The organism is Amycolatopsis sp. NPDC033938 (genome assembly GCF_055575975.1).
This window is the reverse complement of the sequence record NZ_JBVIRO010000014.1, coordinates 1-51,797: the sequence shown is the minus strand read 5'-3', so window position 1 is coordinate 51,797 and position 51,797 is coordinate 1. Positions and strand designations below refer to the sequence as shown.

Annotated in this window: 44 protein-coding genes and 1 pseudogene; 14 read left to right on the top strand and 31 right to left on the bottom strand. The window is 69.1% G+C overall.

From position 1 onward, the window contains the following. Nucleotides 1-101: 101 nt before the first annotated feature. Both ACZ5ZX_RS29345 and ACZ5ZX_RS29340 read right to left on the bottom strand, forming a co-directional pair. Nucleotides 102-830, bottom strand: a complete 729-nt coding sequence (locus ACZ5ZX_RS29345) for a GntR family transcriptional regulator (RefSeq protein WP_465505210.1) — start codon at nt 828-830, stop codon at nt 102-104. 157 nt (nt 831-987) lie between these two features. Further along, nucleotides 988-2,247, bottom strand: a complete 1,260-nt coding sequence (locus ACZ5ZX_RS29340; RefSeq protein WP_465505209.1) for an HNH endonuclease signature motif containing protein — start codon at nt 2,245-2,247, stop codon at nt 988-990. A 245-nt stretch (nt 2,248-2,492) separates the two neighbouring features. Here ACZ5ZX_RS29340 and ACZ5ZX_RS29335 point away from each other — a divergent pair. From ACZ5ZX_RS29335 to ACZ5ZX_RS29320, 4 genes and pseudogenes are all read left to right on the top strand, one after another. Further along, nucleotides 2,493-2,961: pseudogene (locus tag ACZ5ZX_RS29335) on the top strand (transposase family protein). Between the two features lie 46 nt (nt 2,962-3,007). Then, nucleotides 3,008-3,361, top strand: coding sequence for a RidA family protein (locus tag ACZ5ZX_RS29330; RefSeq protein ID WP_465505208.1), 354 nt, complete (start codon nt 3,008-3,010; stop codon nt 3,359-3,361). Continuing rightward, the gene (locus tag ACZ5ZX_RS29325; protein WP_465505207.1) at nt 3,354-3,998 is read left to right on the top strand and encodes a helix-turn-helix transcriptional regulator; all 645 of its coding nucleotides are present in this window, start codon (nt 3,354-3,356) and stop codon (nt 3,996-3,998) included. The genes ACZ5ZX_RS29330 and ACZ5ZX_RS29325 overlap by 8 nt, the downstream gene beginning before the upstream one ends. After that, on the top strand, nt 3,995-4,960 hold the full coding sequence (locus ACZ5ZX_RS29320; RefSeq protein ID WP_465505206.1) for a pyridoxal-phosphate dependent enzyme: 966 nt from the start codon (nt 3,995-3,997) through the stop codon (nt 4,958-4,960). Before ACZ5ZX_RS29325 ends, ACZ5ZX_RS29320 begins: the two co-directional genes overlap by 4 nt. A gap of 4 nt (nt 4,961-4,964) precedes the next feature. Here ACZ5ZX_RS29320 and ACZ5ZX_RS29315 read toward each other — a convergent pair whose 3' ends face one another. The 9 genes from ACZ5ZX_RS29315 to ACZ5ZX_RS29275 all read right to left on the bottom strand — a co-directional run bounded on the left by ACZ5ZX_RS29315 (nt 4,965) and on the right by ACZ5ZX_RS29275 (nt 20,865). Next, nucleotides 4,965-5,942, bottom strand: a complete 978-nt coding sequence (locus ACZ5ZX_RS29315) for an alpha/beta hydrolase (RefSeq protein ID WP_465505205.1) — start codon at nt 5,940-5,942, stop codon at nt 4,965-4,967. Between the two features lie 13 nt (nt 5,943-5,955). Continuing rightward, entirely contained in the window at nt 5,956-7,539 is a 1,584-nt protein-coding gene (locus ACZ5ZX_RS29310; RefSeq protein ID WP_465505204.1) for an acyl-CoA carboxylase subunit beta, read from the bottom strand. After that, nucleotides 7,536-14,024 (bottom strand): SDR family NAD(P)-dependent oxidoreductase, encoded by a 6,489-nt coding sequence (locus ACZ5ZX_RS29305; RefSeq protein WP_465505203.1) that lies wholly within the window; start codon nt 14,022-14,024, stop codon nt 7,536-7,538. The genes ACZ5ZX_RS29310 and ACZ5ZX_RS29305 overlap by 4 nt, the downstream gene beginning before the upstream one ends. Next, a complete protein-coding gene (locus ACZ5ZX_RS29300; protein ID WP_465505202.1) occupies nt 14,021-15,781 on the bottom strand; it encodes a fatty acyl-AMP ligase in 1,761 nt (586 codons plus the stop codon). The genes ACZ5ZX_RS29305 and ACZ5ZX_RS29300 overlap by 4 nt, the downstream gene beginning before the upstream one ends. A gap of 169 nt (nt 15,782-15,950) precedes the next feature. Then, nucleotides 15,951-17,357, bottom strand: coding sequence for an MFS transporter (locus tag ACZ5ZX_RS29295; protein WP_465505201.1), 1,407 nt, complete (start codon nt 17,355-17,357; stop codon nt 15,951-15,953). A 230-nt stretch (nt 17,358-17,587) separates the two neighbouring features. Next, nucleotides 17,588-17,743, bottom strand: a complete 156-nt coding sequence (locus ACZ5ZX_RS29290; RefSeq protein ID WP_465505200.1) for an AsnC family transcriptional regulator — start codon at nt 17,741-17,743, stop codon at nt 17,588-17,590. A gap of 312 nt (nt 17,744-18,055) precedes the next feature. After that, entirely contained in the window at nt 18,056-19,033 is a 978-nt protein-coding gene (gene ppk2, locus ACZ5ZX_RS29285) for a polyphosphate kinase 2 (protein WP_465505199.1), read from the bottom strand. 51 nt (nt 19,034-19,084) lie between these two features. Next, entirely contained in the window at nt 19,085-19,987 is a 903-nt protein-coding gene (locus ACZ5ZX_RS29280) for a serine hydrolase (protein ID WP_465505198.1), read from the bottom strand. Further along, nucleotides 19,984-20,865 carry a LysR family transcriptional regulator gene (locus ACZ5ZX_RS29275; protein ID WP_465505197.1) on the bottom strand — a complete coding sequence of 294 codons (882 nt, stop codon included), beginning with the start codon at nt 20,863-20,865 and terminating at the stop codon, nt 19,984-19,986. The genes ACZ5ZX_RS29280 and ACZ5ZX_RS29275 overlap by 4 nt, the downstream gene beginning before the upstream one ends. 158 nt (nt 20,866-21,023) lie before the next feature. Between ACZ5ZX_RS29275 and bla the strand changes: the two genes are divergently transcribed. After that, a complete protein-coding gene (bla, locus tag ACZ5ZX_RS29270) occupies nt 21,024-21,878 on the top strand; it encodes a class A beta-lactamase (protein WP_465505366.1) in 855 nt (284 codons plus the stop codon). A gap of 57 nt (nt 21,879-21,935) precedes the next feature. Here the strand turns inward: bla and ACZ5ZX_RS29265 are convergent, their stop codons facing one another. Continuing rightward, nucleotides 21,936-23,810, bottom strand: coding sequence for a Calx-beta domain-containing protein (locus ACZ5ZX_RS29265; RefSeq protein ID WP_465505196.1), 1,875 nt, complete (start codon nt 23,808-23,810; stop codon nt 21,936-21,938). Nucleotides 23,811-24,182: 372 nt separating this feature from the next. Further along, entirely contained in the window at nt 24,183-24,725 is a 543-nt protein-coding gene (locus ACZ5ZX_RS29260) for a hypothetical protein (RefSeq protein ID WP_465505195.1), read from the bottom strand. Nucleotides 24,726-24,938: 213 nt separating this feature from the next. On the opposite strand from ACZ5ZX_RS29260, the gene ACZ5ZX_RS29255 reads away from it, so the two are divergent. Further along, on the top strand, nt 24,939-25,325 hold the full coding sequence (locus ACZ5ZX_RS29255; RefSeq protein WP_465505194.1) for an ATP-binding protein: 387 nt from the start codon (nt 24,939-24,941) through the stop codon (nt 25,323-25,325). Between the two features lie 31 nt (nt 25,326-25,356). Here the strand turns inward: ACZ5ZX_RS29255 and ACZ5ZX_RS29250 are convergent, their stop codons facing one another. The 3 genes from ACZ5ZX_RS29250 to ACZ5ZX_RS29240 form a co-directional block, all read right to left on the bottom strand. Further along, nucleotides 25,357-26,292 (bottom strand): alpha/beta hydrolase family protein, encoded by a 936-nt coding sequence (locus tag ACZ5ZX_RS29250; protein ID WP_465505193.1) that lies wholly within the window; start codon nt 26,290-26,292, stop codon nt 25,357-25,359. A gap of 76 nt (nt 26,293-26,368) precedes the next feature. Next, a complete protein-coding gene (locus tag ACZ5ZX_RS29245) occupies nt 26,369-27,148 on the bottom strand; it encodes an aminoglycoside adenylyltransferase domain-containing protein (protein ID WP_465505192.1) in 780 nt (259 codons plus the stop codon). Between the two features lie 93 nt (nt 27,149-27,241). After that, nucleotides 27,242-30,937 (bottom strand): CARDB domain-containing protein, encoded by a 3,696-nt coding sequence (locus ACZ5ZX_RS29240; protein ID WP_465505191.1) that lies wholly within the window; start codon nt 30,935-30,937, stop codon nt 27,242-27,244. A gap of 348 nt (nt 30,938-31,285) precedes the next feature. Here ACZ5ZX_RS29240 and ACZ5ZX_RS29235 point away from each other — a divergent pair, with 348 nt between their 5' ends. Continuing rightward, complete coding sequence (locus ACZ5ZX_RS29235; RefSeq protein WP_465505190.1) at nt 31,286-31,672, top strand: hypothetical protein; 387 nt, start codon at nt 31,286-31,288, stop codon at nt 31,670-31,672. An 11-nt stretch (nt 31,673-31,683) separates the two neighbouring features. Here ACZ5ZX_RS29235 and ACZ5ZX_RS29230 read toward each other — a convergent pair whose 3' ends face one another. Beyond that, a complete protein-coding gene (locus tag ACZ5ZX_RS29230; RefSeq protein ID WP_465505189.1) occupies nt 31,684-32,136 on the bottom strand; it encodes a hypothetical protein in 453 nt (150 codons plus the stop codon). A gap of 208 nt (nt 32,137-32,344) precedes the next feature. Between ACZ5ZX_RS29230 and ACZ5ZX_RS29225 the strand changes: the two genes are divergently transcribed. The 4 genes from ACZ5ZX_RS29225 to ACZ5ZX_RS29210 all read left to right on the top strand — a co-directional run bounded on the left by ACZ5ZX_RS29225 (nt 32,345) and on the right by ACZ5ZX_RS29210 (nt 34,645). Further along, a complete protein-coding gene (locus ACZ5ZX_RS29225) occupies nt 32,345-32,548 on the top strand; it encodes a hypothetical protein (protein ID WP_465505188.1) in 204 nt (67 codons plus the stop codon). Between the two features lie 23 nt (nt 32,549-32,571). Beyond that, on the top strand, nt 32,572-33,558 hold the full coding sequence (locus tag ACZ5ZX_RS29220; protein WP_465505365.1) for a helix-turn-helix transcriptional regulator: 987 nt from the start codon (nt 32,572-32,574) through the stop codon (nt 33,556-33,558). 130 nt (nt 33,559-33,688) lie between these two features. Further along, on the top strand, nt 33,689-34,351 hold the full coding sequence (locus tag ACZ5ZX_RS29215; protein WP_465505187.1) for an FG-GAP repeat domain-containing protein: 663 nt from the start codon (nt 33,689-33,691) through the stop codon (nt 34,349-34,351). A gap of 162 nt (nt 34,352-34,513) precedes the next feature. After that, nucleotides 34,514-34,645, top strand: coding sequence for a hypothetical protein (locus tag ACZ5ZX_RS29210; RefSeq protein ID WP_279626630.1), 132 nt, complete (start codon nt 34,514-34,516; stop codon nt 34,643-34,645). A gap of 16 nt (nt 34,646-34,661) precedes the next feature. On the opposite strand, the gene ACZ5ZX_RS29205 is transcribed toward ACZ5ZX_RS29210, so the two are convergent. The 3 genes from ACZ5ZX_RS29205 to ACZ5ZX_RS29195 all read right to left on the bottom strand — a co-directional run bounded on the left by ACZ5ZX_RS29205 (nt 34,662) and on the right by ACZ5ZX_RS29195 (nt 37,105). Then, complete coding sequence (locus ACZ5ZX_RS29205; protein WP_465505186.1) at nt 34,662-34,892, bottom strand: hypothetical protein; 231 nt, start codon at nt 34,890-34,892, stop codon at nt 34,662-34,664. 411 nt (nt 34,893-35,303) lie between these two features. Further along, nucleotides 35,304-36,056 (bottom strand): S1 family peptidase, encoded by a 753-nt coding sequence (locus tag ACZ5ZX_RS29200; protein ID WP_465505185.1) that lies wholly within the window; start codon nt 36,054-36,056, stop codon nt 35,304-35,306. Between the two features lie 74 nt (nt 36,057-36,130). Next, the gene (locus tag ACZ5ZX_RS29195) at nt 36,131-37,105 is read right to left on the bottom strand and encodes a LysR family transcriptional regulator (protein ID WP_465505184.1); all 975 of its coding nucleotides are present in this window, start codon (nt 37,103-37,105) and stop codon (nt 36,131-36,133) included. Nucleotides 37,106-37,210: 105 nt separating this feature from the next. Here ACZ5ZX_RS29195 and ACZ5ZX_RS29190 point away from each other — a divergent pair, with 105 nt between their 5' ends. Then, nucleotides 37,211-38,194, top strand: coding sequence for a M64 family metallopeptidase (locus ACZ5ZX_RS29190; protein WP_465505183.1), 984 nt, complete (start codon nt 37,211-37,213; stop codon nt 38,192-38,194). Between the two features lie 3 nt (nt 38,195-38,197). Here ACZ5ZX_RS29190 and ACZ5ZX_RS29185 read toward each other — a convergent pair whose 3' ends face one another. From ACZ5ZX_RS29185 to ACZ5ZX_RS29165, 5 genes are all read right to left on the bottom strand, one after another. After that, complete coding sequence (locus tag ACZ5ZX_RS29185) at nt 38,198-38,641, bottom strand: SRPBCC family protein (protein ID WP_465505364.1); 444 nt, start codon at nt 38,639-38,641, stop codon at nt 38,198-38,200. A gap of 73 nt (nt 38,642-38,714) precedes the next feature. Next, nucleotides 38,715-39,605: a helix-turn-helix domain-containing protein gene (locus tag ACZ5ZX_RS29180; protein ID WP_465505182.1), complete on the bottom strand. Its 891-nt coding sequence runs from the start codon at nt 39,603-39,605 to the stop codon at nt 38,715-38,717. A 34-nt stretch (nt 39,606-39,639) separates the two neighbouring features. Continuing rightward, nucleotides 39,640-40,701 (bottom strand): LLM class flavin-dependent oxidoreductase, encoded by a 1,062-nt coding sequence (locus tag ACZ5ZX_RS29175; RefSeq protein ID WP_465505181.1) that lies wholly within the window; start codon nt 40,699-40,701, stop codon nt 39,640-39,642. 72 nt (nt 40,702-40,773) lie between these two features. Further along, nucleotides 40,774-41,394 (bottom strand): SecDF P1 head subdomain-containing protein, encoded by a 621-nt coding sequence (locus ACZ5ZX_RS29170; RefSeq protein ID WP_465505180.1) that lies wholly within the window; start codon nt 41,392-41,394, stop codon nt 40,774-40,776. A 28-nt stretch (nt 41,395-41,422) separates the two neighbouring features. Further along, complete coding sequence (locus tag ACZ5ZX_RS29165) at nt 41,423-42,424, bottom strand: YbhB/YbcL family Raf kinase inhibitor-like protein (RefSeq protein ID WP_465505179.1); 1,002 nt, start codon at nt 42,422-42,424, stop codon at nt 41,423-41,425. Between the two features lie 88 nt (nt 42,425-42,512). Here ACZ5ZX_RS29165 and ACZ5ZX_RS29160 point away from each other — a divergent pair, with 88 nt between their 5' ends. Continuing rightward, complete coding sequence (locus tag ACZ5ZX_RS29160) at nt 42,513-43,166, top strand: GntR family transcriptional regulator (protein ID WP_465505363.1); 654 nt, start codon at nt 42,513-42,515, stop codon at nt 43,164-43,166. A 146-nt stretch (nt 43,167-43,312) separates the two neighbouring features. Next, a complete protein-coding gene (locus tag ACZ5ZX_RS29155; protein WP_465505178.1) occupies nt 43,313-46,027 on the top strand; it encodes a beta-N-acetylglucosaminidase domain-containing protein in 2,715 nt (904 codons plus the stop codon). A 7-nt stretch (nt 46,028-46,034) separates the two neighbouring features. Here the strand turns inward: ACZ5ZX_RS29155 and ACZ5ZX_RS29150 are convergent, their stop codons facing one another. The 6 genes from ACZ5ZX_RS29150 to ACZ5ZX_RS29125 all read right to left on the bottom strand — a co-directional run. Next, nucleotides 46,035-46,913: a hypothetical protein gene (locus ACZ5ZX_RS29150; RefSeq protein WP_465505177.1), complete on the bottom strand. Its 879-nt coding sequence runs from the start codon at nt 46,911-46,913 to the stop codon at nt 46,035-46,037. Nucleotides 46,914-46,916: 3 nt separating this feature from the next. Further along, a complete protein-coding gene (locus ACZ5ZX_RS29145) occupies nt 46,917-48,218 on the bottom strand; it encodes a choice-of-anchor B family protein (protein ID WP_465505176.1) in 1,302 nt (433 codons plus the stop codon). Nucleotides 48,219-48,318: 100 nt separating this feature from the next. Beyond that, nucleotides 48,319-49,491, bottom strand: coding sequence for an epoxide hydrolase family protein (locus tag ACZ5ZX_RS29140; protein WP_465505175.1), 1,173 nt, complete (start codon nt 49,489-49,491; stop codon nt 48,319-48,321). A 78-nt stretch (nt 49,492-49,569) separates the two neighbouring features. Then, a complete protein-coding gene (locus tag ACZ5ZX_RS29135; protein WP_465505174.1) occupies nt 49,570-50,724 on the bottom strand; it encodes an NAD(P)/FAD-dependent oxidoreductase in 1,155 nt (384 codons plus the stop codon). Between the two features lie 26 nt (nt 50,725-50,750). Next, nucleotides 50,751-51,464, bottom strand: a complete 714-nt coding sequence (locus tag ACZ5ZX_RS29130) for a GntR family transcriptional regulator (RefSeq protein WP_465505173.1) — start codon at nt 51,462-51,464, stop codon at nt 50,751-50,753. A gap of 102 nt (nt 51,465-51,566) precedes the next feature. Continuing rightward, on the bottom strand, nt 51,567-51,797 hold a 231-nt coding region (locus ACZ5ZX_RS29125; protein ID WP_465505172.1), incomplete at its 5' end, for an IS66 family transposase.

Genomic DNA, 51,797 nt, shown 5'->3' with positions numbered 1-51,797 from the left:
CCCCTCCACACCGTGGAGGTTCACCTGTGGTGCGTGTATGCGGGGCTGTGGGGGTGGTTTCGGTTCAAACACGTCCGGCCCCCCCCACGACCCACCGGACCCTAGCGGGATCGGCGTTCGGCCAGCCAGCGCTCCGAGTCGGGAGTGCCCCCGTCGAGCTGATCCACCACCTCGTCCAGGAAACTGCCGTGCCCGTGGGCTGCCAGCGCTTTCAGCACCGCTTCGGGGTCGCCGTCCTCGATGATCGCGAGCAGCTCGCGATGCCGCTCGACGTTCCGCATCAGCGACTCGCCGTCACGGCGGGCACTGCGATTGAGCGCCATGCACAACTGCATCTGCAGGGAGAGGGCGCGATACGCCTCGGTGACACGGTCGTGCCCGGCGAGCGCGACGATCGATTGGTGGAAGTCGTACTTCCGCTGTGTGAAGACACCTTCGTCGCCGTCGAGGCCCGCCTGTTCGAAAGCCGCCAGCGCGTCCCGGCAGGCCTGCAGCCGCTCCGGCGACCGGACCGGGATTCCGATCCTGACGGCGAAGGCCTCGAGTTCCTCGCGAAGGGTGATGATCTCGTAGACGTCGTGGCGGGTCAGGGGACGCACGATGACACCGCGCCGCGGGTGAGGAACGACCAGCCCCTCGAAAGCCAGGATCTGCAGCGCCTCACGCAACGGCGGGCGGGACACCCCGAGCCGCTCGGTGAGCTTGGCCTCGACCAAACGTGTGCCGGGCGGGAGTTCGCCGGAAAGGATCATCGCGCGCAACGCCTGGGTCGCCAGCTCGGCCATACTCGGCGGCGCGACGATCCGGCCGTCGTACTGCGTGGTGGTCATCGAGACTCCCTCCCTTTCTGTATACGGTATATCAGTTCCTCTCCCTGCGTGAGCGGTGGGTGACTTTTCGCTCGGCGAACTTCGATGCTGCCGGTCTGTGGGCATGACGAGGGGCCCGTCGCCGGTGTGGCTGGCGGGCTCCTCGGGTCATGCAGGGTTAAGCGGCGGCGCGGTGGAGGGTGTTGCGCCGGGGTCTTCGTAACGGATCCAAATACTGCGGCGGCCTGAACTCCGGTAGCCCGTCGGCCGCCATCCGGACTTCCCAGTCCCCATGGTGGATCAGCCGGTGATGCAACCCACAGAGCAGGGTGAGATTCCGTAGATCGGTGGGTCCACCGTCGGCCCAGTGATCGATGTGGTGGGCGTGGCAGTGTTTCGGCTGCCGATGACAGCCGGGGAACGCACAGCCCCGGTCCCGGATGTTCAACGCCCGTCGTTGCCCCGGGGTGACGAACCGTCGCAGCCGCCCCATATCGAGAGGTTCCCCGGAAGCGCTCAACACCACCGGCAACATCAAACAATCACAGGCGGCCAGTCGTGCCTCGCGGGCGGTCATCTCACCAACGAAATCCAGACACGCCGTGCCGATCCCAGACTTCAGCTCTTCGAGCCCGATGGTGACGTGCACCAAGGTCCGGTAACCGCTGGTGCCGGGCTGGTCCGGGCACGCGATCGCCAGATCCAGGACCTCGGCGAAGGCGTCGCCTTGCCGTTCGGCTTTCGTGCGAGGGTCGGCCTGGCCGAACTCGTCCACTGGTCGTGGTTTGGCGTAGGCGTCGAGCATGGCGGCGGTGCGGGCACCGAGTTCGTCATCCAGCAACCCCGAGAGTTTCCAGAAGCCGTCCTTGCGGCGCTCCAGGCTGACTTCCCGCGAGGGCTGGGCCGGTTCGGGGTCCTTGGGTTCCTTGCCGTCGGGGTCGAGCCAGCCCAGCAGGTTCTCCTCGGCCTTCCCGAGCTGTTTCGGCCCTGCCTCCCGGGCAAGATCAGCCAGGACCTTCTCCGCATACTCCCGATCCTCCGGGGCTGTATCCGCCGGGATCTTCTTCAAGATCTCCAGGATCTGATCGATCCGATGCTCCCCGATCACACCCTCAGCAGCCGCCGCCGCGGTCGCCGGAGCCAACGCAGGAATCTCCGTGCCATCAAGAGCACGCGTCGGGTTCAACGCGATCGCCCGCCGCACAATCGCACCCGCCTCACCCCGGGTCAACCCCGCCACATCAGCGAGCCACGACGCCGTCGAACCATAGCCATACAAGTCTTTCGGACCACGAGACTCGACCTCCGCCACAAACCGCCCCAACGCAGCCGACGCGATCCGGATCACCAGCAGAGTCTGTCGCACACCATGGGCAAGCTCCAGCCCGCCGGCACGCCACAACTCCTGCGGCAACTCAGGAAGAAAAGTCTCGGACACCCCTCCATAATACCAAACAATGCTCGAACATGTGTTCGTAATTTTAAGCAACAATGAATCGGCACATTGACCACTGCAGGGTGATAGCACCAGATAAAGCAGCTACTGCGAGACATCACATTTAGGGATCCCAACAGAGTGGGCCTTGGGGTGTGACTTGATGCCGCGTCTCGGTGATCGCCTGCGAGGGGTGGCAGCTGCACACACGGGAGGTCGATGACGTTCTACGGGAATAGGTCGAACCGTTGTTGCCGCGGGCTGAGCGCCGATTTCGGTATCCGGGGCGCAAGCGGTTGGATGACCGTAAGGCGTTGTGCGGGATCATGTTCGTGCTCTATACGGCGATCCCGTGAGAGTTCGTGCCGCAGGAGCTGAGTTATGGCTCGGCCATCACGCGCTGGCGCCGGTTGGGGGCCGGAAACCGGTCCCAGTCCGGTCGATCGAGCCCGTATCGGGTCGAAACACCACGTGATCACCGACGGCACCGGCATCCCGCTCGCGGCTACTGTGACCGGCGGAAACCGGCACGATGCCACCCAGCGGATGCCGTTGGTCCACACGACTCCAGCCTTGGCGTTTACCGCTAGGTCGCCGAAGACGCCTTCGCCCTGCCGCACTGACTCCGGCGTCTACGCCTCCGATGGGAGATCCGCGAAGCCTTCCTCACCATCATCTGCGGCGCAGACTCAAAGCCCACTCAATCAAGCCACGTGACAGAGACCACTTGGACTTTTCGTCCAAGACTTATACAGTCGGTCTGGTGACCAACGAGCATCCGTATCCCCCGGCCTTCCGCAGCGGCGACCTGGTTTCCGTGTCCGGGCGGCTCGGGGTGACCGAGACGGGCGAGCTGGCGCCAGGCGGATTCGACGCCGAGTGCCCGCAGGCCTTCGGAAACCTCGACGCCGCACTGCGCTCGGCGGGTGCGAGCCGGGCCGACGTGATGAAGGTCGTCGTCTATCTGACCGACATCGCCGACCGCGACGGCCTCAACCGTGTCTACGAAGAGTTCTTCGCCGAGCCGCGGCCCGCGCGCACCTGTGTCGGCGTGGCTTCCCTGCCCTATGGCGGTGTCGTGGAAGTCGAGGCGCTCGCCCGGGTCCGCGATGTCTGAGCAGGACGCGATCCTCGACGCGCTCGCCCCAGTCGCCGACGGGATCGCGGCGACGCTCGGTTCGTTCTGCGAGGTCGTCGTGCACGACTTCCGCCGTCCGGAGAAGTCGGTGGTGGCGATCGCGGGATCGGTCACCGACCGCAGTGTCGGCGGGTCGATGAGCGAGATCGGCATGGGCCTGCTCGCCCGCGGTGACGAGGCGGAGGACCAGCTGAACTACGTCACCCGCACCGCTTCCGGCAAGCTCGTGAAGTCCTCGACCATGTTGCTGCGCGACAGCGGCGGCTCGGTGTTCGGCGCGCTGTGCGTCAATCTCGACGTCACCGCGCTCGGCCAGCTGCGGACCCTCGTCGGCGAGCTCGCCGACGTCGGCACCACCGCCGAGATGCCGACCACCACCTTCGGCGACGACGTCGACGCGGTGGTGGACGCGATCGTCGACGAACACCAGCTGCGGCTGAACAAACCGTGGGCCGCGCTCAGCCGTGAAGAGCGGCTCGACCTGTTCCGCAGCCTGCACGCGCGCGGCGTCTTCGCCGTCCGGCGGGCGGTGCCGCAGGTCGCGGCCCGCATCGGGATCTCCCGAGCCTCCGCTTACAACTACCTGTCCGAAATCCGTGATCAAGGAGCATCATGACCGCCCCCGTGACCATCGACGACATCCGCGACGCCGCCGCTCGCCTGGCCGGAGTCGCACACCGGACCCCGGTCGTGCGCTCCCGCACCCTCGACGACCTCGTCGGCGCCGAGGTCCTGATCAAATGCGAGAACCTCCAGCGCGTCGGCGCCTTCAAGTTCCGTGGCGCGTACAACGCCGCTTCCCGGCTCTCGCCGGAGCAGCTGGCCAAGGGCATCGCCGCCTACTCCTCGGGCAACCACGCCCAGGCCGTCGCGCTCGCGGCGCGGGAACTCGGGAGCAGCGCGGTCATCCTGATCCCGGAGGACACTCCGCAGTCCAAAAAGGACGCCACCGCTGGCTACGGTGCCGAGATCGTCACCTACGACCGGTACACCGGCGACCGCGAAGCGATCGGCGAGGCTTTGGCCGCCGATCGAGGCCTCGCGCTCATCCCGCCGTACGAACACCCGCACGTGATCGCCGGACAGGGCACCGCGGCGCTGGAACTGCTGGAGGACACCGGTTCCCTCGACACGCTGATCGTCCCGGTCGGCGGCGGTGGTCTCATCGCGGGCAGCTCGACCGCCGCGAAAGCCGTGCAGCCCGGGATCCGCGTCGTCGGTGTCGAACCCGCAGAGGGTGACGACACCAAACGTTCGCTGGAGGCGGGCGAACGCGTCTCGATCCCGGTCCCCCGGACGATCGCCGACGGCCAGGCCGCTTCCGTGCCCGGCGAACTGACCTTCTCGATCAACCGGAAGCTCGTCGACGACATCGCGCTGGTCACCGACGACGCCGTCCGGGACGCGATGCGGTTCGCGTTCGAACGCCTCAAGCTCGTCATCGAGCCGAGCGGTGCGACCGGTCTGGCCGCGCTGCTCAGCGGCGCGGTTTCCGTTTCCGGCCGGGTCGGGGTGATCATCAGCGGCGGAAACGTCAGCCCGGAACGCTTCGCGGAACTCATCACCACCCGCGTTTAGCCCGCTAAATGCCGAGTGCGCCGGCCAGCACCGGCCACGAGTTGCGCAAAGCTCGCTGCCAGTACGGCCAGCTGTGCGTGCCGGGCCCGTAGTAGTCGATGGTCACCGGGATTCCCTTGAGCTTCAGCCGATCCGTGAAGCTCACCGAGGTGCCCAGTGCCGAAGGTTCGAAGATGTCGGACTGACCGGGCGGATCGAGTGGCCCGGTCTGGCCGTTGCCGCAGGAGATGTAGAGCGCGGTGCCGCGCAGGTCGTCGATGTGGTCGTAGGGGTTGTTCGCCGACCAGAGCGGCCTCATCCCCCAGCTGTCACCCCAGAGTTCGAGGTAGTTGAAGACCCCCGCGCGGGCCAGGATCCCTTGGATGAACAGCGGGGTTCCCTGATAAAGCGTGTTCGGGACACCGCTGTAGGACGCGGCCGCGCCGAACATCCCTTTGTGCTTGTACGCGTAGGCGAGGGCACCGTACCCGCCGATCGACAATCCGGCGATCGCCCGGCGGGTCCCGGCGCGATATCCGCGTTCGACGATCTGCCGCACCTCCAGGGTGTGGAAGGTGTCCCAGTCCGGAGTGCTCTTGAGGCCGAAGTTCCACCACTTCGTGTACATCCCGGCCGGTCCGCCGGTCGGCATCACGATGAGGGCGTCCTTGTCCGCGGTGAACGCCTTGACGTCGGTGAACTGGTCCCACGAGCGGTAGTCGACCGGTTCACAGCAGCCGTGCAGCAGGTACAGCGTCGGCCAGGTCCGCGTCGGTTGCGCGGCCCAGCCTGCCGGGACCAGCAGGCGGACCATGCCGGTGGTGCCGAGCGCGGGCGAGCTGATCTTGAGGTCGAGTGTGCGCGCGTCCAGCCAGGTCTCCTCGACGACCTTCGCGCCGTTGTCGGCGGTGGCCGTCGTGGGAGCGGCGCTCGCCGGGATCGACGTCCCGAGCAGAGCGACCATCGACAACACCAGCAGACCCCACCGCCGCGTTCGGTTCATCAGTTCTCCTTGGTCACAACGGGATGTTTCCGTGCTTCTTGGCCGGGAGGGTCTGCCGTTTGGTCCTCAGCGCGTGCAACGCCCTCGCCACCTGAAGGCGGGTCTGCGACGGCGCGATGACCTGGTCGACGTAACCTCGTTCCGCGGCCACATAAGGGTTCGAATGCCGTTTGCGGTACGCCTCGGTGAGCCGTATCCGTTCGGCGGACCGCAGTTCCGGCGGCATCGCGGCCAGTTCGCGCCGGTGCAGGACCCGCACCGCGCCCTCGGCGCCCATCACCGCGATCTCCGCGGTGGGCCACGCCAGGTTGACGTCCGCGCCGAGATGCTTGGAGCCCATCACCGCGTAGCCACCGCCGTAGGCCTTGCGGATCACCACGGTCACCTTCGGCACGGTCGCCTCGGCGTAGGCGTAGATCAGCTTCGCGCCGCGCCGGATGATCCCGTGCCGCTCCTGCTCCGCGCCAGGAAGGTAACCGGGGACGTCGGCGAGAGTGAGCAGCGGGATGTTGAAGGCGTCGCAGAACCGCACGAACCGCGCCGCCTTCTCCGAGGCGTCGATGTCGATCACGCCCGCCTGATACCGCGGCTGGTTGGCCACGACACCGACCGTGCGGCCCCGCACCCGGCCGAACGCGCAGAGCATGTTGGGCGCGAAGCCGCCGTGCACCTCGGTGAACTCGCCGTCGTCGACCAGGCGGACGATCACCTCGGTCATGTCGTAGGCCTGGTTCAGCGAATCGGGCACCAGCCGGTCGAGTTCGAGATCGGCGGCGGTCAGCTCGGGCTCGGTCTCGTCGGCGTACTCCGGGCCGGGGTCGAGGTTGTTGGACGGCAGATAGCCGAGCAGGGTCTGCACCCAGTCGATCGCGTCCTGTTCGTCGGTGGCCCGGTAGTGGGCGTTCCCGGAGACTTCGCTGTTCACCGTGGCACCGCCGAGTTCCTGCGCGGTGACGCGTTCGCCGCTGACGGCGTTGACGACGTCCGGCCCGGTGACGAACATATGCGCGGTCTCCTCGACCATCACGGTGAAGTCGGTGATCGCCGGCGAGTAGACCGCGCCCCCGGCACAGGGGCCCATGATCAGCGAGAGCTGCGGGATGACCCCGGACGCCAGCGCGTTGCGCCTGCCGAGTTCGGCGTAGTACGCCAGCGAGACGACACCTTCCTGGATCCGGGCGCCGCCGGAGTCGTTGATCCCGACGATCGGGCAGCCCAGCGTCATCGCCAGATCCATCACCTTGAGGACCTTCTCGCCGAAGACCTCGCCCATGCTGCCGCCGAATACGGTGAAGTCCTGCGAGAACACGCAGATGCGCCTGCCGTCGACGGTGCCGTGCCCGGTCACCACGCCGTCGCCGTAGGGCCGGTTGGCGTCCATCCCGAACTCGGTGCACCGGTGCCGGGCGAACTGGTCGAGTTCGACGAAGGAACCCGGGTCCAGCAACAGATCGACGCGTTCACGCGCGGTCAGCTTGCCTTTGGCGTGCTGCCGGTCGACAGCCCGCTTCTCCGCGATCCGGACGGCCTCGTCCTGACGGGCGGCCAGATCGGCGATCCGGAACGCCGTCGTCGGAGTCAAGGGGACGTCGGTCATGGCCTCGACGCCCTCGGTGCCGCGAGCCGGTTCGTGAGCGCCGTGGCGACCACCTCGACGTGCGGCGGGTCGATCATCGACAGGTGATCGCCCGGGATCCGCACGACCTCGAGGTCGGTGCAGAAGGCGTCCCAGCCGAGGGTGTCGTCGGTGCGCAGGTAGCGCGGGTCGAGGGTGGTGGTCAGCGGATGCGGCTCCTGCGCGCGCAGGAGCAGCACCGGTCCGGCATACGGCTCCGGGGAGTACCGTTCGGCCACCCGCGCGTCCACATAGGACTCGTACTGGTGCCGCAGCACACCCTGTCCCATTCCGGGCACCTGCGCGGCCAGTTTGCTGATCACCAGCCGGATCTGGTCGTCCTCGCCGAGCTGGACTAGGTCCTCGCGCGGGAGGTCCAGCGGGACGCCGTAGGTCCGTTCGACGTGCTCGGCGAACCGGTCGAAGCGGTCCAGCAGGATCTCGTGCGCCGGTTTCCCCGGGGCGGGCAACGGCAGGATGCTGTCGATCATGAAGACGACCTCGACCCGCTCCCCCGCCGCGGTCAGCCGCCGGGCCGTCTCGTAGGCGAGGCAGCCGCCGAACGACCAGCCGCCGAGCCGGTACGGCCCCCGTGGCTGGATTTCCCGGATCAGCTCGAAATAGCAGTCGGCCTTTCCCTCGACGGTGTCCTCGTCGTCGATCCGTTCGAGCCCGTAGACGCTCCAGCCTTCCGGCAGGAGGCGCACGAGTCCCTCGTACACGCTCGTCGGGCCGCCCGCCGGGTGGAACAGGAACACCGGCGCCCCGCCGCCTTCACGCAACGGCCGGACCGGGCAGTCCCCGCGTCCCTCGATTCCGGCGCGCAGCAGATCGGCCATCGCGGCGATCGTCGGAGTGGCGAAGAGCCGGTCGGCGCCGGGGACCGAGCCGAGCTGACCGGCGAACGCCGACCGTAACCGCTCCGCGCCTTCCGCGTCCCCGCCAACGGCGAAGAAGTCGTCGTGGACACCGGGTTCCGCGCCGCCCAGTTCCGCTTGCCAGTGCCGGGCGACCCAACGCTCGGCCGGATCGCGTGGTCCGACCTTGACGGCCGGGACGGCGGCTCGCGGGCCGCTCGCGCCGAATCCGGCCTGCTCGGCGAGGTGATCGGCGAGTTCGCCGAGGCTGGCGCCGCGCAACAGCAGCGGAATCGGCAGTGGCAGGCCGAAGTCACGTTCCACGACACCTCTGGCGCGCATGGCGGTGAGGGAGTCCAGGCCGAGCCGGGTGAGCGAGGCGTGCCTGTCGATCTCGTCCGCGGCGAGCCCGAGCATGCCGGCGACGAGCCCGGCAAGGTAGTCGGCCAGCATCTCGCGGGCCGCGTCGGGCAGGACCGCACGCAGTGCGTCCAATCCGTCCCAAGTGGACGGTGCCGCCTCGGGTCCCTCCCCCGGTACCAGCATTCCGAAGAACGGTCGTTCGGTCAGCCGGGGGAACAGGGCCAGCACGGTTCCGGCGTCGACACGGGCGATCCCGGTCGTGACGCGGTCCCGGGTCAGCACGGCGTCCAGCGCCGCCAGCGCCTCGTCCGTACCGAGCGGTTCGAGCACCGGGTTGCGGCTGCCGACGGCCGCGCCCGCCTCGCCCCAGGCTCCCCAGCCGATGGTCGCCGCCGGTAGGCCGGCGGCCCGGCGCCACGCGACGAGCGCGTCCACCCAGGCGTTCGCGGTGGCGTAGGCGGTCTGGCCGGGCGAGCCGAACAACGCGGCCGCCGACGAGTACGCCAGCCACCAGTCGAGGTCGTGTCCGGCGGTCGCTTCGTGCAATCGCCACGCTCCCAGCGCCTTTGCCCGCCAGGCCTTCTCGACCGCTTCGGTGCCGACAGCACTTGCGGCGCCGTCGGCCAGCACACCGGCCGCGTGCAGAACCCCGCGTAACGGCACACCGCCTTCCGTGGCCGCCGCGACCAGTGCCTCCGCCGTCCCGGGCTCGGCGATGTCGCCCGTCACCACGTGGACGTCGGCGCCGAGGTCGCGCAGTGCCGCCAGCGCGGGTTCGGTGTCCGGGCCCGCGCCGCGACGTCCGGAAAGGACGAGCCTGGTCGCACCGCGTCCGGCGAGCCAGTCCGCCGCGACCAGACCGAGGCCGCCGAGTCCCCCTGTGATCACGTAAGCGCCTTCGCGCACAACGGTTTCGCGGGCGGGTTCACCCAGCGGCGGACGGCCGAGCACCCGGGTGTACCGGATGCCTTCGCGCCACGCGACCTCGTCGTCCGGCGCGTCCGCCCGGATCTCCGCAACCAGCCTGCCGATCCACAGCAGGGCGGGATCCGGTTCGGCGTCGAAATCGATTTGGCTCGCGCGCAGTTCGGGATGTTCGAAGGCGAGGACCCGGATCAACCCGCGCAGGCAGGCCTGGCCGGGGTCGCCGCTCTCACCGGGTTCGACGGCCGACGCGCCCGCGCTGACCAGCCACAATCGTGGGGGCGTGGCGTTTTCGGCCAGTTCGGCGACGACGGCGGAGAGGGTGGCGATCCGCTGACCGGCCCGCATCGGGTCGGGCTCACCCGTCGTGGCGACACATACGAGCACGCCGGTCACCTCGTGGGATCGCAGCAGTTCCGCCAGCGCCGCCCGGTCGCCGAGCGGGGCCATCGCCGGCTCGTCCCCGCCTTCGGTGAGCCGGTCGCGCAACGACGTCAGCCATGGCGCGCCTCGGTGTTCGTCGTCGTGCAGCACGACCCAGCGGTGTTCGCCCGCTTCGGCCGTGGGCAGCTCGGCCTGCCTCCAGACGGTTTCGAACAACAGGTCCGCCATCGGTACCGGCAGGGCCGAACGCTGGAACCGGCGGCAGTAGACCTCGCGGAACTCGACGAGGACGACGTCGTCGGCGTCGACCAGCTGGACACCGCCGACCAGGCCGTCACCGGCCGGATCGAGCGAATCGAGCAGGGCGTCGACCCGGACACCGCGGCGGGGATCACCGGCCAGGACGATCTCGCCCACGGTCAGCGGCAGGAAAACGCCGTCGGCTTCGCGCAGCGCGTCCCCGCCCGCCGCGGCGAGCGCGTGCAGGCAAGCGTCGGCGATCACCGGGTGCAGGACATACGCCGGATGGTCAGTGGGCAAGGTGATCGACGCCGAGGCGCGGCCGGGCGCGGCCATGACCGCGTGCAGCCCGCGGAAAGCCGGACCGTAGCTCTGTCCCATCTTGGCCAGCGCCGGGTAGAGGTCGACCGGCCGGGCGTCCCCGCCGACAGCGCCGAACGGCACCACCGTGGTGTCCCCGTCGCGGACTCGCGCGGTGGCGTGCCGGATCCAGCCGCCATGCGCCGACCGCGCGTAGATGTCCACTTCGGATGGTCCGGAACCGGTGCTGAGGCTGGTCGTGACCTCGGTGTGCGCGGCGAGCGGGAGCACCCGGTGCAGTTCGAGAGCGCCGACGCGCAGTTGCCTGCCGGGTCGCAGCGCGGCTTTGGCCGCCGCGAGCGCCAGTTCCAGGAAACCGGCGGCGGGGAACAGCGGGACCCCCATCGCCGCGTGGTCGGCCAGCCACGGCAGCACCGCGGTCCCGACATCCGCGCGCCACAGGTGGCCGCCGCCGGTCGGCTGTTCGATGTGGACGCCCAGCAACGGATGCGCGCCACCGGTTCCGGACGCCGCGACCGAGCGGCGCGGCCAGAACCGTTCATGCCGCCAGCGGGGGCCGGGCAGGGCGACCGGGACCGGACGGGGACCGCGCGCGTCGAGCACGCCGGGCACCCCGAGGGTGTGGAGCCGGGCGAGCGTGGTGAGGAACGCCGTCCGTTCGTCGATCTTGCGGCTCGCCGACGGCAGCGCGAGCGCGCCGGTGCTCTGCTCGATCGCGGCCAGCGCCACCGGATGCGGGGAGATCTCGACGAAGACGCCGTATCCCTCGGCGGTCGCCGCCGCCAGTGCCTGGCTGAACCGCACCGGACGGCGCAGGTTGGCCGCCCAGTACTCGACGTCGAACGCCGGTGTCCGCTGTGGATCGGTGAGAACACTGCTGTAGCAAGGGATTTCGGCCGGTTTCGGGATGAGACCGCCGAGGTCGGCACGGAACCGGCCGAGGACGGCGTCGACGGCTTCCGAATGACCGGCACCCCCGACAGGCAGCCTTCTGGCCAGCCTCCCGAGGCTCTCGACGTGCGAGACCAGCGCCTCGACCTGATCCGCGGCCCCGCTGACGGTGCACTGGACCGGGGAGGCGTAGACCGCGACGGTGATCCCGGGGAACTCCGCTTCCAGGTCGGCCAGTTCGGCAGGCGAGAGTTCGACGACGGCCATCGCGCCGTCTCCGGTCGCGTCGACCTCGGCGAGCAACCGCGCCCGCGTGGCCATCACCCGCAGCCCGTCCGCGACGTCCAGCGCCCCCGCGACGACGGCGGCCGCGACCTCGCCCATCGAATGCCCCAGCACCGCCGCCGGGACGACACCGTGCGCACGCCAGAGCCCGGCCAGTGCGAGCTGCATACCGAACAACGCGAGCTGCGTCGCGCCGAGATCCGGCGGTTCGTGCTCGCCGGAAAGCACCTCACGCAGGGAGAAACCGGCTCCGGCCATGAACACCGGATCGAGTGTCTCGACCTCCGCGCGGAACGCGGGTTCGGTGCGCAGCAGGAGGCGGCCCATCCCCGGCCACTGGGAGCCGTAGCCGGAGAAGACGAACACGACACCGGGTACGTGCCCGGCCGCATCGGTGACGACGTCGCCGCCCTCGCGTCCGGCCGCCATTTCCCGCAGCGCGGCGGCGATCCGGTCGCGCTTCTCGGCGATCACCGCGCCCCGGACCGGCAGGTGATCCCGGCCCCGCGCCAGCGTCGCGGCGACGGCGTCCAGCGGCACCGCGCGATGGGCGGGGTCGTCGAGCCAGTCCGCCAGATCGGCGGCCCGCGCCCGGAGCACTTCAGGCGACTTGGCCGACAGCGCGAACACCTGCGGGCCTTCGGTTTCCTTCCCAAGAGCAGGGAACGACGCCGCGGGCCACTCTTCGAGTACGACGTGGGCGTTGGTCCCGCCGAAGCCGAACGCGGAGATCCCGGCCCGCGCGACGCCGGAGTAGCGCGGCCAGTCCGTCGCCGTGCCGACCACGCGCAGGCCGAGGCCGGGGAAGTCGATGTGCGGGCTGGGCTCGTGGTGATGCGGGGTCGGCGGCAGCCGCCGGTGGACCATCGCGAGGACGACCTTGATCAGCCCGGCGATACCCGCCGCGCCTTCGAGATGACCCAGGTTTCCCTTCACCGAACCGATCAGCAGGGGGCGGGCCGGTTCGCGGCCGGCTCCGAGCACCTCGCCGAGCGCACTCGCCTCGATCGGATCCCCCAGCGCGGTGCCGGTCCCGTGTGCTTCCACGTAGTCCACAGAGGACGGTTCCACCCCCGCCGCCGCGTACGCGTGACGCAGCAGCGCGGCCTGCGCGGCCGGGCTGGGGGCCACGAGGCCGTTGGACCGGCCGTCGGAGTTCACCGCGCTGCCGCGGATCACCGCCAGCACGCGGTCCCCCGCGCGGCGCGCGGCCTTGAGCGGTTTGAGCACGACCACACCGCAGCCCTCGCCGCGCGCGATCCCGTCGGCGGCGGCGTCGAACGGTTTGCAGTGGCCGTCGGGAGCCAGCACCCCGGCCCGGTGGAAGGTCGCGGTGACGGCGGGCGAAAGCATCAGGTTCACCCCGGCGGCCAGCGCCGTCGCGCATTCGCCGTGGCGCAGGCTCTGCACCGCCTGGTGCACCGCCACCAGCGAAGACGAGCAGGCGGTGTCGAGGGTGAGGCTGGGGCCGCGCAGGTCGAACAGGTACGAGAGCCGGTTGGCGGCGATACTCGTCGCCGCGCCGGTGGCGGACCACACGTCGACGGCGGCGGGGTCGGACATGGTCAGGTGTCCGTACTCGCCCGCCGAAAGCCCGACGAACACGCCTGTCCGGCTTCCCCGCAGGGTGGAGGGCGGAATCCCGGCGTCTTCCAGCGCGGCCCAAGCGACTTCGAGCAACATCCGTTGCTGAGGGTCCATCGTTTCGGCCTCCCCCGGCGTGATGCCGAAGAACTCGGCGTCGAAACCGGCGACGTCACCGAGGAAACCGCCGCGGCCGGGCAGCCAGTCGAGGTCGGCGCCGAACGCCTCCCAGCGACCCTCCGGGAGGTCGCGGATGCCGTCGCTTCCGGCGTCCAGGAGACGCCAGTACCGGTCTGCGGACTCGGCCCCGCCCGGCAGACGGCAGCCGACCCCGACGATCGCGATCGGTTCCCCTTCATGGCCTTCCGCCCCCGTGGCGTCGCCACGTTCCACTGTGGACAGATGCTCGGCGAGGGCGTTGATCGTCGGGCACTGCCACACCAGGGTCGGCGCCAGCGGACGATCGAGGTACCGGCCCAGATCCGCGGCCAGCTCCATCGACTCCCGTGAGGAAAGCCCGCTTTCGTGCAGCGGACGGTCCGGATCGACCTGGTCCGCCGTCAGTCCGGTCCGTTCCGCCACCCGCGCGATCAGCCAGTCCCGGATCCTCGGGGTCATCCGAGCCGCCGTGCGGTCAGCGCACCATCCACATAGGACTTCCGGCACAGTACCCTGCTGATCTTGCCACTGGAGGTGCGCGGAACCTCGCCCGGTTCGAGCACGACGACGTCGTGGGGGCGCAGGCCGTGCGCGGCCGAGACCGCTCTCCGGATCTCCGCGGTCACCACGGCGACGTCGGCCTCGACGCCCTTGGCCCGTTCCAGCACGACGACCGCTGCCTCGCCGTCTTCGTGCTCGATCGCGAAGGCCGCCGCGGAATGCGGCCGGACCGCGGGATGCGTCTCCACCGTCTGCTCGATGTCCTGCGGATAGTGGTTGCGGCCGTCGACGACGACGAGGTCCTTCACCCTTCCGGTCACGAACAGCTCGCCGTCGTAGCGCACGCCGAGGTCACCGGTCGCCAGCCAGCCCGTGCCGGTGTCCGGATCGACCGGCGGCAGGCCGAACACGGCGGCCGAGGCGCCGGGCCGCCCCCAGTAGCCCACGCCGACGTTCGGGCCCTTCACCTGGATCTCGCCGACTTCGCCGGGCCTCGCCATGGCCCCGGAGACCGGGTCGGCGATACGGATCCGCTGGCCGGCGGGAAGTCCGCAGGAGACGAGCGTGGTGGACGCCGCGCCGGGTCCGGCGGGCATCGCGAATCCGGCGGCGAGCCGGTCGCGGTCGAAGGTGACCTGGCGTGGTGCCTTGCCCGCCTCGGTGACGGAGACGAGCACGGTGGCCTCGGCCAGACCGTAGGACGAGCGGTGGACCTCGGGCCGCAGGCCGCAGTCCACGAAGGCGTCGTGGAATTTCGCGATGGTCGAGGGCAGGACGGGCTCGCTTCCGTTGATCAGCGAGACGACCCGGCTCAGTTCGAGGTAGCTCTTCTCCGCCTCGGTCACGCGGGAAGCGGCGTAGGCGTAAGCGAAGTTCGGAGCCGCGCTGATCGCGCCAGGGCTGGCCGTGAGTGCGTGCAGCCATCGTGACGGGCGTTCGAGGAACGCGAGCGGATCCATCAGCACCGAGGCCGCGCCCGCCGCCATCGGTGCGCCGATGCCGAGGATCAAGCCCATGTCGTGGAAGAGCGGCAGCCAGCTGACGGTGGACGTCGCGCGGGTTTCGACCCCGTAGGAGTCGCAGGCCTGGCGGGCGTTGGTGAGCGCGTTGCGGTGGGTCAGCATCACTCCCGCCGGGCTCCGGGTGGAACCGGACGTGTACTGCAGATACGCCAGTCCGTCCGGTTCCGGTCGCGGCCAGGAACGCTCACCGGCCGCGACCGGAGAAGGGGTGTCGACGGCGAGCACGGCGGGCCGCTCGATCTCCGTCGAGGTGAGGAAGCCGCAGACGCCGTCGATCGCGTCGGCGGTCGTGAGGACGACCCGCGGTGCGCAGTCGGCGAGCACGGCCGCCAGCCTGCCCGCGTGTCCGGGCAGGTCCGGGGCGAACAACGGGACTGCGACCAGCCCGGCCCGGATCGCGCCGAGGAAGGCCACGACGTAGTCGGCGGACTGCCGGGCCAGGATCGCCGCCCGCTCCCCTGGCACGGCGAAGTCGGCCAGCCGCGTGGCGAGGACGCCGACCCGGTCGTCGAGTTCGCGCCAGGACAAGGTCACGGCCCTGCCGTCCGCGCCGGCACGATGGTCGAGGTAGGTCACGGCGACCTCGTCACCGAGCCGCCGGGCCCAGTACTCCAGCAGGGTCGCGAACGACTCCCCGGCGAGTTCGTCGTCCCGCCCGTGGGCGACGACGACCGTTTCCGAAATGGTTTCCATGGCCCCTCGTTTGACGACGTGAGCAGGAGCGGGTGAATTCGGAACGGCACCGTTGCCGAAAGCGGATTCCATTCCGGAGACCGTTCTTTATCCGCGCCGAACTGTATGGATCAGGCGGGAACAGTGTCAATGAAGTGACCGTGAAACGCTGACGGTGATGCGGCCATGCTCACCGGGGCGCGAGAAACGGGTCACCACGCTTGTCACTTCGGGACGGATTTCGGCCCGCGCGCTCTTTCAGCAGCCTGAACGCGAGCAGCGCGCCGGCGAGTTCCAGTGCCGCCGCGGTCAGCAGGCCCGCCGTGTAGCCGCCCGCCAAGGCAGGCGCGGCACCTTCGCCGAGGCGCGCCGTGCGCACCACGGCCAGTACCGTCCCGATCAGCGCGACCCCCAGCGCGCTCGACAGCTCGCGGGACGCGGTGAGCAGGCCGGAGGCGGTGCCCGAGTGCCGCTCCGCCACGATCTCCAGCGCGTACGAGGTCAGCGGCGTGGTCAACGCCGATCCGGCACCGATCAGCACCAGCCCGGGAATCCTCGGAAGCACCTCCGGGACATGGTTGACCGCGGCGAGTGCGAGCAGCCCGATGGCGACCGTGGCCAGTCCCGCCGCGACCGTCCGATGTGGACCGAACCGCGGCACCGCCCAGGGAACCAGCGGTGTCGCCGCGACGACCGCGACCGCCACCACGACCAGCGGCAGCCCGGCGAGCACCGGTCCGAGGCCCAGGAACTCCTGATGCAGCAACGGCGTGAAGAAGAAGACGCCGGAGACCCCCAATCCCCACAGCATTTGCACGCCGAGCGCGCCGGTGAAGACCCGCTGCCCGGTCAGCGCCGCGGGAACCAGCCGCTCACGCGCGCGTTTCTCCCGCAGCACGAACCAGATCGCGAACGTGGTGCCCGCGGCGCCGAACGCCACGGGCGCCAGCACGTCACCCTCACCCAGTCGCACCACGGCGGCGGTGATCAGGACCATGCCGGTGGTCACCACCAGCATCGAGAGTACGGCGGGCCGCTTCGCCGCCGGATCGCGGCCGGCGGTGGCGACCTTGCGGCACAACACCAGCATCGCCGTCACGAAGGGAAGGTTGACGAAGAAGATCCAGCCCCAGCCCAGGTACTCGCTCAGTACACCGCCGAGGGTCGGGCCGAGCGCCAACGCGACCGCGAGGCAGGCCGTCCACACCGTCGCGCCGACCGCACGCCCTCGCGCGTCGAGATTGGTGCGAAGCAGGCTCAGCAGGGCCGGTACCAGGAACGCCGCTGCGGCACCCTGCACCGCCCGTGCGGCGATGACCAGCCACGTCGTCGTGGCCGATCCGCCCACGGCCGCTCCGGCGCCGAACGCGAGCAGCCCGGCCCGCAGGGTCGCGGCCTGCCCCCAGCGGTCCACCAGTGTGCCCGCCACCGGCAGCAGGCCGGCGAACGGGAGCATGTACCCGATGCTCACCCATTGCAGAGCGGGCAGGCCGAGCCCGAGGTCACGCGCGATCGAGGGCGCGCCCGCCGCGACGATCGTGTTGTCGAGGGTGGTGACGAACGCCCCGAGCGCGATCATGACCAGCGTCGGATTCATTGGTCACCTCGTGAGTGGTAATGACGGTCGGAACCCCGTCATTACCACTCACGAGACCGGAAAAGGCGAGCCCGCGAATACCGCGCGCGAAATCCGTACTCGAGTGACAATTTCCGGCGGGCGAACCTTCACGCGCGGTCGTCGTCGGTACAGCGGGTCGTGAGTGGCGATTCGGGTTAGAACACGAATCGCCACTCACGACCAACCCAGCCCACCCCGTACCGGCTGTCTCAAAGCCAGCCTTGACGGGACGCCTGCGCTCCCAGCTGGAATCGCGTCCGCGCCCCCAGCAACTGCTGCAGACGGCTGATCCGCCGGAGCACCGTGCGTTCGCTGACGCCCAGTTCGCGGGCGATCGCCTCGTCGGTCAGTCCCCCGCTCAGCAAGGCAAGCAGCCGTCGACTGGCGAGGGTCGGCTCTTGCGCCGCTTCCGCGTCGTCAGGCCCGCCCGCGCGGCCTTGACCGCGGGTGCCGCGCCCGCGACCGGGGCCGTCACCAGGCCCGAGGCCAGGAAGGCGCCGTCGACCACGGCCACCGTGCCTCTCCGCGTCTTTCTCGTACTACTGATCACCATGATCCTTTCGACAGGAGCCCCCGACGTCCGTACGAGAAGTAAAGACAGCTGATCAGCGTTCCTACACGGCCCGGCGATGGCGGATACCCGACATGGCGGGATCTCGACACGGCAGCCGACGCGGTCACGGGTGCAGACCGGGACCGTGGTCGGGATCCGGCGACGGCGCGATCGGAGTCGGGCTGAGCGACGCTTCGTCCTCGCCCTCTTCCAAGAGGGTCGCCGCGGCGCCGACCACCTTCAGATCCGGCTCACCGACGACGTCCTCGTCCTTGTCCGCGTAGTCCACGCGGGCGAGCACACTGCGCATCGCCTCGATACGCGCCCTCTTCTTGTCGTTGCTCTTGACCACCGTCCACGGCGCGATCTTCGTGTCGGTGGCGCGGAACATCTTCACCTTCGCCTCGGTGTAGGCGTCCCAGCGGTCGAGCGACTTGACGTCGTTGGCGCTCAGTTTCCATTGGCGCACCGGGTCGACCTGCCGGATGAGGAACCGGGTCCGCTGCTCGGATTTCGACACCGAGAACCACAGTTTGACGAGGACGATCCCGTCGTCGACGAGCATCCGCTCGAACAGCGGCGCCTGCCGCATGAAGCGTTCGTACTGTTCGTCGGTGCAGTACCCCATCACCGGTTCGACGCCGGCGCGGTTGTACCAGGACCGGTCGAACAGCACGATCTCACCCTCGGTGGGCAGATGGTTCACGTAGCGCTGGAAATACCACTCGCCCCGCTCGCGTTCGGTGGGCTTGCTCAGCGCCACCACTCTCGCGCCCCGCGGGTCGAGGTGTTCGGTGAACCGCTTGATGGTGCCGCCCTTGCCCGCCGCGTCCCGGCCCTCGAACAGGATGACCATGCGGCCGCCGGTGTCCTTGATCCAGTACTGCAGTTTCAGCAGTTCGATCTGCAGCAACCGCTTCACCACGTCGTATTCGGCGCGCGGCATGCGCGTGGAATACGGGTAGTTCTCCCGCCAGGTGTCGATGGGGGAACCGTCCGGGCGGAGCAGAACCGGGTCGTCGGCGTCGTCGTAGTCGACGACGAGACGCTGGTCCCGCAATTCGGGGAAGTGCGCGGCGAGATCAGGTGATGGGTCGAGCACGTGCGAGGGATACCCGTGATGATCCTTCCGCAAACGCCCGGGGAGGGCCCCTCACCCGCCACGCAGCTGATCGCGCAGCGCCCGCGCCACGCGGGCCATCAGCACTTCGGCCTCCGGTTGGATCGCCGCGGGGACCCGGGATTCGGTGAGCGCGGCGATCGCGAAGACCCCGCCGTCGGCGTGTTCGACGACGCCGACCTCGTGCCGCAGGTTGAGCAGTGTCCCCGTTTTCGACGACCACTTCGTGGCATCGGAGACGAAGTCGGGACTCAGCCGCTGGCGCAACAGGTTGAGCCCCATCAGCTCGCGCACCCTCGCCGCCACTGATTCGTCTACTTTGGACGGTGTCCACAATGCTTCCAGCAGACGGACGAAAGCTCGCGCCGAACCCGAACTCGCACGCGTGATGTCGAGCTGGGGAACGGGATGTCCTTGCCCCGCGGTGCCCGCGGTGATGGCGAGCGCGTGCGCGAGGTGGACGTCCTCGGGGCCGAAGCGTTCCGCGGGGGTGTCGCTCAGGTCCGCCGCCGGATGCCGTGCGGAAATCCCGGGTACACCCCATTCTCGCGTCATCCTGGTGACCTCGGACGGCGGCGTCAGCGAGAAGAGCGCGTCGGCCGCGGTTTCGTCGCTGATGGCCATGGTGAGGTAGAGCAGGTCTTCGATCGCCACCCTCGCCGGATGCCGGAACCGGGTCAGCCCGGTCGGGCCCGGGGTGGTGGCCCGGCCGGGCTGGACCTCGATCGGCGCCGAACCGTCCAGTTCGCCCCGCCGGATCCGTTCCAAGGTCGCCGCGGCGAGCGGGATCTTCACCAAGGAGGCACACGGGAACTCCAGGTCGGGATCGATGCCGATCTCGGATCCGGTCCGCAGGTCCCGTACCAGGAAGGAGCCTCGCAGACCGCCGTCGGCCAGTTCCGCGCGCAACCGCGGGAGCAGCGATTCCGTGTTCATGTGGTCTCCTCCGCGCCGAGACACCGGGCGATGTCCGGCCACAAGCGTGCACGGAGCCGCTGCGCGTCCTCGCCGAGCCCCGCGGTGATGTCGTAGCCGCGAACGAGCCGGATCTCGCCGATGGGCCGCCAGGCCAAGCCGAGTTCGGTGGCCTGCGCCGTCGAACACAGCAGCAGATCGGCCGAACCGAATACGGCCGCCGCGGCCGCGGTGAGCGAATCGGCGACGGTGACCTGCGCCGGCCGCAGTCCCACGGAATCGCGGACGCGGAACAGGCGGTCGCGCAGATGCGGGACGTCGTCCTCGGGCTGGATCCAGACCCGGCGAGGCGTCCGGCCCGACCGGCCCACCCGCAACGTTTCCAGGTGCAGCGGCCCCGGCCGCGACCCGCCAGTACCGGCCAGGCCCAGCGTGACCTTCCAGGCGCCCTCTTCCCCCGGGACGGTCGTGAGAGCCGCGCGGACCTCTTGGGTGCGCACGAGTTCGGCTCGTTCCCGTGGCGGGGCCTGCCGGAACTCCAGGAAGACGTCCAGTGCCCGTGCCGCCGCGTCGAGTTCGGCGAGCTCGCGGGTGGTGCAGATCTCCGGCATCGCGACCCGCGTCGGCCGCAGTTTGGCGCGCTGCGCGTCGTGCTCCATGGCGTCGGCCAGGGTCACCAGGCGTTTCGCCGACGGCAGCATGTCCCGGCCGAACGGGGTGAGCAGGGCGCGGCGGGTGGTGCGGTCGAACAGCCGCTCGCCGAAATGCCGTTCCAGCGCGGCGATCCGGCGGCTCGCCACCGGCTGGGGAATGCGGGCGAGCGCGGCTCCCGCGGTGAAGCTCCCGGCTTCACTCACGCTCACGAACGCCCGGCAGCCACCGATCAGGTCCACGACCACATAGTATGCCTGAATCGCATGGAACAGCTCATTCATGTCTTGGACAGCATGAGCGGCGCTCGCCAGACTGCGGACATCGAACGATCTTGAAAGGAATCACGGTGTCCGTCTCTTCTCGCCGCCTGCTCGGCCGGGTGGCTCTTCTGGCGCTCTCGGTCGTGTCCCTCGCCGCGTGTTCCACGCCCGCTCCCGCACAGCCACCTGCCGCCTCCTCGGCCACCGCCACCGTCGTAACGGACGGCCGTGCCGACTTCGAGCGGCTCGAACACACCTTCGGCGCCCGGCTCGGGGTGTACGCGGTGGACACCGCGACCGGCCGCGAGGTCGCCTACCGCGCCGACGAGCGGTTCGCCTACGCCTCGACGCACAAGGTGTTCACCGCCGGCGGTGTCCTGCAGCGGACGCCCGTCGCCGAACTGGACCGGACGGTGACCTACAGCCGGCAGGACCTGGTCGCGAACTCGCCGATCACGGAGAAGCACGTCGGGACCGGCATGCCGCTGCGCGCGGTCATGGACGCCACCCTTCGCTACAGCGACAACACCGGCGGCAATCTGCTCTTCCGCGAACTCGGCGGTCCCGCGGGCCTCACCTCGGTACTGCGCGGGATCGGCGACACCACGACCCACGCCGACCGGATCGAAACCGAACTCAACGACACCGCTCCGGGCGACATCCGGGACACCAGCACGCCTCGCGCCCTCGCCGTGAGCTTGCGCGCCTTCACACTCGGCGACGAGCTCCCCGAGGACAAGCGAAAGATCCTCGTCGACATCATGCGTGCCAACACCACCGGGGACGCGAACATCCGCGCGGGGGTCCCGGGCTGGCCCGTCGCCGACAAGACCGGGACGGCGAGCTACGGCACGCGCAACGACATCGCCGTCGTCTGGCCGCCGAACCGGGCGCCGATCGTCCTCTCCGTACTGACCGACCGGTCCACAAAGGACGCCAAGATCGACAACGCGCTGCTCGCGCAGGCCACTGTGGCGACCGTCGAACTGCTCCCCTGACCCCCGTGGCGGACCGGGCGGACAGGAGAGACCTGTCCGCCCGGCCGGTTCATCCCGTCAGCGCCGGCAGGGGTTGCCCGCCGGATGCGCGGCGGTGCCGTGCACGTCGGCCTGGGACTCCGCGAGCACGATCTTCGCGAGCGCGGTGTCCAAGGCGACCGCCTGCTGTTTCACGACGCCGTTCGACACGGTCTGGCCGTTGAGCTTCAGCGAGCCGATGACCAGCGGGATGGTCAGCGGTTCCGAGCCCACCGTGACCGCCGAACCGTTGATCTTCAGCGACGCGACATGCGAACTGCCTGCCAGTACCGGGGCGAGACCGCCCGGCGCGGGCTGACAGGTCGCGGTGGCCTGCGACTGGATCACGCCGAGTTCGATGGTCAGCCCGACCGTGCTGATCACCGTCTTGTCGATCCTGGCCGCGGCCAGCGCGCGGTCGCCCGCGGCGGGGGCCACCGACTGGTCGTCCGGCGTGAGATCGGTCGACGCGGTCAGCACCTGGGTGTCCACCTTGATCAGACCGGCGTTGAGCGTCGCGGCGGCCACGGTGCTCACGTCGTCGGCACACGGCAGATTCGCCGGGTTGGCCCGCGCCGCGGTCACGCCGAGAACGTTCGCCGCGGTACCCGTGCAGGAAAAGACGCCGTCACGGTCGTCGTCGACGATCGTGCCGACACCGACCGGATCGACGAGCCCGGCACCCGACGGGGCCGAGAGGTTCACCGTGAACGTCTCGTTCGGTTCGTCGACGGTGTCCGGGTTGATCAGGACGGTCACCGGTTTGACCGTCTCGCCGGGCGCGAACGTCACGGTGCCGCTCGCGTTCGCGTAGTCGGCGGGCGCGGTCGCGGTGCCGTTGGCGGTCGCGTACTGGACGGTCACCGGATTCGGGGCAGGGCCACCGAGCAGTGACACCGTGAAGGTCGCCGGGACCGGCGCGCCGCCTGAACCTTCGTCGACCGTCACGTCGTCGATGCTCAAGCCGAGCACGCGCACGGTCGTGGTCTCGAGATACCCCAGGGAGACACCGTCGACCTGATAATCGACGACACAGTGGTAGGTGCCGGGAGCGGCCCCGGCCGACGCGGTGATCGTCTCGGTGAACTGGGCGACGCCGCCGCTGGTCACCTTGACGCTGCCCGGGTCGTTGGTGACCGTGAGCTGCGGGTCGCAGCTGGTCACCTTGGGGGTCACCGTGACCTCGATGGATTTGATGCCGTCCAAAATGGCTTGGGAGACCTGACCGGCGGGGACGTTGTTCAGCAGGACCCCACCGGTGGCCGAGGTGATGGCGGTGGCCTGTCCGGTGGCGTCGAGTGCCCCGACGTTCACGGCGACGACGCGGATCTTCGCCGCTTGAAGCGCCGCGATGGTCTGTGCCAGGGTGTGCCCGCCGCTCGGATCGTGCGACGGCGCGTCGCCGAACCACGCGACGATGCGGGTGCCGTCCGGCCGGAAGGAGACGGCTCCGGTGGCCAGCTGATAGAGGGCGTTCAGGTTGGCTTCCGGCGTATCCCCGCCGCCTGAGGCCACCCACTGGTTGATTCCCGACTGGACCGCGGTGGTGTCGCCGGTGATGCCCTGGTTGACCTTGAACGGCACCGAGTCGGTGAAGTCCTTGTATTCGGCGACACCGAACTGCGCGGTCGGCTGCGCGGCCAGCACGTCGCCGGTGATGGCACTGGCGTTGGATCGCACGTTGCCGATCGGCCCGCCCATACTGCCGGTGGTGTCCGCGAGCAGGACGAGATCGGGGTTCGGCGGCACCGCCGAGGTCGTCACGTTCTTGGTCACGGTCGTGCTCTGCCCCGCGGCGAGGGTGAGGTCGACCGTGGCGGGGTCGACACCCGGCGGTGCCGCGGCGGCGACCGCGGTGGACACGAGCGTCGCCGTGACGGCGGTCAGGACGACGAGCAGTGGTCTTCGCGACATGGACTTCCCTTTCGAGACCCGGCCACAGCCGGAATTCTGTGGGTTGCCTGAGAAAGACGGAAAAATTTCTTCTTTCGTTAGCGCGAGAGCCGGACATCACCCGGAGTGCCCCGCGCCGATGCTCTCAACGGGTTGTTACCGCGAATCCGGGCTACTCGGACCACGTCCGCAGTGCGCCGTTCCACCGAAAGACCTTCGGCACTTCTCACTCTTCAGCATGAGAAGTGCCGAAGGTGCCGGCGGTCTCCGTGATCACTTCGCCGGGCGAAACCCGGATCCCACCGATGTTGTCAGTGAATCTTCACCGAATGGCGCAGCGCCGGCCGGCGGCCGATACCGCGACGAGACATCAGGCTCGGCCGGGAGACCCGCTCAGTAGGCACATTGGATGATCGCGTCGTCCAGGCGGACGTACTTCGCCGGGCCGCCGTTGTTGCCGTAGATCGGCTGGAGATAGACGGTGCCCACCCCGTTCAGGTTGAGGTTGGGCAAGGTGATGAGCTGATAGCCCGCCCAGTCCTCGATCCACTTCACCGTCTGGGAGATCTTCCGCCAGCCGTTGGGATCCCAGATCTCCAGCCCGATGTTCGCCCCGCCACCGACCGGGTCGGCGTAGATGGCGGCGGCGCAGTTCGAGCGATTCGACGGGAAGCTGCTCAGCGACTTGGGAGCCCGCATCGCCGACCAGCCGTTGTCCGCGAAGAGCCAGCCGTTGTTGTTGCCGGTCCGCGCCACTCCCATCCCGATGTCGAACCAGGAATGCCCGTCACCGCCCTGAATTTCGCGTTCCCAGGTACCGAAGGGATTCGATTCGTACCCATCGGACCATTGCACGATCCCGGCGTGCGCCGTACCCGCGACTCCCAAGAGCGCCAGCGAAAGCACCGTCAGTACGGCCGATATTTTTCTGAACACGAGTGTTCCCCCTCGTCGCGCGGAATGAACCCCGTCAGAGGACCAGGATCAGCACAGCGACCGCAACGTACCTTCGCGCGCACAATCGACTGCCTCGAAGTACCCCAGCGAGATCGACGGGCCGCGCCACCGCGAGCATCCCTGAGCCGGCCTCGAGTGTGAACGCCGCCCTCCTTGGGTATCCCAGCGGGGAACCCCACTAAGGAGACACGCGTGGGAACAAAGAACGCCTGGGAATTCCTCAGCGGCGGGTCCCCTCCGCTGGGGAAGATCCGGGCCTGGCTGCGAGGCCTGCTCGGCGACCTCGGACGCACCATCGTGGCGGACACCGAACTGCTGACCACGGAACTGGTCACCAACGCGCACGAGCACGCGGACGGCGTCGCCAGGTTGAGAGTGTCCGTCCCCGCAGGCCGCCACGTGGTCCGCGTCGAAGTCGACGACCGCTGCCCCCGGCTGAAGCCGCACCGTGTCGAGAAGCGTGATCCCACGAGCCCGCACGGGCGAGGGCTGGCGCTGGTCGAGGAGATCAGCGCCCAGTGGGGCGTGCGCACCGGCGCCGGGGTCAAAACGGTGTGGGCGGAGATCCCCGTGCCCTGACACGGCTCCGGGCACGGTCCCTGGGAGGGACCTACTTGACTTCCTTGGCTTCGACCCGTCCGCTGGTCAGCTCATCGCACGCCTGCCGCCAGGCCGGATCTCCCGGATAGAACTCGCTGCGCAGATAAGCCGAGGTCAGCCGTGCCACCGTGGCGACTCTTTCCGGATTCTCGTCCGTGGTCTCGGCGACGTCGAAACCCGAGATCCCGCCGAGCCCGTGCTCCGCGTCGAACAGGGTGAGCAGGGTCTTCCGCCCCGGCGAAAGGAAATACGGATCGGCGTGCCACTCCGGACCGCGGACCGTCAGGTGAGTGGAGGCGTCCTTGTCACCGGCGACCACGAGCGCGGGGGTCGCCATCGCGGAGAAGTCCGTGCTGAGGAAGAAGGAATAGTTCTCCGCCACGAACTCGGTGACGGCGTCACCACCCCGGCCGGGCGCGGCGAGCAGCACCCCGGCGGAAATACGCGGCTCGGCGAGGTTCACCTCCGTTCCGGTATGGGGATCGGTGTACCGCGCACCCAGCAGCAGGCTCGCGGTATGTCCGCCCATCGAATGCCCGGCCACGGCGATTTTGCCCCGGTCCAGGCGTCCGCGAAGCTGCGGGACGGCGGCTTCGATCTCGTCGAGCCGGTCGAGGATGCGGATCATGTCCTCGGCGCGGGACCGGTGGTACATCGGCGCTTCGGGGTCGTCGGAGTCCAGGTTCAGCGTCCTCGAACTCAGATGCGTGGGCTGAAGGACGACGAACCCTTGCGCTGCCCAGAAATTCACGAGCGGGGCGTAGCCGTTCAGCGACGAGAGATGGTTGGAGTAACCCTGGCCGTGTGACAACAGGATGATCGGCAACTCGTCCCCGCTCATCGGCGCGGACACCCGGACCTGCAGGTCCACGGCACGGTCCGGGGTGGGCAGCACCACCGGGCCGACCGACAGGACAGGGGTGGGCGCGAGGGTCGGAATGCTCATGACGTGTCTTTTCCCTTGGATCGGCGAACTAAGCGGAGCGCTGTTCCACAAACATACGGAGCAGTGTTCCGCTTTGTCAAATGCCGTTCGCCCTGCCCGCGAGAAGGTGCGCGAGCGCGACCACCCGTGACGTCTGACCCGTCCAGTCGTCAGGACCCGCACCGAGATAACCCGACCGCGCCCGCTCCAGCAGCTCGCGATCGGTGCCCTTGAGCGTCGGCGCGACAGCGTCCGCCGCGGCGTCCTTCGAAACGACCCTGCCGGTTTCCAAGGTCACCAGGACGCGGGCGAGGGTGAGCAAGACGTTGCGTTCGTCGCCTTCGATCTCTTCCAGAAGACCCGGGACGACGGCACGGACGGCGTGCCGGAGCAGCTCGGGCGGGACAGCGTCGAGCACGTCGGCCAGCGCGGGACCTCGCAGGACCCGGTGCGCCGTCCGCGCCGTGGCCGCGAGGATGACGACGTCGGGATCCTCGGCAGGCTGAGGAAGGTGACCGGCCGCGAAGTCTTCGCGTAGCCACTCCCCGTACTGGAAGTCTCGCCGGGGCGAGGCGCTCCACGGCCGGATGTCGGCGGCGACGAGACCGGTCAGCTCGATCGGGCGGCCGTGCGCGGCCTCGGGAAACCGCGCGGCGTGGCCACGCCACCCCGAAAGGCGCGACAGCTCCGAGACCAGCGCCGACCGTTCCGGCGTGGTGAGCGAACGGCGGGTGATCAGCAGGAGATCGAGGTCGCTGTCCGGCTGGAGAGCCCCAGCGGCGGCGGAGCCGTAGAGATACAACCCGATGACTTCACCGGGATCCACTTCGTCGATGTGGTTCGAGATGCGCGCGAGGAGCGCGTCGGGAAACGCCATGCCTCCACGATCACATGGCTCGGCGCCGACTGCCCCGAGGGAAACGGTCTGGGGCCGCGGTGTCCGTCACCTCGGCCCCAGACCGCGTCCGGGCTACCTCGTGCCGCGGCGGCCCGAAGAGACCACCGCCGGTACCGGTCCTCCGTTGATCACGAACTGCGAACCCGGTTCGCGGACGACGTCGCCGTTCGCGGAGCCGCTGATCGTCACGTTCGTCAGCGTCGCGCTGCCGCGGGCGCCGCTCATCGCGAGGAGGCCGGCCCCGTTGTTCGACTTGTCGATCTTGACGTTCGCCAGTGCCGCGGTCACCACGCCGCCACCCGTCTTGAACTGGACACCGTCGTAGGTCGAGTCGTGGATTTCGGTGTCCCGCAGCGTGACCCCGGGAATGTCCTTGCCCTGCGCGAAGAACGTGATCGCACCGAACTCCTGCTGCTCGCCCCAGAACACACCGCCACAGCGGTACAGGGCGTTGTTCGCGATGAGCGTCTGCCCGGAGAACGGCAGCGGATCGTGATCCGTCGCCAGCATGATGCCCGGGTAGTTCATCGTGTCGTGGACGACGTTGTTCTCGATCTTGTTGCCGTATCCGCCGTAGATCGCGATCCCGTTGGCACGCCACGGAAGCTGGATCGTGTTGTTGGCGAACACGTTGTCGTGCGCGATGTCCTGAGACGGGTCCTTCACGTACTGGTTCGCCCACACCGCCAGCGAGTCGTCACCGGTGGTGCGGAACGACGAGTTGAACACCTTCGAGTTCCGCGTGCCGTTGGTGAAGTTGATGCCGTCGGCGTAGGTGTCGCGGATGCGCATGCCGCTGAACTCCAGGCCGTCGGCCGGTCCCCACAGCGCCGGGATGTTGGCGTAGTCCCGGCCGACCCACACCCCGACGTTCGCGTGCTCGATCCACACGTTCGAGATCTTCGTGCCGGTGCCGAACCGGCCGTTGAGACCGACGCCGCCTTCCGCTCCGCCGTCCCCGCCCCGGATCCGGCCGGAACCGAAGATGGCGATGTCGGAGATCCGGGTGTTCTTGTCGATGTCGAATCCGAAGTTGCCCTCGTGCGGATGGTTGATGCCGCCCGCGTTCTGCGGCTCGATCTGCGAGTACAGCTGCGAATGCCACATACCGGCACCGCGGATCGTCACATTGGAGATGCCGATCTGGTTGTACTGGCCGCCGCCGTTGGGCACGTTCGGATCGTCGGTCAGGATCTTCTTCTCCTGCCGCCACTGGCCTGCCGGGATCCAGACGCAGGCGATGACGCCGTTCTGGTCGTCGGTGACCGCGCGCTGGATCGCCGCCGAGTCGTCGTTCCCGTCGTTCGGCACCGCGCCGTACTCCGTGATCGACACGCAGTTCGACGGCTTCTCCGAGGCCGGGGCGACCTGCTCCAGATCGACGAGGTCGACGATGTAGAACGCCGCGTTGTCCCCGTTGTCGCGCTGCAGCTTGAACTTCGTGCCCGGCGGGTACGACCGGGACAGCAGCGCGTGCGACTCGTCGAACAACCGTCGCGCGTTGGCCTGCGGCGTGTTCGTCAGCCCCTCGGGGTCATCGGTGCTGCCGTAGAGCCAGCTGTGCTTCGAGGACAACGTCAGCTTCTGCGCGAAGGTGCCGTTGACGTACAGGCTGAGTGTCGCGTCCTGTCCCCCGCCGCCCGGGGCGTCGGGGATGGAGTTGCGCACCACGATCGAGTTCGCCTGGTTCGCCGAGGTGAACTCCACGTACTGCCCCTGGTTCGCCAGGCGGACGGACTTGCGGCCGGAGGACTCGGTCGCGAAGTTCGTGTGCCCGAACGTCCTCAGCCGGTCGGCTTCCAGCAATTCTCCTTGGTACTGCGCGGATTCCGCTTCGTATTCGACGTACGGCACCGCCGCGCCGCGGCCGGCCACGATCGCCAGCGAGAGCCCGTTGTTGGACTCGTTGGTCTCCGTGACCGTGCCGGTCGCGTCGGCCGTCGCGGTCAGGGTCGCGCCGCCGCTGGTCGCGGTCCACGTGCCCGAGATCGCGACGTTCGCCGTGGCACCCGCCGCGATCGCGGCGGTGGCACCGGTCAGCGTGGTACTTCCGACGGTCAGCCGGGTCACCGAGGAGCCCGCTTCGCTCGTGCCGCGGTTGTGCACCGCCACGGTGAACGAGACCGCCGCGCCGACCGCCGGGTTCGGCGGGTTCGACGTGACGCCGGTGACCTCGAGATCCGGACCGGGCGACTGCGCGATCACCAGCGGAGCCGGGGAGGTGAAGGTGTTGTTGGTGTCGTTCTGTTCGGCCACCTTGTCGGCGGGGTCGACGGTGGCGGCCACCGGATAGCTACCCTGCGGCCGGGTTCCCGCGCTCACGGTCACCGTGGTGGACGCGCCGGCGGCGAGTGCCCCGACCTCCGCGTCGCCGACGACGGTGCCGCCGAGGCTGACGTTCACGGTCGTCGCGCCCGCGTTCGCGGTGCCGTTGTTCTTCACCGTCGCCGAAACCGACAGCAGGCTGGTCTCCGTCGGGTTCTCCGGGGTCCAGGTCGTCCCGGTGACGACGAGGTCCGGGTTCGGTGCCGGGGTGCCGATCACCTGGAACTCCGCGACCTGTCCGCCAGGAGCGCCGGAGTTGGCGAAGAACCGCAGGCGCACGTCCGACGCGCGGCCGCTGACCGGGATGGTCACCGTATTCTGGTTGGTGGCCGGGTCGAAGCGGTGCTCCGCCCGCGCCGACAGGGTGGTGAACGCGGTGGCGCCCTCTGCACGGCCGAGTATCTCGAAGTCCTGCGTCCGCGCTCCCCAGATCGGGTCCGGGTTGAGGTTCACCACGACCGAATCGACGTCCGCGTCGGTCCCGAGCTTCACCGTCAGCGAGTTCGGATAGCCCGCGGCGGATTCCCAGTACGTGGCGGTGTTGTTGTCGTTGGCGTTGGCGGCGACGAACGAGTGGACCACCGACGTGGCCTCGATCGGCTTGCCGGCGGCCAGGTTCGCGCCCGCCGTGGTCCCGGAGCGCACGACGTGGTTGCTGTCGGCGGATTCGTTGCCCGCCGCGTCCTTGGCCCGCACGAAGTATTCGACCCGCGTCCCCGTGGGCCTGGCCTCCGTGAACGTGGTGCCGGTGAGCGTGCCGGCCGGAGTGCCGTCCCGGTAGACGGTGTAACCGGCGACGCCGACATTGTCGGTCGAGGCCGACCAGGTCAGCCGGATCTGGCCGGCGGCGGGTTCGGTGAGCGCGAGGTTCGTCGGCGCGCTGGGTGCCTGCGTGTCGCCGGTGTCGGGCCCGTACAACTCGAACTCCGCAAGCTGTGCGGCGGGCCAACGCGTGTTCGCGGTGATCTGCAGCCGTACGTAGCGTGCTGACGCTGTCATCGGGATGGTGACGGTGTTGACGCCGGGGGTGAACGCGTAGTCGGCAGACCCGCCGAGGTCGGTGAACGCCGTGCCGTCGGCGCTTCCGCGCACGGTCAGCGTCTGTGTCCGGGATTCCCAGGCCGACGGGAGTTTCAGCACGATCCGCGAGAGCGATTTGGCCGCCCCGAGGTCGGCCTGTATCCACTGCGGGAACGCGTTGTTGGCGGATTCCCAGTAACTGTCCTGATTTCCGTCGACCGCGTTCGCGACGGGATAGCCGGGCAGCGCGCTGCTCGCCGACACCGTCCGGGTCAACGGCACCTCCGCGAGCGCGGCCGGTCCGGGTGGGGCGGCTGGATCCGGCGGTGGGCCGCTCGCCGCCGAAGCGAGGGAGAGTCCGGCGACGGAAAGCCCCGTGACCAGGAAACCGGCGATGAGCCGGGACAGGCGCATACGTGTCATGGCGTCTTCTCTTCTTTGAGACAGCGGGGAGGGAGCCAGAGCCGTACGAGCATGCAACAACCCGGAGACAAAATGCAAGAAGTTGACATGTTTCAGAAATTTTGCGACTTCCAGACGAGCCGAGTGACCGCCCTTCGCAACGGAAGGAGGTCCGCTACTTGCCGCCCGCGCCGGGAACCGTCAGAGTGATCACAGGAACTGCCGCCGCTTTATCAACTCAGGTTACAAACGTGCACTGAGTACTTTTCAAATCAGAACTATGCCAGCTCAACGGCTGTTTCGTATTCCGCATTACGGGAGTACGGGCGTACACTCAAGCGCAAGTAAGCCGCGTGGAGGTCGATCCTGATGGACGTGACGAAAGCCCTGAAGTCCGCACTCGGCGGGACGACGACCGAGTCGAGGCATGCCGTCCGCGAGTTGCGGCGGGAAACCGAGGATCTCGTGGCCCGCCGGGCGGGCAGGACCGCGAACCGGCTGACCGAACTGGGCGGTCGACTCGCCGATCTGGTCCTGCTCTCCGGGGGCAGGCTCGCGGGTTTCGCGGATCGGCACAGCAAGCCCATGGGCGAGGGTGTGCGCCGCGAAGCGGGCCGGATCGGCGATTCGGTGGAGCGCTTGTCCGTGACCCTGTCGGACCGCGCCATCCTCATCGCCGAGGAATTGATCGACCCCAAACCGGCCACCCGGGCCCGGGTCGTGAAACGGCTGCCCGGGAAAAGCCGCCACCGATGACGCCGTAGGGCCTATGCGGCTCGCCTGTTGGCCTCGCAACGTTTGAACAGGTAATAGCCGACGACTTCGCCCTTGATCGCGACGTTCTGCCCCGAGGACATGAACTTGTCTCGGCTTTCCTGTCCCTGCTCAACGAAGACGAAGGAACCGTTGGCCAGGTCCCATCCTTCACGGCAGACGGAATTGAGCACGTCCACGGGGTCGGTCGCGCGCTGGGTCGTCGTTCCGCCGACCATCGCGACGATGACGGCTTTTTGGTTCATCACATCGATGGAGAACTGGAAGAGGTGGTCACCGCTCTCGTACGCCGCTCGGGCACGCCCGGCGGGAGAACGTTCGAACGCCTGCCGTTCCTTCTCCGCCTGCTGCTGACGCTTGCGCTCGTCCGCGGCACGGCGCAACCGTTCCTTTTCCGCGAGTTCGGCGGCGATCTGTTCGGATGACTTCTTCTTGAGCAGCGCCACTCTTCCTCCGCAATCCGGTGATCACCCCGGTCCAGCCCGTCTCTCTGAAGTCGTTCCCCACGGTTCGCGGGTTACAGGTCACCGATCTCGATTCCGTGACACAGCGGTGCCATCGACACCTTCGTGCCGACCGGCCGAGTGCCTTGCCGCCCCACGCCGCGTTCTCCCGTCTTTAGTCGCTATCAGCGGCCGCATCCGCTTGCCTAGCATGGGAAAACCGGCAGCGGATCCCGCCGGGCACCCCTTGGCGATCCGCCGTGGCCATGAGCGCCGCGACCCATCGCTTTCCCAGTCCCCGCAGTGGAAGGCACCCATGCTCGTCCGAGGACTCCTCACCTCATTGCCACTCACGACGGCGATGACCGGCATCGCGGCGGACCGCACCTGGATCCGCGACGCCTCGGGCGGTTAGCTTCGGTGAACGAGTCGAGAGTGATGCCCCTGGACGGGCTCGGCGCGCAACTCATCAGGCTGGGCCTCGGCGAGACCGCCGCCGGGGTCTACGGCCGGATGCTCGAAAGCGCGCCGGTGACCGCCGGGGAGCTGGTGCCGGGGCATGGCGACGCGGAGACCGTCCGTAAGGCACTGAAAGAACTGGCGAACGCCGGACTGGCGGTGTCGTCCGGAGTGGACGAAGCCGAGTTCCTCCCCGCGAATCCCGGTGAGGCGCTCGCCGCGTTGACCACGCGACGGCAGGCCGAACTGCACGACGCTCGCCTCGCGGTCCAGACCGCGTACCGCGCTTTCCGGCGGGCTCATTCGGGGATGCCACACGTTCAGGACCTGCTCGAAGTGGTCACCGGCGACGCCATCATCCCGCGCCTTCAGCATCTCGCGACCACGGTGCGGCACCAGGTGCGCCGTCTCGATTCCCCGCCCTACTTCACCGGCGGCCACCGGAATCTCTTGGAAGAGGAACAGCTGCGGCGCGGGATCGGCTACCGCTGTGTCTACAGTGGAGCGTCCTTGGGCGATCCCGGCTACCTCGCCGAAAACATCTTGCCCTGCCTGCGGGCCGGCGAGCAGGCCCGGCTCCTGCCCGAGCTTCCGGTGAAATTGACGCTTTTCGACGACCGGGCGGCCACCATCGCGCTGACCATCCGGGAGGCCGACCGGAACCAGTCCATCGTCATCGTGCGCCCATGCAGCCTCTTCTCCGCGCTGGAGGGGCTGTTCGAAACCTCCTGGGCCGCGGCACTCCCCCTCGACCAGCGAGGACATGCGGCCGAGCAGCCGATCCGGCCGATCGAACGAGAACTGCTGCTCCTGCTCGCCGCCGGGCGCAAGGACGACGAGATCGCCGCCGAACTCGGTGTCAGCAGACGCACCCTGTTCCGCTACCTCGAAACGCTTATGGACCGCGCCGGGGTTTCCAGCCGGTTCCAGCTGGGGGTCTTCGCCGCGCACAACGGCTGGCTCTGACTTCCAGCGCGACCGGGTTGCGTTTGTGTGGCACATCACACTCTCGGTGCACGACCTTGCTCTGTGACCGTCTCCCTTTACGAGAGCACTTTCGGTGAAAAGTTCACCGAGAGAGTGGGAGGGAGACATCATGAACCACACCGGCATCATCCGTACCGCCGCCATCACCGGAATCGCCGCCGCGCTGGGTCTCGCCGCAGCCGTGCCGGCCCTGGCCACCCCGTCCGCCGATCCGGTGACCACGGTCGCCGATCTGGACGGCGACGGCGAACTCGAAACCGTCACCGCCCGGCTCACCTCGGACACCGACCAGGTCATCTCCGCGACCGTGCACGGAACCTTCACCTCCATCCACGTCGGCGCCGACGACTACGCAGGCGTCCAGGCCCCGAGGGTGGCGGACCTGAACGGCGACGGGCGCGCGGAACTGCTGGTCGCCCAGTCCATCGGCGCCAACACCACGTTCTTCACCGCGTTGCACTTCGACGGCCGCAACCTCGCCCAGGTCGTCGATGAGAACGACAAGCCCCTCTCGGTCGCCGAGGGCGGCGGCGTTGCCGCCCACCTGGGCTACCAGTGCACACCGCTCGAGGGCGGTGGCCGCACCTTCGAGACCGTCGCCGCCGAGGCCGACGACATCAGCGCGCCCGTCGAGCGGATCACCTATTCCGGCAGCCGCACCGTCTACACCCTGCGGGACGGCGCGCTGACCGCCCAGAGCACCTCGCCGATCACCCGGCGCCCGCTGTCCGACCCGATCCTGAACGCCGACGCCACCACCTGCGCCCAGTAACGCGTTCAGTCCTCTGAACGCGGTAGTTCGCGACACGCACGAACGCCTTCAGAGGACTGGACGCGGGCCCTCGCTCACTCGGATGGGGTCACCCAGGCAGTCCACCTCCGCTGCGGCGAACCCCCGGAGGGCGGAAGGTGATCTTGAAAGGAGGGCGGCACCATGGGAAATCACCGGCACCACAACGGCACCGCGTCACTCCGGATCGCCGCCGCGAGCCTGCGGGTGTGCGCGGTCGTGATCGCGGTCGCGGCCTGCGCCTGGCTCGCGCTGTGGCTCGCGTTCACTCTTTGAGCCCGAGGGCTCCGGGTCACGGCCCGGGCGGGGCCGCTCCCGGCTGAGGCTCCGGCGGGCCTCCCGGTTCCGGCAGGGGGCGGTCCGGTCCCGGCTCCGGGAGCCGCTCGGGGACACCGGGGTCGGGTAGCCGCTCGGGCTTGCCCGGGTCCGGCACCGGCTCGGGAATACCGGGCTCGGGCACTCCCGGATCCGGCGGCAGGGGATTCGGCGGCGCCGGAGGCGCGGTCATTCGATCACTCGTCATCGCACTACCTCCTGTTGACGCGGCTACCCGTTCGGTCACCGGGCGAAACGCCCGTGAAGGCCTCCCTGCTCGCAAGGGAGGGCGAAGGCAAATACGGCGCGGTCGGCGCCCAGCGTCGAAGCATGATGTCCTGAAGGACCCCGTTGAGACGTTGAAGGTCTCAACGGGGTCCTTCAGGACACGCCACATTTGAGTTACCTCTCAACAACCAGGGTGCTTTTAGGTACCTACGGCGGATGCGGTCCGGCCTCAGCGGCACCACCTGTCACAACAGCTGCGCGTGAAGGCCCCCTTCCCTCGGCTGAGCCGAGGGAAGGGGGCCTTCACGCGCTCCCCAAGTACATGCGCCAGGCCGCAGGCCACCAGTAGGTACCTAAGCTCCTATCCCTCCTGAAGTGCGGCTCGCCCCCGCTAGGCCGTATGGGTGGCGATCCAGTCCGCGATGACGTCGGCGCGGGAAGTCGTTTCGATCCCCGCGTGCGGACAACCCGGCCCGGTGGCTTCGATCGAGACCAAGGCGCCGCCCTGGCCTTCCGGGACGAAATAGGGCGCGCCCGAGTCGTACGTGCAGGCGCTCGTCGTGATCGCCGGGGCCGCGCCTCGGACGCCGATGGTCGTCGGTGCCACCGTCGCCACCTGGACGGTGCCGTGCTGCATTCGCGTCGCCGGGGCGGGATTCGTACTGCTCAGGCTGCCCCAACCGGCCAGGGTCAGCTGCTGGCCGACCTTCGGGAGCACGCGGCTCACCTTCACCGGCGGTACCGTGCTCACCGGCGTGTCGAGCCGGAGGAGTGCGACGTCGTTTTCCTTCGCCTGCAGCACTTCGGTCGCCTTGCGGGCCACTCCCGACTCGATCGCCTCGTCGACAAGGCCCAGCGTCACCGTCGTCGGATACGGCGTCTTGCCCGCCACCCGCTTGCGGTGCGCGTCGTGGAAGCAGTGTCCGGTGGTGATGACCCAGCCGGGTGCGACCAGCGCGCCGGTGCAATAACTGCTGTAGGTCGAGCCGTCCGGGCGAGGGATCTTCGTCATCGCGATCTTCGCGACGAACCCGAACTGCCCTGATGGGACGTCGGAGCCGTGGGCGACGTCCGGCGCGGCGAGCGCGGCCGGAGCGGTGGTGATGGTCAGGACAGCAGCGGCCAGCAGGGCGCGCAGACGCAATTTCTTACCCTTCGTCGATGAGCTGATCCGAGGCTAGGACCGGCGCCCGACAAGGGGAATTCCCCGACCAGGTGTCACCCGATGGCACGCCGGACGGCGGCGGGTTCGCCGCGGCGCGTGAGCCAGTGGCGATAAGGGTGGCTGCTGTCGGTGTCGGACCGGTAAGCCGCCTCGGCCGCGGCGATCAAGGCGTCACTGTTCCCGCCGAACGCGCCTTCGGTGTTCCAGGCGATCAGATACCGCATCCACAGCGGATCCCCGGTGAGCGCACGGATCGCGATCCCGGGCGAGGCGGGAAACGTGACCTGGCAGGGGGAAATCGCCCGGCCCGCCGCGATCAGGCGCTGCAGCGGCCGCAGTTCCGTGCTCCGGTGCGCCACCTGCGGCCGGAAACCCGCCCGCGTACAGGCCTCCTCGAAGCATTCCGGCCAGCCCGCGCCGTCGGACGGCCCGAGCACCCAGCGTTCGGCGGCGAGGTCGGCCAGGTCGATTTCGGCGCCTTGGGCGGCCGGATGATCCGCGGCGATCGCCACGAACACCGGTTGCGCGGCCAGCGGCCGCAGCGCCACCCTCGGTGCGGCGGGCAGGACGTGCCCGGGATAGTCGGCGACGACCGCGGCGTCGAGCTGGCCACCTGCCACGAGATCCAGCAGCCGCAGCGGCGAGAACTCCGTGGTCACCGAAACCGCTTGTGCCCGGCCGGAATCACCGAGCCGATCCGCCAGCTCGACGACCATCGACCCGCCGATCCCGCCCAGCGCCACCGGACGCTTCTCCTCGTCCGCCAGCCAGCGAGCCGCGTCGCGGTGCATCGTGTCCGCGGCGGCGAGAACGGTCCGCGCGTGCGCGAGCACCCGTTCGCCGAACGCCGTGGGGACGACTCCTCCCCTGCCCCGGACGAACAACGTTCCGCCGAACGCGCGCTCGATCCGTTGTACCGCCGCGGTCAACGCGGGCTGGGAGCTGCCGATGCCGATCGCCGCGCGCGTGATGCTGCCCGCGTCGGCGACGGCGCACACCACTCGGAGATGACGTAACTCGACATCCATCACGCGGACCTTATGGCCACTTGGGATGTGCCGGAAGCCGTCGAAAGTCGGGATCGTTTTTCGTACTCCGCTCCCCTTTTCTCCCCCTCCCCACAAGGAGTACGCATGCGACGCGTATGTCTCATGTTCGCGCTGACCACCGTCCTCGTCTCCGGTCTCGTCCCGGCGACGGCGTCGGCGGCCCCGGCTCCCCGTTTCACCACGTCGATGGAGGCCTTCGAACCCGGCGGAACCATCAGCCGGGTGGAAGTCAGCCGCCCGGCTTCGGACAGAACCGCGTTACCGCAGCGCGTCGCGAGCGCCGCCGCGGTGACCCCGATCGAAGTCAACGGCCCCAGTGAGACCACCTTCGACCTGGTCTTCGTCGGCGACGGCTACACCTCCGGCCAGCTTTCCACCTATGCGCAGCATGTCCGCTCCAGTGTCGCGGCGTTGTTCGCCATCGAGCCGTACAAGAGCTACCGCAAGCAGTTCAACCTCTGGCAGGTCGACGTCGTCTCCGCCCAATCCGGTGTCACGAACGATCCGACCCAAGGGGTGCGGCGCAGCACCGCACTGGGCATGTACTTCTGGTGCGGCGGGATCGAACGGCTGTTGTGCGTCAACGAGACCAAGGCGAACCAGTACGCCGCGGCCGCGCCGGACGTCGATCAGGTCATCGCGCTGGCGAACACCACCAAGTACGGCGGTGCCGGCGGCGGGGTCGCGACGTCTTCGGGCGCCAACGCACAGGCCAGCCAGATCGTCGCCCACGAACTCGGGCATTCCATCGGCGGGCTCGCCGACGAATACGACTACGGCACTTGCGAAACCCGCGAACCCCGCGAGCCCAACGCGAGCGCGCTCACCGCCGCGCAGATGAGGGACCGCCGCGCCAAGTGGTACGCCTGGCTCGGCAAGCCTTCTCCCGACGGCGGCACGGTCGGCGCCTTCGAAGGATCCCGCTATTGCAAGACCGGGATGTACCGCCCCAGCGTGAACTCGCTCATGCGCACGCTCGGGCAACCCTTCAACCCGCCGAGCACGGAAGCGATGATCGCCGGCTTCCACCGTGAAGCCGCCCAGCGGATCCAGCACCAGCACCCGTAAGGGTCACCGGGCCGGGCCGCCGGCGTGGTCGGCGAGCCCGGTCGCCATCGCCTGCATGAAGCGACGCAGATACCACTGGAAGAACCACGCCATGCCCCGGCGGGCGCGATACGTTCCGTGCCAGCGGATCTGTGTCCCGCCGCCGGAGGTTTCGCGCAGTTCGACGGCCGCCCGGTAATCGGCCATCGCCGGATTCTCGACACCCTCGTACGCGAACCGGCGTTCGGGTTCGAGCGCGGTGATCCGCTCCTTGGTGACCGTCTTGCCGGTCCGGAAGGCGCGGATCGCGCCGACACCGTCGCGTCCGTCGGCGGAAAGTCCTTGCGACACGGTGGTTTCCAGCGCATCGACCCGCGACCAGACCGGCCAGCTTCTGGCGTTCAGCAACAGTGCCCATACCACTGCCGGTGACGCCGACGATTCGGCGGTGACGTCGTACGACTGCATTCGGGAACTACTCACACGGTCACCTTAGGAACGGTCGGACCTGGTCACCATGCGTGGAGTTGCGGAGGACCGATCAGGAATTGCGATAGTCCGAAGGGCGCACACCGGTGTGCCGCAGGAAGGCTGCCGACAAAGCGCCGGGAGTGGCGAAACCGCATCTCGACGCGATCCGGGCGACCGGGAGGTCGGTGTCGCGCAACAGCCGTCGCGCCTCCTCCATCCGGAGCCGGGCCAGGAACCGGTGCGGTGTCTCGCCGGTCTTCTCCTTGAAGACCCGGATGAAGTGGTAGACGCTCAGGTGCACTCCCCCGGCGAGGTCGGCGAGGCTCAGTGGATCGGCCAGCCGCTCACGCATCATCGCCACGGCGGCGCGTACGCGGGCGTCCTCCCGCCCTGTCCTCGGCGGAGACGGCTTCAGCGCGTGGCGGGTGAGCAGGTGCACGGTGAGGAACGCGGCCGCGGATTCGGCGTACAGGTCGTCTTCCTCGCTCGCGTTCCCGAGCGCCCGGACCAGCTCGTCGAGCAGCGGATCTCCCCCGGCCAAGGAGGCCGCCATCGCCTCGTGGTCCACCGCGCGGCCGCCCAGCCGCGCCGCGATCGACTCCACCGTGGTGCCCGGAATGTGCACCTGCAGGCTGCGCATCGATTCGTCGCCGCGGTACCGGTGCCGCACCGGCTTGCCGGGAACCGCCAGCGTGAGCCGTCCCGGGCGCCAGTCGGCGCGGTTCCAGCGGCCCTCATCGCGTGTCTCCATCACCGCCCGCCCCGAGACCGGCAGGACCAGGTGCAGATCCGCGATGGCGGGCATCTCCATGTCCTCGGCGACGGGAACATGGTCGAACCGCTGGACCAGCAGGGATTGCCAGCCGGAATCCTCCCAGCTGCAGTAGGTCCGCCGGACGTAGCGGGCCATGTCGAAACCGGCATACGGCTGCAGGTCGAAACGCTCGGAGTGGAACACCACGACTTCGAGGCTAGCGCGCTTCGAACCGCGAAGGTCAACTCCGCGCGAGCAGTTCCTTCACCCGCGGGATGACCTGCTCGCCGTACAGCCGGATCGACTCGAGCCGCTGCTCGTGCGGAAGCGCGCCCGCCCCGTATTTCAGCTGGAAGCGCGACAGGCCAAGGGTCCGCACCGCCCACGCGATCTTCTGGGCGACGGTCTCGACGGAACCGACGAACAGCGCGCCGCGCGGCCCGGCCATGGCGTCGTAATCGGCGCGGGACATCGGGCCCCAGCCGCGTTCGGCGCCGATCTTGGCGAAGGCCGCCTGATGATGCGGGAAGTGCTGGGCCACCGCGAGTTCGTCGGTCGCGGCGACGTGCCCCGGGCTGTGCATGGAGATCGGCAGCTCCCCGTGTCCGGCTTCCTTCAGCGCACGCCGGTACAGGTCGGCCAGCGGGGTGAACCGCTCCGGCGATCCGCCGATCACCGCCATCACCAGCGGCAGGCCGTACGCGGCCGCACGGACGACCGACTGCGGGGTCCCGCCGACGCCGACCCAGGCGGGCACGCTGCCGGACTCGGTGAGCGGGAAGGCCTGCGCGCCGTCCAGCGCGGGCCGGACGGTTCCGCTCCAGTCGACCGGCTTTTCCTTCTGCAGATGGGTGAACAGGTCGAGTTTCTCGGCGAACAGCACTTCGTAGTCGTCCAGCGAGTAGCCGAACAGCGGGAACGACTCGGTGAACGAACCCCGGCCGAGCGTGACCTCGGCGCGGCCGCGGGAAACCGCGTCGAGTGTCGCGAACCGCTCGTACACCCGCACCGGGTCGTCCGAACTGAGCACGGTGACCGCGGTGCCCAGCCGGATCCGTTCGGTCCGGCCCGCGATCGCCGCGAGGACGACGTCCGGCGAGGACACCGCCATCTCCGTGCGGTGATGCTCCCCGACCCCGAAGTAGTCCACGCCGACCTGGTCGGCGAGCACGCCTTCGGCCACGACCTGACGGATGGCCTCCGCCTGGCTCACCGGCTGGCCGTCCGCGCCGTTCTCCACGTCACCGAAGGTGTCCAGGCCGAAGGACGGCTCCTGCCGCGTACCCAGGATCTCGTAGCCCATGTCCAACTCCTCAAAAAGTAGTTGAACGCTCAAACGTATCCTTCGGTGATCGTATTCCGCCGCCGAAGCCGCTCAGCCCCCGGCGATGTCACGCGCCAGTTGCCGCGCCTCGGGGAGGGTGTACTTGCCGGTGATCTGGGCTGACCCGCCGATGATGGCGGACTGGATCATCGGCGCGGTCAGGACGCGGCTCTTCAGCACCACCGCGACCTGCTTGCCGACATTCGCCGTGGTCCAGTCCGCCCACGTCCGCGCACCCGCGGCGGTGAAGGCGAGGTCGATGATCGAGCCGCCCTGCTGCGGATCGACGTGGGCACGCGTCCGGCTGATCTCGGCTCCGGTGAGGAACGCCGGGCCGAGCACGTATTTCGTGCCCTGGACGCGGTCGCAGCTGACCAACGGGAGCGCCGGATCGTCACGGCCCTCCAACGGGTCTCGACCCGGCGAGCAGTCGAGCGCCGCCGCGGCGGCCTGCTGCTCGGCGGGATCCGTGCTCTGCCGGTTCGTCGCGGTGCCGGTCGCCGGCCCTGGCGGGAGCTCGGTCAGCACCGGCCGGAACCGCAGCCCCGATCCGTCCTTGACCACGAAGCCGTCGCCCTCGGGTTCGGATTGCCCGGAAACCTCGGCCTGACACCCGGTCACGCCGAGCAGGACGAGGGCGGCCGCAACGAAAAGTGTTCGCACGGACGTCATTCTGCCTTGCGCGGTCGGCGGAATGTACTCAAAGACGCGAAGTCCCCCGCCGCCGGACCGTGCGCTCGAGAATCCCGAGTGTGGCCTTGAGCGCGGACTCGGGGACGACGGGGAAGGTGAGCCGGTTCTTCCACTCCTCGCCGACCTCCGACCAGTCGTAGTAAGACGTGACGAGAGTGCCGCCCTCGGCGGGCTCCAGCCGGTAGCCGTAGATGTGGCGGACAGACGGCCGGATACTGCCTTCGACGGTCCAGGCGATCTCCGCGTCCGGGACGAGCTTCGTGATGACGACCTCGACGTCGTACTTGCCCAGCGGCACGTCCCCGAGCGCTTCCCGGTCCATGTGGACCAGGAACCGGTCCCCCGCCTGCTTGACCGGCTCCCCTTCGGCGTCGAGGAGCATTCCCGACGCGTCGATGTCCACGTGCCCCTTCGGGTCGCTCAGGATCGCGAAAACGGCGTCGGCGGGGGCGGGGATGAGCCGGGAAACCTCGACGCGCTCGGGATCGTCGCTCGGGGTCTCCGCCGTGGCGACCAGGACCGCGCGGCCGAGGACGTGCGAGGACATGGTGAACCCGAGGAGGGCCGGGGTGGCGTCGGCCGGGACGCCGAGCGATTCGACGTCGAGGGCGTGCACCACGACGAAATAACGGTGCGTCCCGTGTCCGGCAGGCGGGGCGGCGCCGAGGAAACGGGCGACGCGGGCGTCGTTGGGAAGCTGGAAGGCGCCCGCGGGCAGGCCTGACCCGGTGTCGTCGCCGGCGCCCTCGGGCAACTCGGTGACGGTGGCGGGGATGTCGGCGACCGCCCAGTGCCAGAAACCGGAGCCGGTGGGAGCGTCGGGGTCATAGACGGTGACGGCGTAGCTCTTGGTGCCCTGCGGGGCTCCGCTCCAGCTCAGCTGCGGGGAGATGTCCTTACCGGCCCATTGGTCGGCCGACCAGGTGGCGCCGTCGGCGACAGAAGTGCTGGAGACGGTGAAGGAGGCCACCTCGGGCAGGCGGGCGAAGGGGTCGTTAGCGCGAGTCATAAATCGACCATAACACAGATAATCGATTATCTACCCGTTCGTCTATACTTCGCGGATGCCCGATGCCTCGCCCTCCCCGGACAAGCAGATGCTCTCCGAGCAGGTGTACGCCCGCCTGCGGGACGCGATCATGCGCGGCGACCACGCCCCGGGCGCCGCGCTCAAACCGCAGGATCTGGCCAAAGACCAGGGCGTCAGCCTGGCGGTCGTCCGCGAGGCCCTCGTGCGCGTGGTCGGCGACGGCCTCGCCGACCGGCTGCCCAACCGCGGCTTCGCCGTCCCGGCCTTCTCCGACCGCCGCTGGCAGGAGATCACCGAAGCCCGCCGGACCATCGAACCACTCGTGCTGCGCCTGTCCGTCGAACGCGGCGACCTCGACTGGGAGGCCCGCGTCCGGGCCGCCCACCACCGGCTGAGCCGTACGCCCGCGTTCGTGCCGGAGGAAGGCGACTCCGTCAGCGCCGCGTGGTCCGAGGCTCACCGCGTCTTCCATCGCACCCTGCTGGAGGGCTGCGGAAACCCGGTCCTGCTGGAGACCTTCGACCGGATGTGGACCGCGAGCGAACTGGCTCGCCGATGGGCGGCGCGGCGCGCCCCCGGCCGGGACCACCTCGCCGAACACCGCCTGCTGGAGGAGACCGCGCTGGCCCGCGACGCCGACGCGGCGGCCGAGGCCTTGGCGCGCCACCTCACCCTGACGGCGGCCGCGCTGACCGAGGAAGCCGGCCTGGAAAGTCCGTGAAGGCCTCCTTCCCTACCTTCACAGTAGGGAAGGAGGCCTTCACGGAAAGCCGTCGAAAATCACCCGGATCGAGCTAGCGCCCGTCATCACATTGGGTGTTTGCTGACTCACCGAACGTCGTTACACGACGATTTGGGGGCCAGCGCATGTCCTTCCGTTGGGTGTTCCGCCTCTTTCCGGTGACGCTCCTCGCGCTCACGGTGGCGGTGGCCGTTCCCGCCCCGGCGACCGCCGCGCCGGACTCCTCCCCGCCACCGGCGAAGGTCTGGCCGACACCCCAGCAGGTGACGCCGCGACCGGGACTGGTGACCATCCCGCGCACGGTCGTCGAGGTCGTCGGCCGGGACACCGATCCGTCCGCGCTCGCCGTCGTGGACCAGGTACTCCGCGCGGCGGGCGCGAGCACCATCGTCAAGATCACCGACAACGCCCAAGCGGCCGTCGACCGCGGCGACGGCGGGCTCGTCGTCTTCGTCGGCGGCCCCACCGAAAGCAGGGCGACCGCCCTGGCGCTCGCCGCGCTCCGGGTGGACGGCCCAGAAGGCCTCGCCTCAGGCGGATACGTCCTCGCCGCCGACCGCGGTGTGATCGCACTGTCCGGTGTGGACACCGCGGGGACGTTCTATGCGGCGCAGTCGTTCCGGCAGCTCTTCGCTTCCGGCAAGAGCCGCGCGTTCAGCGTCCGCGACTGGCCGGCGGCGCCGCTGCGCGGGGTGATCGAAGGCTTCTACGGCGCACCGTGGTCGCACGCGGATCGTTTGGCGCAACTGGACTTCTACGGCCGCACCAAGCAGAACATGTACGTCTACTCCCCGAAGGACGACCCGTTCCTGCGAGCACGCTGGCGCGACCAGTACCCGCCCGACCAGCTCGCGCCGCTCTCGCAACTGGTATCCCGTGCCACCGCGAACCACGTCGAATTCACCTACGCCCTCTCCCCCGGCCTCTCGGTGTGCTACTCCTCCGACGCCGACAAGGCCGCTCTGGTCACGAAGTTCCAGTCCCTGTGGGACATCGGGGTGCGATCGTTCGCGATCCCGCTCGACGACATCTCCTACACCCGCTGGAACTGCGACGCCGACGCGGCGAAATTCGGCTCCGGCGCCGCGGCGGCGGGTGCGGCGCAGTCGTTCCTGCTCAACCGGGTTCAGCAGGATTTCATCGCCACTCATCCCGGGGTCGAGCGGCTGCAGACCGTTCCGACCGAGTACTACGACCTCGCCGACTCCCCCTACAAGACCGCGCTGCGCACCCAGCTCGACAAGGCCGTGATCGTGGAATGGACCGGCGTCGGGGTGATCGCCGGGCAGATCACCGAAAAGCAGGCCCGGCAGGCGAAAGAGGTCTTCGGGCACGACATCCTGATCTGGGACAACTACCCGGTCAACGACTACATCACCGAACGCCTGCTGCTCGGCCCGTACATCGGCCGCGAACCCGGCGTCGCGAAGTATCTCACCGGGATCACGGCGAACCCGATGGTGCAGGCCGAAGCGTCCAAGATCGCCGAGTTCACCTCCGGTGACTTCCTGTGGAACCCGGACCGGTACGACCCCGACAAGTCGTGGCTCGCCGCCATCACCGACCTCGCGGGACCGGCCGCCCCCGCGCTGAAGGTGTTCGCGGAGAACAACTACTCGAGTCTGCTCGCGCGCCTCGACACCGGCAAGCCGGACCTGGATTCGCCGGTACTGCGACCGTTGCTCGACGCATTCTGGTCCGCGCTCGAGGCGAAGGACCCGTGGGACGCGGCCGCGAAACTGGACCGCTACCTCGCCGCGATGGCCGCCGATCCCGGCGAGCTGCGACGCGGAATGGCCTCCAATCAGAAGTTCCTCGCCGAGGTCGGGCCGTGGCTCGACCAGGTCGGCCTCTACGGGCAGGCGGGCTCTCACGCGGTGAAGATGTTGCTGGCACAGCATTCCGGCGACGGCGCGAAGGCGTGGGCAGAACGCGGGGAACTCGTCGTGGCGCTCAAGAAGGCACAGGCCATCCGCGTCGAAACCTCCCGGGGCCCGCGGAATCCGAGCACCTGCACCGCCGTCTGCGTACCGTTCCTGAACAGTGCGCTGGCCACGGCCGACCGCTGGTTCGGCCTGCCCGGGATCCGCCCGCAGCCGACGACGTCGATGGGCACCTACACCGACAACGTTCCGGCCCGGATGGTCGACGGCGACCCCGAGACCTTCTACTGGAGTGATTGGGCACCGCGTACCGGCGACGCCGTCGGCATCGACCTCGCCACGGCTCAGCCGGTGTCCCATGTGGACATCCTGATGGGCAAACCGACCAGTCCGGACGACTTCATTCACAACGGCGTCCTCGAGTTCTCGGCCGACGGTACGCACTGGACGGCGGTGAAGCCGGTCTCGGAACCCGTGATCTCGGCGGACCTTCCCGAAGGAGCGACGGCACGGTTCGTGCGGGTGCGATCGACCGGCACCCAGCCCTTCTGGGTGGTGGTCCGTGAATTCACCGTGTCCACACCGGACAGTCCTCGGTACACGGTGACCGGCACCCCGGCGGAGCCGAACCTCGCCGCGGCCGCCGACAACAACGCCGACTCGGTGTACACCGCGGCTTCGGCACCGGTGCCCGGGGACGCCCTCGTCGTCGCGGCAACCGCGCCGAAGCCGCTGGACAAGGTCGTCGTACTGGCCACCGAACCCGCCGCTGGCGCCGACGTCCAGGTCGCGGACGCCGCGGGTGGCTGGCACACGATCGGCCGGATGACCGGCGCCTACACGGAATTGCCCGCCCGAGGGATGGTGACCGACCGGATCCGGCTCCTCTGGTCACCGGGAGGTGCGGCACCGAGGATCGCGGAGGTCGTCCCGGCCTTCACCCGGGATGGCCGGTGACCGCCGGTCAGTCCACCGCGACGGTGAGGGCGGCCGTGTGGACCCGCCCACCGTGTGAGAATTCCAGGAAGAGCCGGTATTCCCCGCGTTCCGAGAACATCGACTGAAAGGCCAGCTCACCGTTGACCAGCCGCGCGCCAAGGGGCTGCGCCGGATGCAGATGCGTGGCCGACAGCAGCATCGTGTGGAACCCGGTCAGATGGCCGTTGGCACCCAGATGCGGGTCGACGGCCGTGACCAGCGCGCCGCCGGGATCGCGGAGGGCGAACCGGAGGACCTGCGCCCGCAGTAGCGGGATCCGGGCCGTCCCCTCCACCCGCGCCACCCGGTAGCCCGTGGCCGTCACGGTCTCCCCGGCGGGAGCGGGCACCGGCACGAAGGTGGTGTCACCGGGCACGCTGAACGGCAAGCCGAGCACCACCGGATGCCGGGGGTCCTTGGTGTCGAGGGGGACGAACTCGGCGAACATCCGGTAGGCGCCGCCGTCGGGCAGCGCGAGGCCGGTGCGCCAGGTATCGCCGTCGAGCGCCGGATGCACGTGCTGGAAGACGTTCATGTCGTCGCGCACGGCGAAGAAGTGCATCTGTTTGGTCTGGTTGTCCAGGAAACGGGTGATGGGCCGTCCGTCGGGGCCGAGGATCCGGAACGCGACCGGTACGTCCGGGCCCCGGACGGCGGGCGTGGTCACCCGCTCGAACCGGTACCCGCTCTCCGCCTCGGACAGACCGTCGCTGTGCGCGGCGGGTAGCAGATCCGCCGTCGCCACCGGCCGGTGTGCCGAGTGGCCGGGGGCGGGCGTCGGGCGGAGCGCCACGAACGCCGCGGCCACCCCGAGCGCGATGGCCAGTGCGAAGAAGACCCAATCCGTGATCCGGGGTCTGCGCACCCGTCACCGTCCGGCGGTGGCGAGGTTGGGCTTCACCACGACCAGGCCCTGCTCGATCCCGTTGACGATGACGATGCCGCTGGAGAAGTACGGGTAGTTGCTCCACGCGCCGTTGAAGTTCGCCGAGTTGCCCGCCGGGTAGATGTCGAAGTAGCCGACCTCGGACAGCTGTGCCGACGCGACTCCGCTGACGTCCAGGATGCGCAGGCCTGCCTGGTAGTTCGCCTGGTAGGAGTAGCGGCCCTTGATGTACTGGTTGTGGTCGATCGCGGTGGCGGGCGAACTGTAGACGCCGGTGTGCACGGGAGCGGAGAGCTTGGCCAGGTCCCAGACGTAGGTCTTGGTGCGCTTGTCGGTGCCGCGCGACTCGTCCAGTTCGTCGTCCAGCAGGAAGTATCGCTGATCGTCGGTCAGCCAGCCCTGGTGCGAGTACTGCGCGCCGGAGTAGCCCTTGCGCGAGATCTGGACCGGCCGGGCCTTGTCGGTGACGTCGACGATGGTCAGCGTGTCCTCGTTGGCGTTGAAGCAGATTTCCTTGCCCCGGTAGGCCGCGTCCGGTCCCCGGTAGACCACGCACTGCGTGTCGTGGGTGTAGCCGTCCTGCGACACGCATCCGGCCTTGGCCGGCGCCTTCGGATTCTGGATGTTGACGACATGCGGCCCGCCGCTGCAGGTGTTGGAGCCGATCGCGTAGGCGAAGCCGGTCTCCTCGTTGATCGCGATGTTGTGCGCGGGACCGAACTCCTTGTACAGCGCGTCGGCGGTGAAGGTCTGCGGCGTGGTGACCGTGCGCAGGCGGGTCAGGTCGAACACCTGCATCCCGTGCCCGGAGATGAAGTCGGCCACGATGAACGCGTGGTTCTTGTACACCTTCATGTCCCGCCACGAGCTGCTGCCGCCGTTGGACGGCAGGTTGCCGAGGAATTTCGGTGAGGTCGGCGTGCTCAGGTCCACGAACGCGGTTCCGTTGGTCCGCCCGACGATGGCGTACTCCTTGCCGGACGCCGGATCGGTCCAGCCCCAGATGTCGTTGCCGTTCCCGCCGCCGAGGCCGGACAAGGGAAGCACGCTGAGCAGGTCCACGTTCTTGCACGGGTAGATGTCGGCCTTGCCGTTGACACACGGCACACCCGCCGCGGTGCCGGTGACGGCGTGCCGCTCGGCCGGGACGTGGTCCGCCAGGAAGGTCTTGGCCGCCGCCTGCCCTTCGGCGGTTTCGGGGTCGTGCGCGGACGCCGCCGTCATCGACAACACCAACGCGGAGGCCGTGGCCAGTGCCAGCCCTATCGTGCGCACGATCTTCATCTGGCGCTCCTCACCGGAGAGTCCGTTTCTGCCCGGTCTCCGACGATAGGAGCGCCGACGGTCCGCGTATCCCTCCGAACGTCTGACGCTGTTAACCGTTTTACCGCGCCTCGCGGAACGCGTTCCTGATCTCGGACACCAGGAGATCCGGCTGTTCCAGCCCGGGGAAATGCCCACCGCGGTCGAGTTCGTTCCACCGGTGAAGCCGGCGATAACGCCGACGCGCCCAGCGTTCGGCGGTGGGCCAGGGATCGGCCGGGAACACCGAGACCGCGGTGGGCACGGTCACCGGCTGAGCGTTCTCTTCCTCCGCGCTGCGCGGCACCCAGCGCATCGCCTCCCAGTACCAGCGGGCGCTGGAGGCGCCGGTACCGGTCAACCAGTACAAGGCGATGGTGTCGATCTGGTGCGCGAGGCTCACCCCGCCGCCGCTTTCCGGCCGGGTGTCGGCGTAGGCGTCGAACTTCTCGCCGAGCCACGCCGCCAGACCGGCGGGCGAGTCGAGGAGCGCATAGCCGAGGGTCTGCGGGCGGGTGGCCATGATCATGCCGAAGCCGTAGCCGTCGGACAGGTGCAGCTCGCGCCGGTCCAGCACGCGTTGTTCGGCAGGCGTCGGCGTCGCCCGGTCCTCGGGAAGCGGCGACGCCGACGGCATCGTCAGGTGCAGGCCCGCGACGCGCTCGGGAGCGTGGCGCGCCAGCTCGGTACTGACGACAGCACCCCAATCGCCGCCGTGGGCCCCGAAGCGCTCATAGCCGAGGACGGTCATCAGGTCCGCCCAAGCCCGGGCGGTCCGGCCCGGATGCCAGCCCTGTTCGCGGGGCCGCCCGCTGAAACCGAATCCCGGCAACGACGGCACGACCACGTGGAAGGCGTCGCGGGCGGAACCGCCGTGCGCCACCGGATCGGTGAGCGGCCTGAGCACGTTTTCGAACTCGAAGACAGAACCGGGCCAGCCATGGGTCAGCACCAGCGGGAGCGCGTCGGGCTCTGGCGAGCGGACATGCCAGAAGGCGATGTCCAGACCGTCGAGCCGGGCCCGGTAGTGCGGAACCGTGTTCCACTGGATTTCCCTTGCCCGCCAGTCGTGTTCGCGCCACGTCTGGAGCAGCTCCGTCATCCGCCGAAGCCCGAGACCTTGGGTGGCGTCCGGCACCGTCTCGGCTTCGGGAAGCCGTACCCGATCCAGGCGTGCGCGCAGGTCCTCCAGGTCGCGATCCGGAACGTGCGGCAGAAACGGTTCGACGTCGCCGCGTCCGATGCTGTCGATCATGATGTCGAAGCTAGAGCCCGGCGGCCGCCGCGCCCATATCCGGGATTGGCGTCCCGCGGTCGGATATTGCCGTCCGGGCTATTGCTCACCGAGCCGGACGGGGTGGTCGATCGTGAGGTCCGAACGCGACAGTCCCGCGAACCGGCCGGGCCGGAAGGAGTTCAGCAGCTCCCGCGTTCCGCCTGAGACGATCTCCTCCGCCACGAGACGGCCGAGGATCGGCGCCAGGGTGATCCCGCTGTGTGTGACGAGGCAATAGATCCGGGAACCGGGCGACGGCGGGCCCACGATCGTGTGCCCGTCCGCGGGCATCGACCGGATGGCGACCCGGAAGCCGAGCTCCGGCCTGCCCGGATCGGCCGTCATCGCGGAAAACCGCTCCGCGATCACGGCCGCGGTCCCCGGATCCACCGGCGCTGACGGATCGACGCCGGCGTTCAAGTCGAGTGCCTGCACCACGGTGTGCCCGCTCCCCGCGGGCCGGAGGTTGAGGGACGGCGTGTGCAGCACGCATCTCAGGTCGAGCCGCGGTGAGGTCACGTAGCCCAGCAAGCCGACGATCGGCGAACCCCGGTGGACGTCGGTCATCATGGGGATGTCGAGCCCGGCTTTCGCCGCGAGAGCGTCGGTCCAGCGCCCGGCCGCCAGCACGACGCGGTCGGCCTCGATGATCTCACCACCGGAGAGGGTGACCGATGCTTTCCTCTGGCCCTCACCGAAATCCACGACCTCTCCGACGGAAACCTCGGCGCCGTGGCGTTTCGCGTCGTCCAGCAGTCCCCGCATCAGCAGTTCCGGAAGGACATAGCCCTCGCTGGGGAAATGCGCGATCGCCGTCGTCGCTTCGGGAAGCACGACGTCACCGGCGATCTCCGCTGCCTCCGCTCGCTCCACCCAGCGAGCCGGATACCCCAGGGACCGCAGGAGTTCGACGTTGCCGGTCAGCCAGGCTTCGGTGCGGGGATCCGCGCAGTGCAGGCTGCCGCTGCGGAAGTAGGACCGCGGTCCGGGCAGCCGTTCCGCCAGGACGGCGTGTTCCGCCATTCCGGCGACGTTGAGCCGCTGGTAGGCCGGATCGTGTTTCCGGTTCGCGTTCGTCCAAGCGAAGGTGGTGGCACTCGTACCCGTCCCCGCGCCCGTACGGTCCAGCAGGAGGACGTCTTCCCCCGCGAGGGCGAGCGATCGCGCGACACTGGCGCCCAGCACTCCGGCGCCGACGATGATGATCTTCATGCGCTTTCCTTTCCGAGGTCCCCCGGTCACCGGGCGGAAAAAGGGACTTCCACGAAGAACCGCGCCGAGCCGGGACGAACGATCGTCTCGACGGTCTCCACCACCGTGCCGTCCTCGGTGCGCGATTCCCGGCGCCGTTTCAGCGCGGGCGTCCCCGGTTCGCTGTCGAGAAGACGGGCGGTGGTCTCGTCCAGGCACACGGGGTCGAGGTAGACCCGGACGCTGTCGATCGGCACTCCCCGCGCCCGGAAGTACCGCATGCTCACGAAATGTTCGAGGTTCTCCTGCAGCACGCCTGGCGCGGCGGAGAAGAGGATGACGTGCCGCTCGATCGACCGCGGCCGGTCACGGACGTCGAACTTGCGGCGGACCAGTTCGATGACCGCGGTGCCGGGCGGGGTGTCCGGCAGCGGGACGACCGCGTCACCGGACGGGATCGTGCGCGTGGACAGGACTTCGTGTCGCCCCGGCACACCTTTCGCCGCGGCCTCGGGGGCGGCGAAAGCGAGCAGGTTGAGCTGCGGCGTCACGTCCGCGACGAACGTCCCGTGCCGCCGATGACGCACAGCCAGCCCCGCGGCCGCCAGGTCGTTGAGCACCCGTTGCGCCGTTGCACGGCTGACGCCGTACTGCCCGCGCAACTCGTTCTCGGTCGGCAGACGCGCCCCGGGGACCAGCTCCCCGGCATGGATCCTCGCTTCGATCTCACGCCGGATCCGGCGGTGCAGCGGTTCGGGCATGAATTGACCGTACAAATGCGCATTTGACCGGTCAATCCGGCTTTCGGCGTAGTTCAGCCGCGAGATCGGCGGTGGTCGTGAGTGGCGATTCGTGGTTACTAGTCAGGCGGTTGCGGGGTTGGTTGGTAGCCAGGGGTTCCCGGTGATGGCGTCGCGGAGTGTGGTGAGGACGTTGAGGCCGTTTTTGCGGGCGGTGGAGATGTAGGAGCGGACGGTGAGCCAGGCGGTGGCGCCGTGATGGGTGCGCCATCCGCCGGAGATCTTGAGTTGGGTTTTGGTCATGCGGATGTCGCGTTCGGCCTGGTTGTTGGTGAAAGGAACAGTCAGGTCGAA

What these genes read in the sequence shown, in the direction of transcription:
- ACZ5ZX_RS29345 (WP_465505210.1), bottom strand. Translation starts at nt 830, where the DNA reads ATGACCACCACGCAGTACGACGGCCGGATCGTCGCGCCGCCGAGTATG.
- ACZ5ZX_RS29325 (WP_465505207.1), top strand. Translation starts at nt 3,354, where the DNA reads ATGTCTGAGCAGGACGCGATCCTCGACGCGCTCGCCCCAGTCGCCGAC.
- ACZ5ZX_RS29320 (WP_465505206.1), top strand. Translation starts at nt 3,995, where the DNA reads ATGACCGCCCCCGTGACCATCGACGACATCCGCGACGCCGCCGCTCGC.
- ACZ5ZX_RS29315 (WP_465505205.1), bottom strand. Translation starts at nt 5,942, where the DNA reads ATGAACCGAACGCGGCGGTGGGGTCTGCTGGTGTTGTCGATGGTCGCT.
- ACZ5ZX_RS29310 (WP_465505204.1), bottom strand. Translation starts at nt 7,539, where the DNA reads ATGACCGACGTCCCCTTGACTCCGACGACGGCGTTCCGGATCGCCGAT.
- ACZ5ZX_RS29305 (WP_465505203.1), bottom strand. Translation starts at nt 14,024, where the DNA reads ATGACCCCGAGGATCCGGGACTGGCTGATCGCGCGGGTGGCGGAACGG.
- ACZ5ZX_RS29300 (WP_465505202.1), bottom strand. Translation starts at nt 15,781, where the DNA reads ATGGAAACCATTTCGGAAACGGTCGTCGTCGCCCACGGGCGGGACGAC.
- ACZ5ZX_RS29295 (WP_465505201.1), bottom strand. Translation starts at nt 17,357, where the DNA reads ATGAATCCGACGCTGGTCATGATCGCGCTCGGGGCGTTCGTCACCACC.
- ACZ5ZX_RS29280 (WP_465505198.1), bottom strand. Translation starts at nt 19,987, where the DNA reads ATGAACACGGAATCGCTGCTCCCGCGGTTGCGCGCGGAACTGGCCGAC.
- ACZ5ZX_RS29265 (WP_465505196.1), bottom strand. Translation starts at nt 23,810, where the DNA reads ATGTCGCGAAGACCACTGCTCGTCGTCCTGACCGCCGTCACGGCGACG.
- ACZ5ZX_RS29250 (WP_465505193.1), bottom strand. Translation starts at nt 26,292, where the DNA reads ATGAGCATTCCGACCCTCGCGCCCACCCCTGTCCTGTCGGTCGGCCCG.
- ACZ5ZX_RS29245 (WP_465505192.1), bottom strand. Translation starts at nt 27,148, where the DNA reads ATGGCGTTTCCCGACGCGCTCCTCGCGCGCATCTCGAACCACATCGAC.
- ACZ5ZX_RS29240 (WP_465505191.1), bottom strand. Translation starts at nt 30,937, where the DNA reads ATGACACGTATGCGCCTGTCCCGGCTCATCGCCGGTTTCCTGGTCACG.
- ACZ5ZX_RS29235 (WP_465505190.1), top strand. Translation starts at nt 31,286, where the DNA reads ATGGACGTGACGAAAGCCCTGAAGTCCGCACTCGGCGGGACGACGACC.
- ACZ5ZX_RS29225 (WP_465505188.1), top strand. Translation starts at nt 32,345, where the DNA reads ATGGGAAAACCGGCAGCGGATCCCGCCGGGCACCCCTTGGCGATCCGC.
- ACZ5ZX_RS29220 (WP_465505365.1), top strand. Translation starts at nt 32,572, where the DNA reads ATGCCCCTGGACGGGCTCGGCGCGCAACTCATCAGGCTGGGCCTCGGC.
- ACZ5ZX_RS29215 (WP_465505187.1), top strand. Translation starts at nt 33,689, where the DNA reads ATGAACCACACCGGCATCATCCGTACCGCCGCCATCACCGGAATCGCC.
- ACZ5ZX_RS29210 (WP_279626630.1), top strand. Translation starts at nt 34,514, where the DNA reads ATGGGAAATCACCGGCACCACAACGGCACCGCGTCACTCCGGATCGCC.
- ACZ5ZX_RS29205 (WP_465505186.1), bottom strand. Translation starts at nt 34,892, where the DNA reads ATGACGAGTGATCGAATGACCGCGCCTCCGGCGCCGCCGAATCCCCTG.
- ACZ5ZX_RS29195 (WP_465505184.1), bottom strand. Translation starts at nt 37,105, where the DNA reads ATGGATGTCGAGTTACGTCATCTCCGAGTGGTGTGCGCCGTCGCCGAC.
- ACZ5ZX_RS29190 (WP_465505183.1), top strand. Translation starts at nt 37,211, where the DNA reads ATGCGACGCGTATGTCTCATGTTCGCGCTGACCACCGTCCTCGTCTCC.
- ACZ5ZX_RS29185 (WP_465505364.1), bottom strand. Translation starts at nt 38,641, where the DNA reads ATGCAGTCGTACGACGTCACCGCCGAATCGTCGGCGTCACCGGCAGTG.
- ACZ5ZX_RS29175 (WP_465505181.1), bottom strand. Translation starts at nt 40,701, where the DNA reads ATGGGCTACGAGATCCTGGGTACGCGGCAGGAGCCGTCCTTCGGCCTG.
- ACZ5ZX_RS29170 (WP_465505180.1), bottom strand. Translation starts at nt 41,394, where the DNA reads ATGACGTCCGTGCGAACACTTTTCGTTGCGGCCGCCCTCGTCCTGCTC.
- ACZ5ZX_RS29165 (WP_465505179.1), bottom strand. Translation starts at nt 42,424, where the DNA reads ATGACTCGCGCTAACGACCCCTTCGCCCGCCTGCCCGAGGTGGCCTCC.
- ACZ5ZX_RS29160 (WP_465505363.1), top strand. Translation starts at nt 42,513, where the DNA reads ATGCTCTCCGAGCAGGTGTACGCCCGCCTGCGGGACGCGATCATGCGC.
- ACZ5ZX_RS29155 (WP_465505178.1), top strand. Translation starts at nt 43,313, where the DNA reads ATGTCCTTCCGTTGGGTGTTCCGCCTCTTTCCGGTGACGCTCCTCGCG.
- ACZ5ZX_RS29145 (WP_465505176.1), bottom strand. Translation starts at nt 48,218, where the DNA reads ATGAAGATCGTGCGCACGATAGGGCTGGCACTGGCCACGGCCTCCGCG.
- ACZ5ZX_RS29140 (WP_465505175.1), bottom strand. Translation starts at nt 49,491, where the DNA reads ATGATCGACAGCATCGGACGCGGCGACGTCGAACCGTTTCTGCCGCAC.
- ACZ5ZX_RS29135 (WP_465505174.1), bottom strand. Translation starts at nt 50,724, where the DNA reads ATGAAGATCATCATCGTCGGCGCCGGAGTGCTGGGCGCCAGTGTCGCG.
- ACZ5ZX_RS29130 (WP_465505173.1), bottom strand. Translation starts at nt 51,464, where the DNA reads ATGCCCGAACCGCTGCACCGCCGGATCCGGCGTGAGATCGAAGCGAGG.